The following is a 56446-nucleotide window of genomic DNA, read 5'->3' as shown; positions in this document are numbered from 1 at the left end:
GCATTGTATTTCGGGTCCTCGAGCAACCAGTACGGCTCTCCCCAAGCCGAATTCGAGATACCCTACGGAAACCTCGGCCAGAACGGCCCGTACGGACAGGTGGCCCAACGCTATGCGGCGATCTACGGCTACGACGAGCGGGCGATGGCCAAGATCGTCGTCGACCAGCGCACCAACGCCAATCACACCGAGGGTGCTATCTGGAAGGACAAGCCACTGACCGTCGACGACGTCCTGGCCAGCCCGGTCATCGCCGACCCGCTGCACATGCTGGAGATCGTCATGCCGTGCGTGGGGGGCGCCGCCGTCGTGGTCGCCAACGCCGACGTTGCCCAACGCTCGCGCAATCGGCCGGTGTGGGTCAAGGGATTTGGCGAACACGTGCCGTTCAAGACCCCGACGTACGCCGAGGACCTGTTGCGCACCCCGATCGCCGCCGCAGCCGACACGGCGTTCGCCATGACCGACCTGACCCGCGAGCAGATGGACATGGTCTCGATCTACGACTGCTACACCATCACCGTGCTGCTCTCGCTCGAAGATGCCGGGTTCTGCGAGAAGGGCAAGGGGATGGAATTCGTCGCCGGGCATGACCTCACCTTCCGCGGCGACTTCCCGCTCAATACCGCCGGCGGGCAATTGGGTTTCGGCCAAGCGGGTTTGGCGGGCGGCATGCACCACATCTGCGACGCCACCCGCCAGATCATGGGCCGCGCGGGAGCGGCGCAGGTCGACGACTGTCACCGCGCGTTCGTGTCCGGCAACGGCGGCATCCTGTCCGAGCAGACCACGCTCATCCTCGAGGGAGATTGATCGCCCATGCCCACCTTCGAGCGGCCGATGCCCGTCAAAACGCCTACCAGCGCACCGTTCTGGGACGCGCTGGCCGAGCATCGCATCGCCATCCAGTATTCGCCGTCGCTACAGGCCTATGTGTTCTATCCACGGGTGCGTGCGCCGCGCACCCTGGCCGATGATCTGGAATGGCGCGAGATCTCCGGGATGGGGACGCTGTACTCCTACACGGTGGCCCACCGGCCGGTCAGCCCGCATTTCGCCGATGCGGTGCCACAGCTGCTCGCCATCGTCGAATGGGACGAGGGACCAAGGTTTTCCACCGAGATGGTCAACGTTGACCCGGCCCGCCTCGAGGTGGGGATGCGGGTGAGGCCGGTGTTCTGCGACTATCCGGAGCACGACGTCACGCTGCTGCGTTACGAGCCCGCCGACTGACGTTCAGGTCGACGACCGCACCACGAGGTGGGCGATGTCGGTGAGTTCGGGGGAGGGCGGGGCGGGTTGCCCCAGCCGTTCGAAGACCGCGGCGAGCGCGGCTTCGGCGACCGCGCAGGGATCGAATTGAACCGTGGTCAGCGGCGGCGTGCTGACCATGCCCATGGGGCTGGCGTCGACGCCCATCACCGCGAGGTCGCCGGGACACCGCAGCCGCGCCTGATGGATGCCGTAGAGGACGAGGCAGGCGATCTCGTCGCTTTGGGCGCAGACGGCGGTCACCCCGTCGCCCACCCAGCCGGTGACTACGTCGGCGGCGTTGTCCAGTGTGACCTGGTCGACCCGGACGGGCGGCAGGTCGCGCGATTGCGCCGCTCGCGAAACGCCCTCGAACCAGTAGTCGCCCAACGGCCGCCATCGGGCAATCCCAGTGTAGGCGAACGCGATTCGCCGATGTCCGCGCTCGACGAGGTGCTCGACGCGCATCTCGCCGACCGAAAGATGCGGGTTCTTGAGCGCGGGCAGCGTCCCGATCTCGATGTGCGGGATGCCGGCCTTGGTCACCGCGTGACGGGCGGCGGCGCTCAGCGGGAACAGGCTGGTGATCGCGACCGGGTCCAGGTTCTCGATCGCGTCGACCACATGATGATCGTCGTCGGTCTCGAAAATCTGTACCTGAAGCAACCCTTCGCGCGCCAGTGCCGTGGTCATGCGGCTACCCGCCTGCATCGGCATCTCGCCCACGGCCACGTGCGGCACCACGTAAAGCACGACACCGCTTTTGCCGCGCGCGAGGTTGCGGGCGGCGAGATTGGGCCGGTAACCCAAGAGTTTGGCCGCCCGGTAGACGGCGTCGCGGGTTTCGGGGGAGATCCGGCGGCCCTGCGCGTTGTTCAGCACATAGCTGACCGTGGCGGTCGACACGCTGGCCAATCGGGCCACATCCGCGGTGGTCGGACGCGCAGCTTTGGGGGTGCTCAACTTCCGTTACCTTCCGGGCCCGGTCATGCCCCATGGTGGCATGCGAGGCCAATCCGCACTGCACGATGCCTTGCGGTGCGGCCAGGCGCTGCACCGTGTGATGGACTATTAGTCCACTTGTACCGGTACGACGCGGCCACGCCGTTCGGGGCGGGGGCGCCCGCGCCCGATGCCGCCGTATACGTTGGCATGCAGCAGAAGACGCGGGCTGTACCGCCAGGTTGAACCGCGACGCGAACCGTTGACAGTGTGATGAACACCATTATCTACTAGTCACTATAAATTGACCGAGGAGCGCGGCATGAACAAGGACGATCTGATCCTGATCAGCGTGGATGATCACATCGCCGAGCCGGCCGACATGTTCGACGCCCATGTGCCCGCCAAGTACAAGGACCGGGCGCCGCGGGTGGTCCTCGAACCCGACGGCATCCAGCAGTGGTACTACGGCGACGTCCGCGGCCGCAACATGGGCCTGAACGCCGTGGCCGGCAAGCCCTGCGAGATGTACAACATCGACGCCTCGCGCTACGACGAAATGCGGCCGGGCTGCTTCAACGTCGACGAGCGGGTGCGCGACATGAACGCCGGCGGGCAGCTGGCGGGGTTGAACTTTCCGAACTTCACCGGCTTCTCCGGCCAGGTCCTCAACCAGGGTCCCGACCGCGGGGTCAACCTGGTGATGATCAAGGCCTACAACGACTGGCACGTCGACGAATGGTGCGGGGCGTGTCCGGGCCGGTTCATCCCGTGCGGCATCCTGCCGCTGTTCGACGTGGCCGAGGCCGCCAAGGAGGTCAAACGCCTGGCCGACAAGGGTTGTCACGCGGTGACGTTCTCGGAGAACCCGGAAGCCCTGCAGATGCCCAGCATTCACACCAAGTACTGGTATCCGCTGTTCGAGGCCGCCTGTGAAAACAAGACGGTGCTGTGCACCCACGTCGGCTCCGCCTCGCGCTCGCCGCAGGTGTCGACGGACGCACCGCCCAGCGTGCAGATGACCGCCTCGTCGATGATGAGCATGTTCACCTTCACCGAACTGATCTGGGCCGAGTTCTGGGCGGACTTCCCAGAACTGAAGTTCTCGCTCACCGAGGGCGACGTCGGCTGGATGCCGTACTTCCTGTGGCGCGCCGAGCACGTCTACAACCGCCACTCGGGGTGGACGCTGGCGACGTTCCCACCGGGATACAGTGGCCCCACCGATGTGTTCAAGCGGCATTTCTACACCTGCTTCATCAGCGACAAGGTCGGTGTACACAACATGGATTGGTTCAACGAGGACATGCTGTGCTGGGAGTCCGACTTCCCGCACTCCGATAGCAACTGGCCGTTCGCGCCGGAGGACATCAGCGCCACCATGGGCCATCTCGACGATCGGGTCATCGACAAGATCACCCACGAAAACGCCATGGCCGCATACTCATTCGACCCGTTCCGGTATATCCCGAAGGAGCAGGCGCGGGCCGGCGAGCTGCGCGCGCAGGCCACCGATGTCGACGTGGTCACCCACGTCGGGCGCCAGGCCAGCCAGCGCGACCGGGACGCGTGGACCCGGATGACGCAGTTCGCCCTGCAGGCCGGGGCCGCCGCACCGGTGACGGCGGAGGCGGTCGGTATCGCCGGGCGCGCCACCACCCTGGGCAACTGAACGTGGGGGCCGAGGCGCCGTTCGTGGACTGGCGCGTGCTGGAGTTGTGCAACGGCCTGGCGGTGTCCTACTGCGGCAAGATGTTCGCCGACGCCGGCGCCGACGTGGTGAAAATCGAATCGACACAAGGCGATTCGTTGCGCGGCTGGTCGGCCGGGGGTCCGCCCGGGGCGTTGTTCGGATATCTGGCCGCGGGTAAGAAGTCGGTGGTCAACCACGGCCAGGCCGAGATCGCGTCGCTGCTGTCCGGCGCCGACATCGTGCTCACCGACCTGACCGACGGGTGGACGCTCGACGGCATCACCGCGCACACCGCGGCCTCGGCGGTGGTGGTGGCCGTGACAGCGTTCGGCACCACCGGTCCCTACGTCGAAAACCAGGTGGCGGCCAACGAATTCATCCTGCAGGCGTTGTGCGGATCGATCGCCGGTCGGGGCTGGCCGGATGACGAACCGGTACAAGCTGGCGGCCGGCTGGGCGAGTGGCTGGCGGGTACGTTCGCCGCGGCGGCCGCCGCGGCGACGGCCCGGCACGCCGCCCGGAGCGGGCGCGGCCAGGTCATCGACGTCTCGACGTACGAGGCCATGGTGATCGCGATGGGTGGCCTGTCCGCCATGTCCGCCAGCGTGCTGGGTGCCGATTCGCTGCTGCACGAACGCAGCCTGGAGCTGCCGTCGATCGTCCCCACGGCCGACGGCATGGTTGGCTTCTGCACCATCACCGCGCAGCAGTTCCAGGATTTCCTGGTGCTGATCGACCGCGCCGATCTCGTCGGCGACGCCGAGCTGGCGTCCTTCGCCGGCCGGGTCGAGCGCCGCGACGAGTTCCTGGACATGGTCACCGCATGGACCCGGAGCCGAACCACCCAGGAGATCGTCGACCTTGCGGTCGCATTCCGGATCCCGGTGTCCCCCATCGCGTCTCCCGAGACGCTGCCCAAGGTGGACCACTTCGTGGAACGCGGCGTGTTCGTCGAATCACCAGCCGGGGTGTTGGCGCCGCGGGTGCCGTATCGCAGCGACGCGATAGCGACCAGGGCGCCCGGAGAGCCGCCATCACTCGGCGCCGACAACGGACGGCTGCACTGGCCGGCCCGGCCCGAGCCGCCCCGAAGCGCCGACCCCGACGCCCTTCCCCTGTCCGACGTGCGGGTCACCGACTTCACCGCGTTCTGGGCCGGCCCGGTCGCCACGCAACTGCTCGGCGCCCTGGGCGCCGACGTGATCAAGGTCGAGGGGGTCCGGCGGCCCGACGGCATGCGGTTCTCCGCGGGCCGCCCGCCCGACTGGGATCAATGGTGGGAGTGGGGCCCGGTATTCCTGTGCAGCAACAACAACAAGCGCGGCGTCAGCGTCGACCTGGGCACCGATGCCGGGCGATCCATCGCGCTCGAGCTCATCGCCGCGAGCGATCTCGTCGTCGAGAACTTCTCGCCCAGGGTGATGGCGAACTTCGGGCTGGAGTGGGACGCGGTGCGCGTGGCCAACCCACACGCCATCATGGTGCGGATGCCCGCGTTCGGCCTCGATGGTCCGTGGCGCGACCGCGTCGGCTTCGCACAGACGATGGAGCAGGCGACGGGCATGGCGTGGATGACCGGGCACGCCGACGGCCCGCCGGTGATTCCGCGCGGGGTGTGCGACCCGATCGCCGGCCTGCACGCCGCCTTCGCCGCCGTGGCCGCACTGGTGATCCGCGACCGCGGGGGCGCCCGAATGCAGGTGGAATCGACCATGGTCGAGGCCGCGCTCAACGTGGCGGCCGAGATGCTGGTCGAGTATTCACGCAACGGAATCGCGATGCGCCGCAATGGAAACCGTGGACCTGGGGCCGACCCCCAGGGCGTGTACCGGTGCCGAGGCGACGACGAATGGGTCGCGCTCGCCGCGATGGATGCCCCCGCACGCGCCTCGCTGGCAGTACTCCTCGACCAACCGGAGCTGCCCGAAACCGGCTGGGACGAGCGGTCCGACGATGTCGACAAACTGATCTCCGACTGGGCCGCGGGGCGCTCGGTGACCGAAGCGGTCGACGCGCTGCGCGGCGTCGGGGTGGCCGCCGCGCGCGTCACCCCGGCCGCGGCGCTGCTGACCGACCCGCACCTGCGCGCCCGGGGTTTCTGGGAGACGGTCAACCATCCGGTCGCGGGCTCTTTCCGGTGCACCGGAATGCCTTTCGTGTTCCTCGGCGAGCCCAGGCGCTGGATTCGGCGGGTGCCGCCGCTCTACGGCCAGCACACCGGTGAGGTGCTCACCGAGATTCTCGGGCACAGCGCAAAGGATCTGGCCGACCTGCGGCGGTCGGGCACCATCAGCGACCGGCCGGCGGGCCTGTGAGATGGCGGTCAGCCTGTGCGTGCCGCCCCGCGCCGGGGAGCTGTGCGCGCCGGTGCGTTTCCTGGTGCGCCAGGACTCCGTGGTGATGGAGCTGACCGCCCGCCACCGCATCACCAGCGTCGAGTGGGACGAGGACGAGCACGCGGTGGCGATGGTCGTCGAGATCACCGACCCGCGCACGGCGCGGCCCGTGGACGTGCGGATCGACGTGATCGAGCCGGGCGCGGCTCGCGCCGATGCACGAGCCACCACGATCGGCACCATCGAGCGCGACGGACGCGGATACGACGTCGTGGGCACCTACCTGGGAGTTGTCGCGGATGAAAACTAGCCGGAAGAAACGCACCGCGGCGATCGTCGGCGTGCATAACACCCGCCAGGGCCGGCGCCTGGACGGCGAAACCTCGCGCGGGCTCGCGATCAAGGCGATTCTGGGCGCGCTCGACGATGCCGGCCTGACCCTCGATGACGTCGACGGCATCAGTGCGAGCCCGCAGTCGACCTCGTTGATCTACGACCTGCGTCTCGGCCCCGCCTGGCAGGGCCTGGCTTTCGGGGTCGGCATGATCACCGAGGCGGTGACCGCCATCGAGCACGGCATGGCCGACGTGGTGGTGCTGGTCGCGGCCCAGGCCGGCGAATACCGCGACCACGAGGCCACCGCGCCGTGGACCCGGCCCGAAAACGAATTCGTCGCGCCCTGGGGCATGTTCACCACCGCCGAATTCGCGCTCATCGCGCGACGCCACATGCACGTCTACGGCACCACGCGCGAACAACTTTCGATCGTCGCGGCGACCATCCGCAACAACGGGTCACGCAATCCCGAAGCGGTCTACCACCAACGCGGGCCCTTCGCACCGGGCGACATCACCGCGTCGCGCCCCATCGCCGACCCGTTCCATCTCCTGGACTGCGCCACCACGTCCGAGGGCGGGTGTGCGCTCATCGTGGCCAACGTCAACGCCATCGACGTCAAGAGCCAGCCCATCTACGTCCTGGGCAGCGGCGCGGACTTCCACGGCCCGTCCTACCAGCATCCCCCGGCGTACGACCTCGCCGGACGGCGCGGCGATCACGTGAACGGCGTCGTGGGCCGGCGCGCGGCCGAGTGCGCGTTCGACCACGCCGGGCTGCGCCGCGACGACGTCGACGTGCTGGAACTGTACGATCCGTTCTCCTTCGAAATCATCCGGCAGCTCGAGGCATTCGGCTTCTGTGGCGACGGCGAGGGCGGACCGTTCGTCGGCGACGGCCACATCGCCATCGACGGCAGCCATCCGATCACCACCGACGGGGGAACCATGTCGTTCAGCCACGCGGGCTCCAATCCGCAGATGATGCAGCGGGCGATCCGGGCGGTTCAGCAGCTGCGCGGCCAGGCCGGTGATCTTCAAGTCCCCGATGCGCATATCGCGTTGTGCAGCAACGGGGGAGCGGGGGCCCTGTTCACGACGGTGCTGATTTTGGGAGACGAACCACGGTGACCCCTGATCGATTGCGACCCCAAGCCGGGCCTGTCCCGCACGCGAGCAGCCATGTCAGCGTGCCGTTCTGGGAGGGATGCCGGTCGCGGCAGCTGCGCTATCAGCGTTGCGCGGCGTGCGGTCAGGCGAACTTTCCCCCGACTGAGCATTGCCGCCAATGCCTTTCGGACGACATCGACTGGCGGCAGGGCGGTGGCCGCGGTGAGATCTACAGCTGGACAGTCGTTTATCGACCGGTGACGGCGGAGTTCGAACCGCCCTATGCACCGGCGATCATCACGCTCGACGAGGGCTATCAGATGCTGACCAACGTCGTCGGTGTGCCCCCGGAGGACATCGAGGTCGGCCTGCGCGTCCGGGTGCAATTCCACGGCGTCGGCCCCGACCTGATGCTTCCATACTTCACCGCCGAAGAGGCCGACAGTTCGTGAGTCCCCGTACCAGCAACGGACTTCCGGTCACCGCCTATCTGGTCCTGGGCGTGCTGGCGGCCAACGACGAACAACTCACCGCCGGTGAGATCAAGATGCGCGCCGAACTGTCGGTCGGCCACTTCTACTGGTCGCCGTCGGTGAGTCACGTGCGGCGCGAGCTGACCCGGCTGCTGGCCCGGGGAATGGTCAGCGAGACCGGCGCCCAATCCGGCAAGCGCGCCATCACCTTGTACGAGACCACCGAGGCCGGGCTCGACGCGCTGCGCCGGTGGGTCCAGCATTTCCCGGGCCAGGAGCAGGTGGTCATCAAACACCCCGTCATCCTCAAAACCTGGCTGGCCCGCGGCGAGGATCCCGAGCACGTCCTGGACACCCTGGACCGGCATCTCGACGCGACCCGGGCCCGGCTCGACGAGGCACTGTGGTCGCGGCAGCGCTCCCACGAACTCGGCATCACCGAGGACCCCGACCAGCGGTACTCGTTCGCCGTCCTGGACTACGCGATCCGGGGCCTGTATGCGGAGATCTCCAACATCTCCCAGCTGCGCGACGAGATCGCCGGCGGCACCAGCCGTGACCCCGTCAAGCGGGTGCGACGGTCGAAGGGGCAGATCCGCCGTCGGACACCCCGGAACCCCGGCTAGCCAATGGTGGCGACCCGCTGCGCCCGGCTCCGCCGCTCTTGCGATCGGCACTTGCCGTGTACGTCGTCCCACGAGCGTCGCGCTCCCACAAGACTTCTCCCGCGCCGATAGCGGTTCCCTGGGCGATCAACTGGCGCTTGAGCACCTTGTGGGTGGCGGTGCTGGGCAGGTCGGTCGCGATGCGCACGTATCGCGGGCGGGCCTTGGGGGACAGGTCGGGCTGTGCGTCCAGGAATGTTTCGAATTCGGCGGGCGCGAGGCTGTGGCCGTCGTTGAGCACGATGGCGGCCATCACCTGATCGCCCACCCGGCCGTCGGCGACGGCGTAGATCGCGATCCGATTGATCGCGCTGTGGCGCAACAGAATCCGCTCGATGGGCGCGGCGGCCAGGTTCTCGCCGTCGACCCGCATCCAGTCGGCGGTGCGCCCGGCCAGGTAGATCCAGCCGTCGGCGTCCCGATAGGCGAGGTCCCCGGACCAGTACATGCCGTGGTGCATGCGCTCGGCGTTGGCGTCCGGGTCGTTGTAGTAGCCGGTGAAGAAACCCGAACCCGCCGTGTTCACCAACTCGCCCACCGATTCGTCGGCGTTGACGAGCGCCCCGTCGGCGTCGAACCGTGCGATCGCACATTCGGTGATGGTGTCGCTGTTGTAGATCGCGATCCCGTCCATGCCTTTGCCGATCGAGCCTTTGGGAGTGCCTTCTTCTCGGATCACGATGACGGCGTTCTCGGTGGAGCCGAAGCCGTCCTCGACCTGCACGCCGAAGCGGCGGCCAAACTCCTCGATGTCCTTGTCGTTGGCCTCGTTGCCGAACGCCACCCGCAGGGGATTGTGGGCGTCGTCGTCGCGTTCGGCGGTGGCCAGGATGTAGGCGAGCGGTTTGCCGACGTAGTTCATGTAGGTGGCGCCGTACCGGCGGATGTCGTCGAGGAAATTGCTCGCCGAGAACTTCGCGGGCACCATCGCGGCCCCCGAGCACACCGCGGGCGCCCATCCGGCGACGACCGCGTTGGAATGAAACAGCGGCATCGAGACGTAGCAGGTGTCCTGTTCGGTCAGGGCGAAGCGCTGGACGAGGTTGAGTCCGGCGAACGTCGCCATGAAGTGGGATACCTGCACCGCCTTGGGATTTCCGCTCGTTCCCGAGGTGAAGATCATCATGAAGGCGTCCATCGCGGTGACCTGCCGATGGGGCGTCAGCTCCCCGGCGGTGTCGATGAACTCGGCCCACTGCGGCGTCGAGGTGTCGAGGATTTGCGTGCCCGGCAGGTCCAGGCCGTCCAGCAGCGGCCGGTGTTCGGCATCGGTCACCACGAACTGGCAGTCGGCGCGGCGAATATCGGCGGCCAGCGCCGCACCGCGGCGGGTGGTGTTCAGCCCGCACAGGACGTAGCCACCGAGCCCGGCCGCCGCCATCTGGCTCAGCATCTCGGGTGTGTTTCCCAGCAGGGCGCCGATGTGCAGCGGTCGTACGGGATCGGCGGCGGCCAACAGGGCGGCGGCGCGCGCCGTCGACCCCTCCAGGTACTGGCGCCAACTCCATTGCACGTCACCGTATTTCACCGCGATCGACGGGTCGGATAAGCGCTTGCGCAGTAGCGCTTGGATCGTGTCGTCAGTCATCGCTCCGATTCACCTTCACTGTGCCCGCCCTACGAGACGAGACGGTCCGTCTTATGATAGCTGGCACCTCGGCGCCGCAAAATCGCGACACGTAATGGGGGGCCGCCGGTGCCGGCTGGTCCATGGCTGCGCAGCACCTCGCGTTGTGGAAATCGTCATGGCCATTTCGCCCAGGATTCCCTATCGAGGACCGCGTGTATAGCGGATTCGTTCGTATCAAACGGTGATCATTGCCCCATGCTGTTTGAGTTACACAGGTCGCTACTTCTGCTCCGCAATCGAGCACGCGAATTTCGTCGCGGGGTCTCACGAACACCGGCGGTGGGCATCGCGGCCAGGCGCCGCCGTGGTGGCCAGTCGGGCGCCCGGCGAGCCAATGATTAAAGCCGATGCCGCTGAGTGCTATTGGTAACCAGAGGGTCTGATCGGCCGCGCGCTGCCTAACCGCCCACCATCATCAGGCCGCCGTCCACCGCCAGCAGCTGCCCGGTGATGAAGCCCGACCCGGGGCCGGCTAAAAAAACCAGCATCGGTCCGACGTCGCGGGCGGGTTCCCCCAGCGTCCCGCCCAGCGGGATCATCATCTTCATCTGCTGGTCGATCAGCGCGGCCGATTCTGGCCCGAGGAAATCGCGCAGCCGGTCGGCGCCCGGCGTCTGCACCGCCGGGGCAAGGGCGTTGACGGTGACATCGTCGGCGGCCCAGGCCTTGGCGGCCGACCGCGTCCACGCCTGCACCGCGCCCTTGGTCGCCGCGTAGACGGCCGAGATCGGGCTGCCCATAACGGCTTCGGAGGAGCCGAAGTTGATGATCCGGCCGCCCTTGGGGTTTTGCTCCTTCATGACGGCGTAGGCGGCCTGATTGGTGAGGATGGTCGCCTTGACGTTGGTGTCCAACAGAAAGGAGATCTCGTCGGCGCCGATGTAGCCGGGGATCCCGGCCTGCCAGAGCCCCGCGGCGTGCACCAGGACGTCGAGCCCGCCCAGGCGTTGCACCGCGTCGGTGACCATCGCTGAGACGGCGTCGGCGTCGCGCACGTCGCACTGCAGCCAGCTGGCCGCGAGGCCTTCCGGCGGCGGCGTCTGGTGGTAGGTCGCGGCGACCTCGGCGCCCGCCTCGGTCAGGACTCCGACGGCGGCAGCGCCGATACCGGTGGCGCCGCCGGTCACCAGGATGCGCCGGCCGAGCAGGACATTTTCCATGCACGCGAGCGTAACGCCACGGCGAGATCCCGCTCGATTTTTCGCCGTGCCGTTACACTCGCGGAGGCCAGCCGGTCAGGCGCGCACCGCGATCGTCGAGAGCAGATCCGCGAGTCGGTCGGGCTGATCGAGCATCGAGAAGGTCCGCGCCCCAGCGATCACTTCGAGGCGGGCGTTCGGAATGGTCGCGGCCAGCCGCGCCCCGTCTTCCTGCTCGAAGAACACGTCATCGGCCGACCATGCGATGAGCGTCGGCTTGTCGAAGTCGTACAGCCGGGTCGCCACCGTCGTCGTCACCTCGGTGCGCATCGAAAGCGTGAACTGGCGCAGGTCTTCGGCGACCTCAGGAAGCGACAGGGCCGGGCGCACCCAGAGCTCGGTGAGGTCGTCGACGTTGCTGTGCGCCAGGCCGTCGAACGCGCGCTTGCGCACGACGGGGGCGCGTACGGCCTGGATCGCGGTGCGGAACAACGTCTTCGACTTGGCCGCCAACAGCAGTGGCCGCAGGATCGGCGGCGGAAAGTGTTCGAACGCATCGCAACTCGTGAGCACCAGCGCGCCCAGCCGCTCGCGATGGTGCACGGCCACCAGCTGGGTGACGACGCCGCCGGTGTCGTTGCCGACCAGCACCACGTCCTCGAGGTCGAGCGCCGCGAGCGCCTCGGCGACCATGCCGGCGACGCCGGTGATGGTTCGATCGGCGCCGTGACGCAGCGGCTCCGGATGCGCGCCCAGCGGCCAGGTCGGGGCGATGCAGCGCAGGCCGCGGCCGGCCAGCCGCTCGCTGACCTGACGCCACAATTGGCCACCCATCATGTAGCCGTGCACGAACACGACCGGCCTGCCGTTTTCGGGTCCGGTTGCTTCGTAATGAATGGTTCCGGCACTAATGTCGATCGTCGACATAGAGGACTCCTACTCAGATATAGTTACAAACAGGCTGTCTGTTCGTAAGTTACCAACAGGTTGTATGGAAAGCAAGAGACGCACCCAGGAGGAGCGCTCCGCGGCGACCCGCGAGGCGCTGATCGGCGCTGCGCGCAAACTGTGGGGCCTGCGAGGATACGCGGACGTGGGTACGCCCGAGATCGCCTCGGCGGCCGGGCTGACCCGCGGCGCGATGTATCACCAATTCGCCGACAAGGCAACGCTTTTCCGCGAGGTCGTCGAGGTCGTCGAGCAGGATGTGATGGCGCGGATGGCCGTGGTGGTGGCCGAGTCCGGGGCGACGACGCCGACGGCCGCGATCCGGGCCGCCGTGGACGCGTGGCTCGAGGTTTCCGCCGATCCCGAAGTGCGGCAGCTGATCCTGTTGGATGCGCCGAGCGTGCTCGGCTGGGCGGAATTCCGCGATGTCGCCCAGCGGTACAGCCTGGGCATGACCGAGCAGATGCTCGCCGAGGCGATCCGGGCCGGCCAGTTGGCCGAGCAACCGGTGCGGCCGTTGGCGCACGTGCTGATCGGTGCGCTCGACGAGGCGGCCATGGTCATCGCCACCGCCGACGACCCGGACCGCACCCGCCGGGAAACCCGGCAGGTGCTGCACCGCCTCATCGACGGGATGTTCGAGGCGCGCTGACGGGCGGGGTCAAGCACCGCGAATTGCAGCGACGCCGGCGATGACACCCTGGACGAGCCGGTCGAGGTGCTCGGCGTTGTCGACGGCCGGCTGCCCCGCCACGAAGGTCAGCATGATCCCGTTGATGAACGCCAGGGTGGCGATCGCCTGGTCGTCGACCAAGGCCGGATCGGGTGCGGCGCCATCGGGATGCCATTGGGTGACGACGTCGCGGGCCAGGGCGTAGAGCCGGTCCGCGGATTCACTGAGGGCCGCGGCCAGTTCGGGGTCCCGCCCGGCGAGCAGTGCCAGCTCGTAGCGCGCCTTGGCGCGGGTCAGCCAGGGTTCGCTGTTCACGTACATGACGATGCGGGCCAAACCGGCGGTGCCGGCGAACTGCGTGGCGTGATCCTCGGCGAGTTCGGTCATCATCGAAAAATCGGCGACGTCCAGTTCGGCAAGCCGGGTGGCCATGGCGTGCACCAGCGCCTTGCGGGTCCTGAAGTAGAACGACGTGGTGCCGGCCGGCACGCCGGCGTGGTCGTCGACCTTGGGGTGACTGACACCGTGCACCCCGTTGCTGCCCAACAGTTCGATCGCGGCGTCGGCGAGCTGGCGGCGCCGCTCAGGCGCGTTGTGCTTTCTGCGTGCAGCGATGCACCCCAGTTTATCGACGCCAATCTCGGCCGCGCTTCAGAACCGACCGCAGTTCGGTGCGGTGGGCTCTCCGTTGAAGCGGGCCGCGATCCACTGCATGGCCGGCTCACCGTCGACCAGCATCGGCAGGGCGTGGTTGATGATGAGCTTGTTGAGGAAGGGCGGCTCTTCGTTGGAGCGGAATTCCACGTCGGCGTCCTGGGTGCACCAGTCGCGTCCGAGTTGGTTGGCCGCGGTCCACGGCACCAGCGGGTCGTAGCGGTTGCTGTTGATCAGCACCGGCGCGTTGGGTTTGTAGCGCCCGATCCGCTGTGCGTCGAACAGGGTGTTGAACGGCTCCTCATTCACCAATTGGTCGATGTCCTCGGTGAAGTAGGGCTGCAGATGCCGAAACATGAAGTCCAAGATGGTCTGGCCGACGCACTGGCGCGATACGGATTCGAGCATCGCCAGCCCGCGGGGTGTCATCTTGGAGCGGATGGTGTCGGCGAACTCCGGGTAGGCGGCCAGCACGCTGTTGAGCGCGTATCCGACGGCGCCGACCAGGACGCTGCCGTCGGCGTAGGGAAACAGTTCCTTGAGGTTGGCCGGGGGCGCCCCGGCATAGGTACCCACGATATGGAGGTCGGGGGCGTATTGCGAGGCGAGCTCGGCCGCGGAGGCGGACGCGCCACCGCCCTGCGAATAGCCCCAAAATGCCACGGGCCCATGCGGATCCAACGACGTGCCGGGCAGTCGCATAGCCGCGCGGGCGGCGTCGAGGACGGCCTGCCCCTCGGCCACCCGCCCCACATATGTGTGCATCGACGCGGTGCCCAGGCCCTCGTAGTCGGTCATCACGATGGCGAAACCACGGGCGACCATGGTGGCGACGAACAGTTCCTCGTAGTTGAGCATGATGTCCCAGCCACCCGAATAGTGGATGCCCTGGTTGAACATTCGCGACGGCGCGCACTGATTGCCCTGGCCCTGGGTGCCGGGTGCGTAACTGATCAACGGCCGTGGCCCGCCACCCGGCCAGTCGTTGTAGGGCTCGAAGTAGGTGCCGGTGACCGCGATCGGGTTACCACGGGTGTCGGTGCTGCGGTACATGATTCGGGTGCCGGTCGCCATGATCGCGCCCAGCTGGCCCGACGGTTCCAGCACCAGCCGCGACGGCTCGGTCCGCATCAGGTCGCCGGGCTGGCCGGGCGGCAGCGGGTCCGGCGGGGTGTAAAAGTCCGCGTACCGCGGCTCGTCGCCGCCGTCAGCCCGCGCAATTCCGCCCCCCGCCAGTGCTGAAGCAATTATCAGCAGCGCTGTTAAAATTCCCCCGGCCCGACGCATTACGGAACGGTAACAATCGACCGCCGGCCAGCGGAAGAGGTTTCTCTAATTTTTTAGAGATTGTGTGCTCGCCAACGATGATTCCGGGTAAAGAATTGCCAGATACGGGTGAGCCGGCAGGCAATAGTGGCCCTGGAGCGGCATGGCTACGTCACCCGGGCCCCCGACCCGGTCGACGCGCCTGCCCGGATCATCGAGCTGACGGCGCGTGGCCGGCGTGCCCCGCGGGTGATGCGTTCCAACGCAGTCGCTTCGGAGAAGCGATGGCGGCAGGCCCGGGGTGAGCGGCCGCGCCGGACGGCGTCGGGTAGCGGCCGTCAGGGCGTCTTGACGAACACGTCGTTGAGCGTGACCGTGCGAAGGTTCCGGTCGCGGATGATGTCGACGAGCTGCGGATAGACGTGCGTCACCGGCAGATGATTGAGGTGCCCGATGACGATGGCCTGCGGCGTGAAGTACTGATCGGCCATCTGCACGATGTAGTCCTCGGTGATCAGCGTCGAATCCGACAGCGAGCCCGACCACAGGGTGGGGACCTTGTAACCGAGGTCGGCGGCGACGGCGTCCACGGCGGCGTTGCGCTTGGCGTACGGCGGCCGCCAATAGGGCTTGGCGCCGATGCCGTACGTCTTCTTCAGGAATGCGTCGTTACGGGTGAGCTGTTCGGCGACTTGCTCTTTGGTCAGTGTGGTCAGGTCCGGGTGTGACCAGGTGTGGTTACCGAGTTGGATCTGCCCGCTGTCGACCAACGGCCGCAGCAGCTCCATGTTGTCGGTCCACGAGTCGTAAACCCCGTTGACGAAATAGGTCAGCCGCACGCCGGTGTCCTTGGCGAATTGCGTGTAGGCGCGCACCACCTCGCTGTTCACGCCGTCGTCGACGGTCAGCGCGAGCAGGTCGCCTTCGCCGGGGATTTTGACCAGTGCACCCCCGCCGGGCAGCGGAATGCGGGCGCTGAGCGGCGGGGGCGGCAGCAAAGCCTGCGGGGCGGTCGGGCCGGACGTCGGCACGTCGACCCGCGGTGTCTGGGCGAAGGTGCGCGGCTGCGGGTCGATGATGAGCCGGGCCGACCCGACGCCGACGACCACCGACGCGGCGAGCGATCCAAGGAACTGACGGCGGTTCATGGCCGAGACGGGACAGCGTCGATCAACTGCAAGCGCGGGCCGAGAAATGGCGAATGCGGCCCGACTATTCGGAACTGGGTGGTGGTGCGTTGCGTAACACGCGGGTCCCCGCGGGAACCGCCGTTCGTGCACAACATCGAGGCCACAGCAGCGAACCGTACCATTCGGAGCGCCCATAAGTCGGCTGCGTTACGGGAGGGTCAGTTGTGAATTCTCGACTGCTCCCGCTGCGGCCGGTGAACGCGAACCGACCAGCGGGAATCAGTGCGGTTCCCCGGCGGTCCGTTGCGGGAGCTGCACGGGTTCGACGCCGGGGGTTCCGACCGTGGAGGCCAGCCACGGCAGGGCGGTGGCAAACGCCTGGGCGGCAAACGGCCAGTCGTGCTTGCCCTCCTGGGTGACCACCGCACAGGTGATGCCGTTGGCGGTGCCGACCGCGCACAGCGACTTCGCGGCGGCGTCCTGGCCCTCGGGGTTGGCGGCCGGGTCGATGCTGGACACGGTGAGGGTCGGGTTGGCTTGTTCGGCCACGTTGCGAGGTCCGGATGACACCGGCACGTCAAACCATCCCGACAGGCCGGTGTAGTGGCCGTGCTTCGTCATGACGGTGACCGGGTCGAAGGCGGCCCAAGCGGCCTGATCGCCGCCGAACAGGCGCGCGACCGACTGGTCCTTGGGGCCGACGTTGGGGCCGCGGTCACCCGCGATGTCCACGAACGCGCTGAACAGCTCCGGATGCGTGACGGCCAGGTCGACGGCGCAGGTACCGCCCATCGACCATCCGGCGACGCCCCAGTTGGTGCGATCCCCGCTGACGCCGAAGTTCGACACCATGAACGGGATCACGTCCTTGGCCAGGTGGTCGGCGGCGTTGCCGCGCGGGCCGTTGACGCATTCGGTGTCGTTGTCGAATGAACCGGTCGGATCGACGAACACCAGCACCGGGGAGAACCCGTGATGGGCGGCCGCGAAGTTGTCGATGGCGGTGAAGGCGCCGCCGGGGCCCAGCCAGTCGGCCGGGGTGTTGAAGGCCGAGCTGATCATCATGACGGCCGGCAGCCGGGGCGGCGGATTGCTGTTGAACCATGCGGGCGGCAGGTAGACCAACTCACGGCGGTGGGCGAAGTGGGAGGCGTTGTCGTCGATGTCCACCGGCACCACCACACCCTTGGTCGGCCTGGTCCCGGCGATCTGCATTTCGGTGACCCGCAGCCGGTCGATCTGGTCGGGCAATGGCACCGATGTGAGCTGATTCCACGCGGCCAGCGCCGTGGGGAAATAGCCCACCCAGCCGTTCAGCGCCATGCCCGCACACAGGACGCACAGCGGTATCGCCAGCACCGCCACGCCGCGACGCCACCACCGCACGCCCCGCCAGCCCACCAGGAAAACCGCGGCGGCCAGACCGCTCAGCCCGATCCACAACCACAGCGTCGTCGGTGCCGGGTCCCCGGCCACCCCGAGCGAGGTGATGTACCACCGCGAAAGCGCGGTCACCGCGACGGCCGCGATCAACGCCACGGGCATCACTCGCTTGAGCCAGCTTCGCGTGCGCCATTGGATCGCGACGACCAGCACGAGCACCGCCAGGCCCTGTACGGCCGGCGGAAACCAGCCGTGCAGCAAGGACAGCTGTCCGAAGAACTGCTCCAACGGTCGTGACCTTTGCTAGATCGATCGCTGCGCGAGGGGAAGGTGATTGTCGTGATCGTCGAGGGGCCGGTCGGGGTTTCGCGAGACGGCGGCCGGACCCACTATCCCATACGATCGCGACCCGCCGGCCGACCGTTTCTGTGTGGGGGCCGACCGGTCGCGGGAGGCCCGTTGGGCGCGGCTCACGCGTCGGTGATGACGCTGGCGAACGAGCGCAGCCGCAGGCTGTTGCCGACGACGAGAAGGCTGGAGAGTGCCATGGTGGCGCCGGCCAGCATCGGGTTGAGCATGCCGAGCGCGGCGATAGGGATCGCGGCGAGGTTGTAGCCGAAGGCCCACACCAGGTTGGCCTTGATGGTGGCAAGCGTGCGCCGGGAGAGCCGGATCGCGTCCACGGCCGCACGCAGGTCGTCGCGGATCACGGTGAGGTCGGCCGCTTCGATCGCGACGTCGGTGCCGGTGCCCATCGCCAGGCCCAGATCGGCGGCGGCCAGCGCGGCGGCATCGTTGACGCCATCGCCGACCATGGCGACCACCTTGCCCTCGGCTTGCAGGCGTTTGACGGCGGCGACCTTGTCGACCGGCATCGCGTCGGAGATCACCTCGGCGATGCCCAGTTCGTCGGCGATGCGGGTGGCGACGGTGTGGTTGTCGCCGGTGAGCAGCACCGGGGACAGGCCCAGCCGCTGGAATTGCCGCACGGCTTCGCCGCTGGACGGTTTGACGGTATCGGCGACGACCAGGATTCCCCGGGCCAGGCCGTCCCAGCCGACGGCGACGGCGGTGTTGCCCTCGCGCTCGGCGCGGGCTTTGGCCGACGACAGCGCGGCGTCGAGGCGCACCCCGCGCTCGGTCAGCAGGTCCGCACGCCCGACGACGACGGCATGGCCGTCGACCGTGCCGTGCACGCCCACGCCGTGAACCCCGGTGAAGTCGGCGGGCGCGGGGAGCGACCCGAGTTGCGCCGTGGCGCCGCGGGCGATCGCCTGCGCGATGGGATGTTCGGAGGCGGCTTCCAGGGCCCCGGCGTAGCGCAGCAGCGTCGCGCGGTCGGTCCCGGTCCCGCAGATCACGTCGACCAGGGTCATCCGGCCGGTGGTGACGGTGCCGGTCTTGTCGAGCACGATCGTGTCGATCTTCCGGGTGGATTCGAGCACTTCGGGCCCTTGAATGAGGACGCCGAGCTGAGCCGCTCGGCCGGTGCCGACCAGAAGGGCGGTCGGCGTCGCGAGTCCCATCGCGCACGGGCAGGCGATGATGAGCACCGCGACGGCCGCCGTCAGCGCGGTGGTGAGCGAGAAGCCCGCCGTGAGCCAGCCGGCCAGCGTCGCGACCGCGAGCACCATGACGACGGGAACGAACACGCCGGAGACGCGGTCCGCGAGGCGCTGCACCTGGGCCTTGCCGGATTGGGCCCGTTCGACGAGCTTGGCCATCTGCGCGAGCTGAGTGTCGTCGCCAATCCCGGTGGCGCGCACGACAAGCCGGCCGCCGGCGTTGACAGTGCCGCCGGTGACGGCGTCGCCATCGCCGACCTCGACGGGGATGGACTCGCCGGTCAGCATCGAGGCGTCCACGGCCGAGGAACCCGCGACCACAATCCCGTCGGTCGCGATCCTTTCGCCGGGACGCACGACGAACTCGTCGCCGACCGCCAGCCGCTCGATCGGGATGCGGGTCTCGGCGCCGGCACGCAGCACCGCGACATCCTTGGCGCCCAGTGCCAGCAGTGCGCGCAGCGCGGCGCCGGCGGTCCCCTTGGCCCGCTTCTCGAAATACCGGCCGGCCAGGACGAACAGGGTCACGCCCGCGGCCACCTCGAAGTAGACGTGGCAGGGGGTGTCGTCGCGCCCGATGGTCAGCTCGAAGTCGTGCTGCATGCCCGGTTGCCCGGCGGTCCCGAGGAAGAGCGCATAAAGGGACCACAGGAACGCGGCCAGTGTCCCGATAGAGACCAGGGTGTCCATGGTGGCGGCGCCGTGTTTGAGGTTGGTCCAGGCGGCCGCGTGGAAGGGAAGCCCGCACCAGACGACGACCGGAGCCGTCAGGGCCAGCGATGCCCAGTGCCAGTGGTGAAACTGCAGCGCGGGAACCATCGCCATGGCGATCACCGGCCCGGCCAGCACGGTCGCGGTGATCAGACGCCTGCGCAGCGACGTCAGCTCAGGGTCGTGCTGCGGCGAGCGTCGCGGCAGGGCGGCCGCGTAGCCGGCCTTTTCGATCTCGGTGATCAGGAGCCGCGGGTCGTATCCGGCGGGGGCGGTGACGGCGGCCTTCTCGGTCGCGTAGTTGACCGTGGCGGTGACGCCGTCCAGCTTGTTGAGTTTCTTTTCGATCCGGGCCGCACACGAGGCACAGGTCATCCCGGTGACCTCGAGCTCGATAGGGAATGTGGCGGCCGAATCGTTGCCGTCGGGGAGGACGCCCTCGTTGATGTGCCGCGGGGGTGTGCTCATGCGACCGGGACGGCCTGGTAGCCGGCCTCGTCGACCGCGGCGAGGACGGCGTCGGCATCGATGGGGGCCGCACTGGTGACGACGAGCCGGCCGGTGTCGGCGCTGACCGTCACGCCGTCGACGCCGGGGATCCGGGACACCTCGCTGCGGACAGCGGCCTCGCAGTGCGCGCACGTCATCCCGTTCACCCGATATTCGCTGGTGGGCATGCCGCTCCTTCTCGCTACCCCGCTGCAGGTCTTGATCCCACCATTGTGCCTGCCCCCGCGATTCGGGCTATTGCCGCAGGTGCGATCCACCGCCGATGTACCAGACCTGACCGGTGATCCACTCGGCCTCGTCGGACAGCAGGAACGCCGTGATCGCCGCAAGGTCACCCGGCGTACCCAGCCGGCTGGTCTTGCCGAACGTCAGGAAGGCCTGCTGGAGCGCGACGTCGTTCTGCCGCTCCTGGGTTTCGCCCATCACCAGGCCGGGCATGACGCCGTTGCTGCGGATGTTGTGTTTGCCCCAATTGACGGCCACGTGCCGGGTCAGGTGGTTCACGGCGGCCTTCGAGGCGCCGTAGGCGACGTGTGACGGGTCGCTGCCGAGGGCGGCGCCGGACGAGGTGTTCACGATGCTGCCCCCGCCCCGGGCGAGCAGGTGCGGCAGGACCGCGCGGATCGTGCGGACATACCCCATCAGGTTGACGTCGAGCGTGCGCTGCCAGACGTCCAGCTCGGTATCGAGGATCGTGGTGTCGCGTCCCAGGTTGTCCTCGGACAGGTCGGCGCCGACGTTGTGCAGGCCGTGCAGGGCCCCGAACTCGTGCAGGGTCGTCTCGACCAGGCGCCGCACGGACCGTTCGTCGGCGAGGTCGAATTCGACCGCGATGGCCCGGCCGCCGGTCGCCTCGATCCGCTCGGCGGTGACGGTGGCGCCGGCGATGTTGTTGTCACCGATCGCCACGTGAGCGCCTTCTTCGGCAAGGCGCTGGGCGGTGGCCGCGCCGATTCCGGTGGCCCCTCCGGCGACCAGGAATACCTTGTCGGCCAGGCCGCGCATCAGACGTACCCGACACCGATGTCGACCGAAACCTGGGTTGCGGTAACCAATCTGGACTGATCCGAGGCCAGCCAGGCCACGGCGTCGGCGATGTCCTCCGGCTGCGCAATCCCCTCGGGCAGCAGCGGCTTGTGCATGCCGCGCAGGTGCGGGTAGTCGTCGGCGGCCGCTTGCAGCGCTTCCCGCATCCGGCCGGTGCCCATCGGGGTGGCGACCGCCCCGGGGTTGAGGCTGTTGACGCGGATGTTGTACCGGCCGAGTTCGGCGGCGAACGCCCGCGCCATCCCGACCACGGCGTGTTTGCTTGCGGTGTAATGGATCATGAACGACTGCATCTTGATGCCGGCCGCCGAACCGATCAGGATGATCGAGCCGCCGCGGCCGCCGTCGATAATGTGGCGCGCCCCGGCCATCACGGTGTTCCAGGTGCCGATCACGTTGGTGTCGATGGTTTCTCGGAATGCCTGCGCGGTGATCTGATCCCAGGGTGCGGGGCTGCAGATCCCGGCGTTGGCGACGATGACGTCGAGCCGGCCCAGTTCGCCCACCGCGCCATCCACGGCGGCCGACAGCGCATCCAGGTCGCGGATGTCGGCCTCGGCGGTGATGATCCTCCGGCCGTGGGCGCCCACCAGTCGCGCGGTTTCGGCCAGATCGTCGGGCGTCGGCGAGTCGTAGGGGACGCTCGGCGGCAGCGGCCCGGCGAGATCGACCGCGATGATGTCGGCGCCCTCGGCCGAAAGACGCTCGGCGTGCGCCCGGCCCTGCCCGCGCGCGGCACCGGTGATCAGCGCGACCTTTCCCGAGAGTGACTGGCTCATGTGTGGTGTGGGTTCCTTTCAGTCGCGCGCGATCTTGTCGAGCGGGTTGGAGCGTTCCAGCATGCCGTATGTCTCTTCGCCGTCCCATCGGTAGCGCACACCGGCCTGCTGGACGGCGGGGAACTCGGCCATCTCCTGTTTGAGGGCGTGCATGGAGTACATGTCATCGTCGTGCTGGATGTCGTGGGTGGAAAACACTGTCTCACCGTCGATTTCGACGAGGCCGTCGGCGGTCTGAAGCACCAGCGAAACGTCCTCGCCGAGCGGTCGCAGGCGCGTCAGCCATGGCGCCCGGATCGCCCGGGCCGGGACGAGGCCGCCGTCGCCGGTGAAGATGAATCCCTCGTTGAAGGTGGGCCGGCCGTCCGGACGTGGCGGGTAGGCGATGTAGCCGAAGGCACAGCCGCTGCCGAACACGGCCGACTGCCAGCAGTGTCCCCAGAAGCCGGCGAGTTTACGCACCCCGGTACGGCGGATCCGCAGGCCGCTCCCGGTGAACGTGTGGCTCTCGTTCGCCACCCGGAATTCCCCTGTGGCGGTGAATAATTGCTCATACCGTGGGCCGCCCATGATCTCGCCGACGGCGGTGGTTTCGAGCTGGGTGCCGGCGTCGCGCTGCAATGCGCCCTGGACCCACGGGGGCACGGCCATCTTCGCTTCGACATGGAAGCCGATGTCGACCGAGGGGCCCTCCTTCCTGCCGTCGACCAGGTCGGCCGACGACGTCTGTATCGCCGGTCCGTCGTAGGACATCGTCCAGGTATCGAAGGGTTCGATGCACTGAAATGCCAGGCCGCCGGCGCCCAGCACGGTCGGCCGCCCGTCGGCCCCGCGGGTGGGCAGCGACGGCCCGTTGGTGCGCAGCCGGTAGACCCGCCCGTCGGGAAACGCGGCGTTGACTTGAATGTCGTGGAAGTCCCAATTGGCGCCCACCGCCTCGATTCCGATGCGCGGCAGGCCGATCTCGCCGCGGTCGTCGACGACCCAGAAGCTCACCGAGTCACGCATCTCGGGATCCTTGGGACGTTGCGCCAGCACATACTCGCGCGACGGGTCGATACCGCCGGTGAGGTCAACAGCCATTGCTCTTCTCGCTCCTTACGTTTGGATGCCGCGTCCACCGCCGCGCGCTGTCCACATAGCGGGCGAACCGGGGGCGAACGTCGTCGAGATCGATACCGAACTCCACCGGGTCGGCGTGCGAGCTCGGCTCACGCTCGGAGGCGGCGTGCCCCCACCAACTGCGCATCCGCGCTTCGAACTCGGCGGACACCGGGACCCCTAGCCAGGCGTACAGCCCGGCGACCTCGCCGATGGGGCCGGCCTGCATGGCGCGAAAGTCGATGTCGTAGAAGCGATCGTCAGCGCCGGCGGCGCGAAAATCCAGCGCCCGCTCCATGCCCAGCGACCAATGCTCGACGTTGAGCCGACCGATGTAGCGGCGGTCGATCCGGGTGTTGAACGACCCGATGATGTCCGCATACAGATCGGCCACCGACAACAGGACGTCGGTGGGGTCGCGATGGGTCATCACGAATCGCGCGTCGGGGAACGCCGCGTCCAGGGCGTCGAGCCACAACACGTGTGACGGGCATTTCAACCGCCACGGCCGCTCCGGTTCACCCCACTGCAGGAGTTGCATCACGCGGCGCTGGTAGCGAAACGTTGGGGTGAGGTCGGCGTACTGCACCAGCCACGTTGAGTACGAGGGGATTTCGGCGAACGACTGAAAAATGTGCGACTTGAAATCGAGCGCCATCAGCTCGTGGCACTCCATGGGGCCGTGCGTGTCGCCGGGAACGTGGTAGCGGGTGCCGATCATCTCCCCCTTGTCCGGCGGGACGCGTGGATCGACACCCCGCACCGTCGACGGCGGGGGACAGGGTTGCGCCGACTCCCACCGGCGCAGATACCGCACCTCGGGATCCTGGGCCAGCAGCATCGACAGGGCGGTGGATCCGGTCCGGGGCAATCCCAGACCCACCAGCGGTTCACGGATGGGCACGTCGCCGATCTCCGGGTGCCGCCGAAACCAGTCCTCGACCTGTAATCGCTGCGACAGATAGCCCACGATGCGTTGCCGCAGAAAGGCTCCGCCGCGTTCATTCAGCTGCGCTTCGTCGCGCAACGCGGACAACAGGACGTTCAGGCCTTCGGTGAAGGAGTCGTCGCCGAAGTCGGTGAGGCCGGTCTGCGCCGCGGCCTGATCCATCACCTCATCGGTTGTCGGCACGGCTATCTCCCTGGTGTCCCTCGTGAAAGTTACTGCGGCAGTGGTCAGCCCATCCACTGCCCGCCGGCGACGTCAATGGTCTGCCCGCACAGGTAATCGGCCGCCTCGGAGGCCAGGAACGCAACCATGTTGGCGGCTTCCTCGGGCAACGAGGCGCGCCCCAGCTGGACCTGGTGGGTGATCGCCTCCTGGATGGCGCCGCGGCCGGCGCGTTGTTTGTCGTCCTGAGGGTCGAGCAGGTACCGGCGCATCTCCGGTTTGATCATGATGCCCGGCGCCACGCCCAAGACGTTGACGCCGCGAAGCGCGACCTCGTGCGCGAGGTTTCGGGTGAACCCGATGACCCCGGCCTTGCACGCGTTGTACACCACCAGCCCGCGCTGCTGGATGCGGCCGCCGACCGAGCCGATGTTGATGATCTTCCCGGAGCCCTGGTCGAGCATGTGCTCAAGGGCGGCGTGCGCCCCATACATCATCATCGTCAGGCTGCCCAGCACCGTGTAGTCGATCTCGTCTTTCGTCTGCTTCTCGAAAGGGCCGGCGGCGACCATCACCGGGTTGTTCACCATGATGTCGAGCCCACCGAGTTCGCGGTGGGCTTGTCGCACCGCGCCGTGCACCTGGTCCCAGTCGGACATGTCGGCTTTGACGGGAATGGCCCGCACCCCCCAGCGCTGCTCGACTTCCTTCGCGCGGCGTTCGACCTTCTCGAAGGTGCGACCGATGAGCGCCACCTCGGCGCCGCAGCCGGCCAGCCGGTTGGCGATCGCCTGCCCCAGGCCGTCGCCGCCGGCACCGGTGACGAAGGCCTTCTTGCCGGACAGGTCCATCAGTTCGGTCACGCGCTTACCGACGATGTGCTCCGGCAACCGATCCAACCCGAGCAGCTGCACCCAGTCCTGATCGTCCTGAACCGTCATCGTCGACCTTTCGTCAGCCAGACCGGGACGGCATCGCCGACCCCACCTCGTCGACGATATGGCGGCATCACGGCCAGCAGGTAATACCAATTCGGGAAAGCAGTCATGCCGCATTTATATGGCTGGTAGATGTGGAGGCGATGGATACCCACCGGCTGAAGTACTTTCTGCGGATCGCGGAGGAGGGCTCGATCACCCGCGCGGCCGCGGTGCTGGGAATTGCCCAGCCGGCGCTGAGTCGCCAGATCCGGCTGTTGGAGGAGGACCTCGGCATCACGCTGTTCGAGCGGACCCGGCGGGGCGTGCATCTCACCGAGGAGGGCGAGCGGTTGCGCTCCTCGACGGCCGCGCCGCTGCGTCAGCTGGAGCTCGCCCTCCGGTATGCCGGATCGCCGTTGGCGCGGATCGAGCGGGGACTGCTGTTCGGCATGGTGCCCACCGCCGCCGGCGTCTTGGCCGCGCCGCTGCTGGCAAGCCTTGGCGCCGCGTTCCCGAATGTCCATTTCCACGTCGCCGTGGCCGAAACCGACGATCTGGTGCAGCGCCTGCTCAAAGGCGCGGTCGACCTCGCGGTGATCAACCCGGTCTCCGACGACCGGCTCTTCTACCGGCACCTGGTGGTCGAGGACCTCCTGCTGGTCGGAGGGCCCGCGTCGGATCTCTCGCCCGCCAGCCCGATCCGCTTCACCGAGCTGGCCAAGTTACCGCTGGTCATGCCCAGCGCACAGACCGGCATTCGAAACACGTTGGAGAACACCGCACTTCGCCTCAAAGTGGCCATCACGGCCCGCTTTTCGACCGATTCGGTGGAGGTGTCCAAGCGCCTGGTCGAGTCGGGGCTCGGGTACGCGGTGCTGCCCTTGGCGGCGTGCGGCGCCGACGTGGAGGCGGGACGGCTGCGGTGCACCTCGATCCGCGAACCCCAGATCAACCACCAGCTCGGCGTGGCCGCCACCTCGGCGCTGGAACTGCCCCGCGAATTCGCGGCGAAGATCGGGGTCGTGTTGCGCGAAGAGGTCGCGCGGTTGACCAAATCCGGCTTCTGGCCGGCGCGTTTCGAGCCGTCGCCGGTGTGGGACCCGAGCCTTCCCGAGCCGCGGAACTGAACGGGATTACGCTGCCGGGTAGCGGAAAGGAGATTCGCAATGACCGTCACTGTCGTCGACCGGGGACCCCGCCAGGTGAGTCGCAGGGTCGAGGTGGCCGCGCCGGCGGCCGAGCTCTATGCCATCGTCGCCGATCCGCGGCGGCACCACGAACTCGACGGGTCGGGCACGGTGCGCGACAACGCCGCCATGCCGTCGCAACTCCTTGAGGGCTCGAAGTTTTCGACGAATATGAAGATGTTCGGTGTGCCCTACCGCATCACCTGCACGATCACCGCGCTGCAGCCGAACGAAGTGGTCGAATGGCGCCACCCGGTGGGTCACCGCTGGCGGTGGGAATTCGAGGCGCTCTCACCCACCCTGACGCAGGTTACCGAGACGTTCGACTACCGCGATGCCGGTGCGCTCAAGAACAAACTGAGGTACTACGAGCGGATGGGGTTCGCCAAGGCGAACGCCTCGGGCATCGAGGCGACGCTGACCAAACTGCGGGATCGCTACGCGGGGTGATCAATCCGCGGTCGGATCGGCGGCGTCCCAAGGCATCACACCGGACACCCAATGGCTCAGTTCTCGGGCCTGGTCGTTGCGGTGCAGATGCCGCGGCGGCGTCGCGTACGTGGAGTAGGGGCGGCAGCGGATGACCACGCGGTCCTCGCGTTCGCACATCGCCTGGATGTGCGGGCGGGCCTCGTCACCGAGTGGCCGGCCGGACATTCGGCCCGCAACCGCCATCATCACGTCGACCGCCAGATCCCGGTCCTGCTCGACGGTGGCGTCGGCGTAGACCTGCAGATAGGCGAACGGCCACCGCTCGTCGAGGACGCACAGGCTCACTCTGCCGTCACGTTCGACCACGCGGGCCTTGCCCCTGCCGGCCATGGTGGAGACGAGCAATTCGTCGGTGTCGGTGGGGATGTAGTACACGACCGACATGCCCGGGCCGTCGTCGCGTCGGCGGTAGCCGAACACGCAGGTGCGATGGGTGCGCACGAATGCGCGTCGTTCCGAGGGAAGCATGTCGCGCTCGGTCGGAGCGGTGAAGGGCTCCGCGGCCAAGGGGAGGAGCATGACGAATTGTCCTCGCTGTCAAGGGGGTTGATCCGGATCGTACCGCCACTTTTCCAGCCGCTCCGCATGGGTGTCCCTGCTGATCGAGTACCCGGCGACGGGGCCGAACGCGTGGCCAATCGCGAGCGATGCCCGACGAGGTCGCTTTCGGGTTGCGGCTCATCGTCGCCGGGCTCGAAAAATTGCGCGGGTGAACGGTTTCACGGCGTGAACCGTGGCGGGGGTGGATGACCGCGTTCAGGCGCCCGAGGGGCCCCTCTTTGATGACCGATCACACGCCGAGCCGATGGGGCCAACTCCGCAACCGCTACGGCCGTGCCGGGCGCGCGAAGAGTGTTCCCCGCAGTAGCCCCTTAGCCGAGGCCAGCGTGGCCGCATAGGCCTCCGGGCCCAGGTTGGCCGCCCGTTCCGTGAGACCGCGGGCCAGCGCGTGGATCGCATTCACCGCGGCATCCGGATCGGTGCCGGCAGGCAGTACCCCGCGCGCGTGGGCTTCCCCGACAATCTCAGTGATAATGTCGCGCAACGCTTTCAGTCCGGAATACTGCACCCGGGTGCCGCCGCGGCGCTCGTTGCCTGCCACCCGGATCGCCCGCTCGAAGGCGGCCAGGTACGGATAGTCGCGCATCAACCGGCTCGACTCGTCGAGCACCGCCACGATGCGATCGACGGCGTCGTCGTCCCGCCCGGCAGCGGCACGCAGCCGGGGGAGTGCGGTGCGCTCCATTTCGGCGACGGTGGCCTCGAGCAGTTCGGACTTGTTCGAAAAGTAGTGATACAGGCTGCCGCTGGTCATATCGGCCGCCCGGGCGATCTCCCGGATCGTCGCACGCGCGTAGCCCGCCTCGGCCACCCGGCGCATCGCCGCGGTGATGATGCGCGCGCGGGTCCACTCACCGTCGGCGCCGACGGGCCGGCCCAATTGCGACGGCGTCACGGCCATGCCGCGCGCCACCCGCCGCCGGGCCGTTGGTCACGCACTGCGCACCTCCGCGCCGAAACCGTCAAGGGAAATTGATCGCTCGATTATATTCGATGTGTCGGACGGTCGGCCGACGGACAGGATGCGACCAGTGAAGGTGGCCCCGTGACACGGGCGCAACTCGGACGCCCGGTTGGTGCCAGCGGCGAGGAAACCCGCCAGCGGATCATCGTCGCCACCATGCGGTGCGTGGCCTCCGCGGGATACGCCCACGCGACGATCCGTGAGATCGCCCGCACCGCCAGCGTGACCAGTGCGAGCCTGTACAACTACTTCCCGAACAAGGCCGAGTTGATCAAGGCCGCGGTGGCGGCGCGGACCGACGTCGCGGTCCCGCGGCTGCGTCGGGCGGCCGCCCGTCCCGGCGATGCCATCGCGCGAATAGAAGCGGTCCTCGACGAGTCGGGCCGACTGATGCGCGAGTACCCCGATCTCGCGGCGTTCGAGTGGGTGATCCGGGCGGAAAGCGCCATCGCCCTGGATGCACACGAGGCGGGCAACCCGGGGTTCCGGGCATTCCGCGAAATCATCGACGGCATCGTCGACGACGCTTCCCGCGGCGGCGAGCTCGCCGGCGATCGGCACAGCGTCGTCGAGGCGATCTACGCGCTGATCTACGGCTTGGTCGAGTTGGCGGCGACGCTGCCGGCCGAGGACTACCATGCGGCGCTGGCCTCGGCCAAGGCGCTGATCAGGGGGACGCTTCTCGCCGCGGAGCGGCGCGCATAGCGGCGGGCAAACGCCGCCGATGTCGCGAACATCCCTTGATATGATCAAGCGATTGATTATATAGTCGTGGCCACGGAGAGGAACTCGAGTCCGTGACTGAGACCGTTGGCCAGGCCCTCGACGTCGACGCGCTGCGACGCCGGTACGCCGAAGAACGCGCGCGCCGCTTACGCGCGGACGGCGTCGCCCAGTACGTGGAGATGACGGGCGCGTTCGCCCGGTTCGCCGAGGACCCGTGGGCGAACGGGGACCTCGCCCGCGAGCCACTCACCGACGACGTCGATGTGGCCATCATCGGCGCCGGGTTCGGTGGACTGCTGACCGGGGCGCGGTTACGCCAGCTCGGCGTGCGCAGCGTGCGGCTGATCGACAGGGCGGCCGACGTCGGCGGCACCTGGTACTGGAACCGCTATCCCGGAATCGCTTGTGACGTCGAGTCGTACGTGTACATGCCGTTGCTCGAGGAACTCGGCTACACCCCCACCGAAAAGTACGCCAAGGGTCCCGAGATCTTCGCCCACTGCCAGCGCATCGCCCGACACTACGACCTCTACCGCGACGCCTGCCTGCGCACCGACGTGCGGGAAATCCGTTGGGACCAAGGCGAATCGCGCTGGATCATCCGCACCGACCGGGGCGACGAAATGCGGGCCAGGTTCGTGTCCATGGCCAACGGGTACCAAGCCAAGCCCAAGTTGCCGGGCATCGAGGGACTCGGCGCGTTCGGCGGGCATGCGTTCCACACCAGCCGTTGGGACTACGCCTACACCGGGAAGAACCTGCAGAATCTGGCCGGCCGGCGCGTCGGCATCATCGGAACCGGCGCCACCGCGATCCAGTGTGTACCGCACCTCGGCCCGGCGGCGGGGCGGCTCTACGTGTTCCAGCGCACGCCGTCGTCGGTGGATGTGCGGGCCAATAGTGCCACGGATCCGCAGTGGGCCAGTGCGTTACGGCCGGGCTGGCAACACCGGCGGATCCAGAACTTCCAAATCCTCACCGCCGGCGGCCAAGCCGACGAGGATCTGGTCGCCGATGCCTGGACGAGCATCACCCGCAAGCTTCCGGTCATGCGTCACGACGGTGACGGCCTCGCGGATCCCGAAAAACGTGGCCGCGACATCGAGCTGGCCGACTTCGCCAAGATGGACGAGATCCGGGCACGGGTCGACGCGATCGTCGCGGATCCCGCTACCGCCGAGGCGCTCAAACCGTGGTACGGGTACTTCTGCAAAAGACCCTGCTTCCACGACGAGTATCTGCAGACGTTCAACCGTGACAACGTCACACTGGTCGACACCCAAGGGCGTGGGGTGCAGCGCATCACCGAAGCCGGCGTGGTTGTCGACGGCGTGACCTACGAACTCGAATGCCTCATCTTCGCAACGGGTTTCGAGGTGGGCACCGACTACTGTCGTCGCACCGGATTCGACCTGATCGGCCGTGACGGGGTGACGCTGAGCGAGCACTGGGACGACGGCGTGCGCACCTTCCAAGGCCTGTGCACGACCGGATTCCCGAACTGCTTCATCGAGAGCATCGCCCAGGCCGGCCTGACGGTGAACTTCCCCTACCTGCTCGACGTGCAGGCAACCCACGTCGCCTGGATCATCGCGGCGGCACTCGCCGGCGGCATCACCGAGCTCGAGGCCTCACCCGGCGCCGAAGCCGCCTGGGTCGACACGGTGGTGGCGCGGTCGACGGCGAGCGCGGAGCGCGCCAAGACGTGTACACCCGGCTACTACAACCGGGAGGGAAAGGCCGACGCCAAGACGCGGCAGGGCAGCTTCTTCTTCGGCGCACCCACCGAGTACGCCGACATCCTGCAGCACTGGCGTGCCGACGGAGACCTGGCGGGACTGCTGATCCACCGCACGCAGGACGGACCGTGACAAGCCGAAAAGCCCGATGGCTCTACGCTGTTGGGCGGATGCGGGCGGCGACGCGGCGTCGCCGGTCGCCGAAGGTGGCCATCATCGGGGCGGGTTTCGGTGGTCTGGGTGCCGCGGTCGCGCTGCGCCGCGCCGGCATCGACGACCTGGTGATCATCGAGGGGGCCGACGGTGTCGGCGGCACCTGGCGACGCAACACCTATCCCGGGGCCGCCTGCGACATCCAGAGCCACCTCTACTCGTTCTCCTTCGCGCCCAACACATCCTGGAGCCGCACCTACGCGCGGCAGCCCGAGATCCTGGCCTACCTCGAATCGGTGGCCGACGATTTCGATCTGCGGCGCCACCTCATGCTCGACACCACGGTGCGGTCCCTGCACTGGAACCCGCGCGCCCGGGCGTGGGAGTGCCGATTGAACCGGAACGGGACTTCCGCCACGTTGACCGCCGACGTCGTCGTGTGCGCCGCCGGCCTGTTCGGTTCCGTCAAGGTACCCGACATCGACGGCCTGGCCGGGTTCGCCGGTCCGGTGCTGCACACCGCGCAGTGGGACCACCGCCTCGATCTGGCGGGACGCAAAGTGGCGGTGATCGGGACCGGCGCCAGCGGGGTACAGGTGGTGCCCGAGCTGGCGAAGACCGCCGGGCACGTCACGGTTTTCCAGCGCACCCCGCCGTGGATGGTGCCCAAGGACGATCGCCCTTACAGCGCAACCGAATTGACCCGGTTCAGACGCAGCCCCCTCGCGCTGCGGCGCACCCGCTGGCAGATCTGGAAATTCCAGCACGACAACACCGCGACCTTCGCCGACGACCCCGTGGTCACCGCGCGCACGCAGATCGCGACGTCGTTTCTGGACCGCACCGTCGACGACGAGCCGCTGCGCCGGGCGCTGACGCCCGACTACCCGTTCCGCTGTAAGCGAGTGTTGTTGGGCGACGACTATTACCGGGCGTTGCAGCGGGACAACGTCGAATTGGTCACCACCCCCATCGCGCGGATCGGCGAGACATCGGTGATCAGCGCGTCGGGTCGCGAAATCGACTGCGACGTGATCGTACTGGCGACCGGTTTCGAGACGTCCCGCTACCTGTCCGGCGTCGAGGTCACCGGCGCCGGCGACCGGCGGCTGCACGAGCACTGGGGTGATGACCCATGTGCCTACCTGGGGGTGGCGGTCAGCGGATTCCCGAACTTCTTCATGCTGTATGGCCCCAACACCAACCAGGGCGGCAACTCCATCGTCTACATCCTCGAGGCCGGGGCGCGGCTGGTCGCCAGCGCGGTGAGCCGGCTGGCCCGCCGCGGCGGATACCTCGATGTGCATCCCGAGGCCGAAAAGCGGTTCAACGACCAGCTTTCCGCGGACCTGGCACGGACCATCTGGACGCAGTGCGACAGCTACTTTCGTTCGCCCACCGGTCGCATCGTCACCCAATGGCCCTATACCGAGCTGGAGTACGCTCGCCGGACCTGGCGGTTACGGCGCCGAGAGTGGATACACCGCACGGCCGCGCCACCGCGGAATGTCGCGCACCCCGTCGATGGTGAAACACGGTGTGCGCCCGCATCTTCAGGCTGAGCTGGCGGCGGCCGCCCGGGCTCGCTCGGTCATCGACGCGATCACCCCGCCGTCGTTGAGGATATCGGTGCCGGTGAGGTAGCCGGCCTTGTCGCTGGCGCAGAAGGCGAGCAGCTCCGCCATTTCCTCCGGCTTGCCCCACCGGGGGACCGCGGCGTCGGCCACCATCGCACCGGCGCCCGCCTCCTCCTCGAGCCTGCCCATCTCGGTGTCGATCGACCCCGGGGAAACCGAGACGATGCGCAATCCGCGCGCGTTGAATCGCTCCGCCTGCGACTGGCTGTACCACTTCACGAAGCTCTTGCTCAGGGCGTACGCGAGCCCGGGGCGCGCCTCCTCGGGGGCGATGCCGCACGCGGCCATCATGGCGTCCATGAAGGCGTCGACGTCGTTCAGCGCCAGCGGGAATTGTTCTGCCGGAATGATTTCCGCGGGCAACATGTGCGCAGCCATCGAGGCCACGTTGACGATCACCGCGCCCTCGCCGGCGAGCGCATAGAACTCCTCGTCGACGTTGACGGTGCCGACCGCATTGGTCCGCATGACGTAGTCGGCGGGGCCCATGCTCGGGCTCACCCCCGCGGTATGGATGACGGAGACGATCGTCCCGAGGTTCGTGGCGGTGCCGAGCAGGTCCGCGACAGCTCGCCGGTCGGTGACGTCACAGTTCGCGAGCGTGGGAGTGATCCCGAGTTCGCGCAGGGTGGTGGCGCTCTCCGTCAGCCGCTCCTGCCGGACGTCGCAGAGCACCACGGTGTGGTCGCGGCCGACGATTTTCGCGGTGGCCAGGCCCATACCGCCCGCCCCGCCTGTGATCACGGACACTCGGTTCATACCTGGACCGTATACGGTGCGCGATCGTGGGGCGTTACGGGTCCGGCACCGGATGTAACGGGTGACCGCTGTGGCGGACGGCCGTCCCGACGAACGGCGCCCGGACGGTGGGCGCCAGGTGGCGCCGGTAGCGGATCAGCGCGACGACGGCCACCACCGTGTAGACACCGCAGAGCAGCAGCCGGCCGTGCGTCGAGACGATCGCGAACTGGACGACGAACAATCCCAGCAGCGTCAACGCCGCGCCCCGGTGGAAACGCAGCGCCAGGATCAGCGCCACGCCCATCATCGTTTGGGTCGCCGTGAGCAGCATCTCCTCCACCTGGCGGGAGTCGAGGTAGAGCGAGTACCCGCCGCCACCGAGCAGGTGGGCGATCGGCAACGACCCGATTAGCAGGGTCCACTGGTTGACCTTGGAGGAGATCAGCGTGGCGATGGCCGCCGTACCCTTGCCACGGGTGGCGAAAATGGTCGCGATGATGAACTCGGGGGCCTCGGAGGCCAGCGGGGCCAGCCACTGAACCAGCAGGAACCGGTTGATGCCCAGTTCGGTGCCCGCCGCTACCAGGTTGTCGGCGAACGGCTTGGCGCACAGCAGAATCACCGCGCCCGAGGCAACGAAGAGGCCGACCACGGCGATGCGCCGGCGGCCGTCGGGCAGTTCGCCCAACGCGGCGGCGGTGCCGATCAGGTCGGGCTCTTCGACTTCGCCGTGGCTGATCTTGTAGAGGTAGAACCCGAACCAGGCCAGCAACGCCAACCCGAGCCCGAAATGAATCTCGCCGCTCGCCGGTACCGCGAACGCGATCACACCGGCGATCAGCAGGAATCCCAGTTCGACGCGGTTTGCTGGCTCCAGGGACAAACCCGTGGTTTTCCCGGATCCGGTCTTGCGCGCCACCAGGATGCTGACCAGCACCACGACGGGCCAGCCCAGGCCCATCAGCAGCCGGTTCGACCCGGTCATGTTGGCCGCGGCGTACTGTGTGTATTCGGCGTTGTGCCCGGACACGTACGCGTAGTAGAGGTCGACCGCGTATTCGGGCAGGACCGCGATCAAGGCGAGGAGCGCCGTCGCCAGCCCGCCGGACACATCGATCTGGGCGGCCTCGGCGGCCCAGGCGAGCAAGAAGCTGGCCGCCACCACCGCGGCCCCGAAGATCAGTAGGGCGGGCACCGCGCCGGTGTGCAGGCCGGCGATCCGGACGACCACGGCCGGGGCGATGAATGCGCCGGTGATCAACCCCGAACGGATCAGGGTGCGGCGCCGCCAGTGTGCCGTGGTGACGGCAGCCGCGGGCCTGTCTATGGCGAGCATCGTCATCCTTCGCGGGGAGCGGCGATCGGGTGGTGGGTACTTAGGCTCGGTTGCCGTGGCGAACTGGTTACCCAAGCTACCCGTGACATACACCGTCAGCAACGCGGCGGGTCGACAAAACCAGCGATCTACCCGAGCCTATATTTGCTGACCAGGGACGTATGGAAGCAAAAGTTAGGCTGCCCTGATTTCGAACTTTGGCAAACCTCGTCACTATCCACTACGACGCACAGCGAACGGGGCCGGTTCCCACTGATCGCTAATCGTCCGGGCCCATGGCCGCCGCGGCGGCCTGGGTGAAAAGCTCGACGGCCTGATTGCGGCTCAGCGACGCCAGCAGTTGCGCGGCGGCGCGCATGGTGTCGCCCACCATCAACGTCGGGCCGTTGCCCAGGTTCTCGAACGCCTCGGCGATGACGTCCGACACGGCCGCCGCGTCCGGCGGCGCCTCGTCGGGCGAGCCGATCTGGCCGCGGCTATATTCGAGAGCGCGCAGGGCCGGCGTATCGGTCTTGCCCAGGATGAGGCCCAGCACGTCGACACCCGTGCCGTGCAGTTCGGCCCACAGCGCCTCGGCGAAGACCATGTCGAAAGCCTTGGAGGCGCCGTAGGCGACCATGTTGGGCCCACCGGCCAGCCCGGCCCCGGAGCCGAAGAGGACGATGCCGCCACTGCCCCGCTCGACCATCGCCGGTGCGAAGTGATGGCACAACTGCATGGGGACCGTGCAGTTGCGATGCACCATCGCCTCGGCGGCCTCGATCGAATTGGCAAGGAACGGTGCGAAGTTCGGGTCGGCACCCGCACAGTAGACGAGCATCCCGATCTCCAGGTCGCTGGTGGCCGCGGCGACCGCCGTCGCCGCACCCGGCCGCGCGAGATCGACAGCGACAGTGCGGGTCTGCACCGACGTCTTGGTTTCGATCTCGATTGCGACGCGGTCCAGAACGCTCTGACGGCGGGCGAGCAGAACGACATTGACACCGCGTTCGGCCAGTGCTTCGGCGAACGCCGCGCCCACGCCGTCGGAGGCGCCGGCCACCAGCGCCCACGGTCCGTACTTCGTCGCGAACGTCATCTACGGGGCCCCGACCGTCGTGATCCGCACCTGGGTGTAGCGACGGCGGGCGATGCGCCACCCCGCGGGGGTGCGCACCATCTCGTCATCGTAGAAACCGATCGCATTGACGCCGGAGCTGTTGTCGCCCGCCATGATCAGCCCGTCGATGTAGGTCCGCGCCGTGGCGCTATCGCCGTCGACAGTGATGGCCTGATTCGTCAGGCGATGCAGCGTGTGTCCCGCCAAAGCGTGTACCTGCTCCATGAAGTCGGCGACGGCATCGACGCCGTTCCACCGGCCGATCTCGCCGTAGTCGAGTACGCAGTCGTCGGTGAACACGGTGCGAAACAGCGGCCAGTCGCGCCGGTCGATCCCCGTGGCATAGCGCACCAGCAGATCCGAAATATCTTGCCGGTCATCTCTTTCACTCACGGGCGATCTCCATTCGGACGGACGACGATCCGGGGTGGGCCGTCGGACCTGCGGGCCAGCTCGAGGGCGTCGGGCACCTCGTCGAGGCCGATGATCTTGCCGACACTGGGTAGCGGGTCCAGCCGCCCCGACGCGATCGCGTCAAGCGTGCCGTACCAATCCTGCGGGTGCGGCCCGCCGCCGAACTGAATGGTCACGCCTTGGCGGGTGGCGGTGGTGATGTCGAGGGTGTCGCCGGTGTACCAGCCACCCGCACAATAGATTCGGGTGCCCATCTCGGCGGATTCGACCAGATGCTGGATGAGCCCGGCCGCACCGACGCATTCGAATACGACGGCGGGCCCGGGCAATCCGCGCTGCGCGCGAACCTCGTTGAACGCGTCGAAGGGGGACTTCACGGAGGGGTCGACGAGCACGTGCGCCCCGAAGCGGTCGCGGGCCAGCTCGCGCCGGTCGGATTTGTAGTCCGCGACGATGATGGGTTCGACGCCGCGTCCGGACAGGGCGGCGACGGCGGAAAGCCCGATCGCCCCCGCGCCGATGACGACGGCGACTTCCCCCGGTTGCATTCGCGCCGACCGCACGTAGAACTCGCCGACGGCGAATGCGTCGGTCAGCGCGACGGCGTCACTGGACACGTCACCGGGGACGGGCTTTGCCGCCGCTTCCGAAACCACCAGCAGCTCACCGAAACTGCCCTGGGCCTCGGGATGTTGACCGATGATGCGCATTCCACCGGCACCGCCGTCGACCAGGCGAACCGGCATGGCCGTCACCCGGGTACCGACGGCGTACTGGTCCGTGCAGCCGGGGCCATGCCCGATGATCTCGCCCACGAATTCGTGTCCGAGCACGATGTCGCGGTCGGTGTCGTAGAGGGAGCGGCCGGTCGGGTCGTCGATGGCGAGTTCCGGATGGTCGATGAAGTGCACGTCGGACGCGCAGATCGCCGTGCTCAGCGTGCGGAGTAATAACTCGCCCGGCCCGGGCCGGGGGTCGGGCGTGTCGCGGACCTGCAACCGGCCGTCTCGTAGCACCACAGCGCGCAATGTATTAACTTTCTCGAATATTCGATATAGAATCTCGAATGCTCGCATAACTGTAAAAATCGTGCAGCGAAGGAGTCAAGCGATTCGCGGATCGACGTCAGCGCCGACCGCCCGGGTGCTCGATGTTGTCGAGCTCCTGGCGCGGTCTCCAAGTGCGCGGCTGCGGTTCTCCGACGTGGTGCGCGAGCTGGATCTCACCCAGGCGACGGCGCACGCGATCTTGAAGACGTTGTGCGACCGCGGGTGGGCCAGTCGCGACCCGGTCACGAAGACGTTCGCCCTGGGGCCCGCGCTCGCGGTGGTGGCCGCCCGCACCGACACCGCCCGACCCCTCGCGCATGCGGCCCGTTCGGCGGCGCTGCGCCTGTCCCGCGAGGTCGGCTACGCGTGTTCGGTGGTCGAGAAGTTCGGGGATTCCCTGGTGGTCACCGCCTTCGAGGGCGAACCCGCCACCCAGCCGTCGGGAATACCGGGCGATCGCATCCCATACACGCCGCCGTTCGGCGTCGCGATGGCGGCTTGGGACACCGACGAGGAACAACGCGCCTGGGTCCGCCGCGGTGCGGGCGCCAATGCCGATCGCACGCAGCGCCTCCAACAGGTGCTCGCGCACACGCGGGAGCGGGGATTCGACGTCGACTGGACGACGCCCGCGCTGGCCCAGGCCGTCCAGGTGGTGGGCACCTTGGACAGCAGCGAGATGCCGACGCCGGTGCGCCACATCATGGACCAACTGCTTGTCGAGTTCACCACCATCGGCTTCCTTTCCGACGACAACCCAGGCCGGCGGAAGCAACCCGTGGTGACCATCGCCGCACCGGTTTTCGATGACCGGGGACGCGTTTCCCTGATGGTGGCCGTACACCCGCTGTGCCCGCTGAGCGCACGGCAGATCCGCGACATCGGAAAACATCTGACCGACGAGACGGCGGCGCTGAGCGAATCGCAGACACCACAAGCGGGGTAGTCCCGCCCGGGCTGCGAAACGTCGTGGCACCTAAGCCCACGCTCCTGACGCCCGGGTGCGCGCCCCCTTGCGCGGCCGGCCACCCGCAGTCGATGATCGGCCATGCCCAAAGAACGCGGTCTCAATCGGTGGGAGCTGGTCACCTGCGCGCTCGCGGGACACGCCACCTACGCACCCGACGAGCAGGCACTCGCCGAACGGCTGAACGGCACCACCGGCCTGGGCGAGGTATGGCGCTGCCTGCGGTGCGGCGAATTCACCGTCGGCCCGGCCCACGGGCGCGGCCCCGCCGAGGACGCGCCGATGATCATGCGCGGCAAGGCCTTACGCCAGGCCATCATCATTCGGGCCCTCGCGGTGGAACGGTTGTTCCGGGCGGTGGTCATCGCGCTGGCGGCCTACGCGGTGTGGAAGTTCCGCGGTGCGCGGGGCGCCATTCAGGCCACCCTCGAGCGCGACCTGCCGATCTTCCGGGCCGCCGGCTTCAAGGTCGACCAGATGACCATCGTGCACGAGCTGGAAAAGGCGCTGGCCGCCAAGCCGTCCACGCTGGCGTTGCTGACCCTGATGCTGGTCGGCTATGCACTGTTGGAGGTCGTCGAGGGCGTCGGCCTGTGGTTGCTCAAGCGCTGGGGCGAATACTTCGCCGTGATCGCCACCTCGGTCTTCCTGCCGCTGGAGATTCACGATCTGGCCAAGGGCATCACGATGACCCGGCTGGTGACGTTCACCATCAATGTCGCCGCGGTGATCTACCTGCTGATCTCCAAACGGCTGTTCGGTCTGCGCGGCGGGCGTAAGGCCTACGACGACGAACGACGCGGCGAGCAGCTGCTCGACGTCGAGCGGGCCGCGACGAGGACCTGACCCCGTCGTCGAGGTTCGTTATGCCGGGGCCCGCCTGGGATGAATGAAAATCCCCTCGGCTTCGACGGTGACGCCGTCCTCGTCGGCCAGGTGACCGACGGCGAACGTCTTGACGCCCTCGGTGCGCTCGATGCGAGCTTGCGCGCGCAGCGGCCGTCCCAGCGCCGTGGGACGGCGGTATCGCAGGGTGAGCGTGCCGGTGAAAGCGGGCCTGTCGGGCTGGTGCGCGGTCGCGCCGAGCACATGGTCGAGCACCAGCGCGCACACACCGCCGTGCACGGTCTCCGGTGGGCCTTCGTAGGCGGCGCCCAGGACGAACTCCGACCACACCAGCCCGCCGGGATCATGATGGATGACCAGCGGTGGCGCGATCGGGTTGCGCACGCCGACCACGGCGTTGCCCCAGGCGATGGTCTGGCCATCCGGATTCCGGTGCACGCCGAACGGTCCGGGTTTCATCGCCTGGCTCAATTCCGCTGCGGCACTGTTGATCTTGGACGTGGCGGCCGCCACCGCCGCGGGCCCGGCCTCGGTGCGGATGCTGACGTCGACGAGCCGGCGGATCGATTCGGCCAGCGGCGCGTAGATCGACTCGAGCTGGCTGAAATCGATACAGGGCGTTTGGTCATGCATCTTCGCAATTTAACAGCGTGTCCACCCAGCGGGCGGCACCCCTCGGAGGAGAGCGGCCGGCCGGGCATACTGCCCTGGGAATGGAGGACTCGATGGGAACCTATGCGATCACCGGATCGGCGTCCGGGATGGGGCGCGAGACCGCGCAGCGCCTCCGCGACGGCGGGCACACCGTGATCGGTGTCGACATCAAGGACGCCGACATCGTCGCCGATTTGTCGACACCACACGGACGTAACGAGGCCGCCCAGCGCGTCCTGGCCGCCTCGGACGGCAGGCTTGACGGTGCCGTACTGGCGGCCGGACTGGGCCCCAGCCCCGCCCCGGATCGCGTTCGCCAGATCGCCCAGGTCAACTATTTCGGGGTCGTTGAGCTGCTGCTCGCCTGGCGGGATGCGCTGGTGGCCGCCGAACGCGCCAAAGTCGTTGTCGTTGCCAGCAATTCGACGACGACGATACCCGCGGTGCCGCGCCGAGCCGTGACGGCGCTGCTTGCGCATGACGCAGGCAAGGCGTTGCGCTCGGTGCGGTGGTTCGGACCGGCCGCGCCGACCATGATGTACGGCGCCTCTAAAATCGCCGTCAGTCGTTGGGTGCGGCGACACGCGGTGTTGCCTGAATGGGCGGGGTCGGGCGTGCGCCTGAACGCCCTGGCGCCGGGTGCGATCATGACACCGCTTCTGGCCGAACAGTTGTCGGATCCCCGGCAGGCCAGGGCCGTTCGGTCGTTCCCGGTCCCGGTCGGCGGTTTCGGCGACCCCGGACACATGGCCGAGTGGATGTGCTTCATGCTGTCGGATGCCGCCGATTTCCTCTGCGGCAGCGTGATATTCGTCGACGGAGGCACCGACTCCTATTTCCGGTCCGACGACTGGCCGAAGGCGGTGCCGGCACACCGATTGCCCGGATACCTGCGCCGATTCAGGGGCTTTCACTAAAGCCGGCTGTTGCGTGGGTTTCGTTCTACCGATGCTCGTCCCCCGACTCCGGCACCTATTGGGCGCATCCGCATGTCGGCCTGGAAACCGATGCCCGTTTAGTTACGGTTGCCGAGACGCACTCCCGAGCTGTCCATGAAGGAGATGAGAACTGCGCCAAGGTGTGCCACGTGCCAGGTGCCACGTGTCGCTGCGCGCAGCGAAAATCGACGCCAGGTACCCCCGCAGGGTACAGTGCGACGACAAATGTCTTTGGCGGCCGACCCTATGCGTGAGAACGACTTGATGACGGGGTGTTTAGGAGGTCACGTGCAAACCAAACGCGGGTATGTCGAGCATAAGGACGGCTATGCCAAGCGCTTGCGCCGCGTTGAGGGCCAGGTTCGCGGCATCGCGAGGATGATCGAGGACGACAAATACTGTATCGATATCCTCACCCAAATCAGCGCAGCCAGTAGCGCGTTGCGGTCGGTGGCGTTGAACCTCCTCGATGACCACCTTGAGCATTGCGTGACCGAAGCAATCACGCAGGGAGGCGACGAAGCGGAGATGAAGTTGACTGAGGCCTCCGCCGCTATCGCCAGGCTCGTGCGCTCCTGATCATCACTTTCGGCCGGCAATCTCGAGGCTGATCCCGCACCGACGGGGGCAGCCCCTTGACGCAGATACCCTACCGGGGTACCGTCGCCCGCATGAACGAGAACCACACCTGCTGTTGCAAATCCACCGGATGTACCTGTGGCGACTCCGCCTGCACCCAAGCGGCTGGCTGCAGTTGCGGCCACTCCGGATGCACCTGTAACGACTGAGCACCCTAAATGCCAAGGCCTCGACGTCCCGGTCGGGGCCTTGGCTCGTCTGATGAGCACACGTCAGCCGCCGAAACCTCCTGGTAGATAACGGATTTTCCGGCACAACCGGTGGATGATCTGCCGACTTTCAGATATCTCGGACTCCGAGGCGCTTGCTGGTGGTCCGGTCCTGCCGACGAGCCCTGAACGGCACAGCCCTCCGCTGACGCTAGGCGCGGTATCAGGCGTCGAGAAATCGAGGAACCGAAAGGTAGATGGTGACGGACTCACTACGCCCCATCCCGCGCGGGCGTGCAGCGTTCTGGCGCCCTGATGCTATGCACACGCGCGGTCGGCCGGCGGCCACGCGGCGCGCGGCATTGTCGCGATGTCGGGTCGCCCGATGAGCGAGCTCGCGCTGCGATGGATTATCACCATATTTTTCGCCGCCAGCATCGCAGCCTATCTGTATGTCGTTGTCGCCCACTATCGCCGATGGCCCGACACGGTCAGTCACCTACTCCACCTCGCGATGTCGGCGGCAATGATCGCGATGGCCTGGGACGCCGGAATGAACCTGCCGACAGCGGCCGCCATCACCTTTTTCCTGTTGGCCTGCCTGTGGTTTGCCCGTGGCGCGGGCCGCACGTCGATGACGACTGGTGAGCGACTGACCAACGGCTATTACGCGGTGATGATGGCCGCCATGGCATGGATGTTCGCGGTGATGAACGTCAGCCTGAGGGGCCGCATCAGTCGCCCCTCCGAAGATCCGCGATCGGCCGCGCTGGCCATGAACATGTCCGAGAACGACATGGCCTCGGCACACCACAGGCCCGCGGCTGGATTCGCAGACGGCTGGATCGCCGCGGTGAACTGGCTTGCCACCCTCGGCTTTGCAGCCGTGGCCCTGTATTGGGCATGCCAGTACCTGGCCAGGCGCCGAAGGAACAGAGGGCCACGTAGCGGGCAGCTCGCGCACCTCGAGCAGCTGCATCACGTATGCGCCGCCGCGGGCACAGCCGTGATGTTCGCTACGCTGCTGTAGCTGCCACCCCACCCCGGGTGGGGTGGAGTAGGGTGGACGTTGGTACAGCGACAGGTCAAGGAGTTACGGATGGGCGAAGTGCAGTTGACGCAAAAAAAACGTGCGGCGCTCAACCGGCTGAAAACGGTTCGAGGTCACCTCGACGGGATCATTCGGATGATGGAATCCGACGCCTACTGCGTGGACGTCATGAAGCAGATCTCCGCGGTTCAGTCCTCGCTGGAGCGGGCCAACCGGGTGATGTTGCACAACCACTTGGAAACATGCTTTTCGGCGGCGGTGCTGCAAGGCCGCGGGCCCGCGGCGATTGACGAGCTGATTGACGCGGTCAAGTTCACGCCGGCGCTGACTGGTCCGGCGGCCCAGCTCAGCGGTGCCGCTGTCGGCGAATCCGCGGATGCCCAGCCGTTGTCGGTGGGCGGCGTGAAATGACTTGGCGGCCATCACTGTAACCATCCGCAATCAGTGCGAGTTCAACCAAACAAAAGGAAGCGTTCAAGATGGCATGGCAGGGACTTTTGGCGAAGGCGGTGCCCACCGTGGTGACCGGTGTGGTGGGGGTCGCGGCGTATGAAGCATTGGCGAAGGCTCCGTGGCGCAAGGTGACGGTGAGCACTACCGCTGTGGGTTTGCAGGCCACCCGGGCCACCGTGCGCAAGACCAAGGAGGGCGCCGAGCGGGCTCGCCTGGCCGTGGCCGACGTGCTCGCCGAGGCGGCCGATCGACTCGGGGAACGAGTTCCCGCGCCGACGGTCGTGGACGCGAGCGCGAGTCACGAGGCTGGCGATGCTTGCCACTGAAACCCCAACGACCGCTGATGCCGGCGTCACGCTGAAAGTTGTCTCCCAGGGTGGCGGCCGGATGCGGGTGTGTGCCAAGGGGTTTGAGATGGACTCGGTGCGGGCGGTCGCGATCGAGGATACGGTCGCCAGGGTGGCTGGGGTGCGAGCCGCGCAGGCCTATCCCCGGTCGGGGTCGGTGGTGATCTGGTATTTGCCCGAGGATTGCGATACCGCTGCCGTTGTGTCGGCGATCGCTGAGGCCCGGCACATCCGTGCCGAGTTGGTACCCAACCGCGCCCCGTACTCGGTGAGTGTGGGCGAAACCCGTGTGGTGGCCAGGATTACCGGCGGAATCCTGCGCTTGCTCGGCCTCTCGCCCGACATCGCCGAGGCGACCGACGGGGGTAGTGGTGATCAGCCGGCGCCGTCGTGTCATGGGACGCCGGTCGCCGACGCCAAGAGCGAACAGCGCAAATGGTTGCGGCGGGTGTGGCTCGCTTTGCCGTTGGGGCTGGTGTCGATGGCGGCGCCGATGTTGTTGGGTGGCGCCTGGGCGGGGTGGTTGGCGTTTGCCGTGACGGTTCCGGTGCAGTTCGTGGCCGGATGGCCGTTCCTGGTGGGGGCCGTGCAGCAGGCCCGGGCGGGGTCTGCGGGCATGGACACGCTGATCGCGCTGGGCACGCTGACCGCGTTCGTCTACTCCACCTTCCAGCTCTTCGTTGGGGGACCGCTGTTCTTCGATACCGCGGCGTTGATCATCGCACTCGTGGTGTTGGGCCGCTATTTCGAGGCCCGGGCCACCGGAAAGACCCGCGAGGCGATCAGCACGCTGCTCGAGATGGGCGCCAAGGAAGCCTGCCTGCTCGTCGACGGCCAGGAAATCCTCGTACCGGTCGAGCAGGTGCAAGTCGGAGACCTGCTGCTGGTGCGGCCCGGCGAGAAGATCCCCGTCGACGGGGAGATCATCGATGGACGCGCCGCCGTCGACGAGTCGATGCTCACCGGCGAATCAGTCCCGGTAGAAAAGACGGTGGGCGACCGGGTTGCTGGGGCCACCGTCAACATCGACGGGCGACTGACGGTGCGCGCCACCGCCGTGGGCGCCGACACCGCTCTGGCCCGGATCGTGCGCCTGGTCGAGCAGGCCCAGGGCGGCAAGGCCCCGGTGCAGCGGCTGGCCGACCGGGTCTCGGCGGTGTTCGTGCCCGCCGTCCTGGGCGTCGCCGTCCTGACCTTCGCCGGGTGGACGCTGCTGGCGGCCAACCCCATCGCCGGGATGACCGCGGCGATCTCGGTGCTGATCATCGCCTGCCCGTGTGCACTTGGCTTGGCCACGCCGACGGCGATCATCGCCGGTACCGGCCGCGGCGCCGAAATGGGGATCCTGGTCAAAGGCGGCGAGGTCCTAGAAGCGTCGAAAAAGATCGACACCGTGGTGTTCGACAAGACCGGCACCCTAACCCGCGGCCAGATGCAACTCACCGATGTCATCGCCGACAAGCGGCACAAGAGCGATCGGGTGCTCCAGCTCGCCGCCGCCGTCGAGTCCGGTTCCGAGCATCCCATCGGCGCCGCCATCGTCGCCGGCGCCCGCGAGCGGGACCTGCAGATTCCGGCCGTGGCAGCGTTCACCAACCTGGCCGGCCACGGCGTACGCGCCGAAGTCGACGGCCAGGCGGTACTGGTCGGGCGGCGCAAGCTCATCGACGAAAACGACCTTCGTCTTCCCGACTATCTTGCGGCTGCGGCCACCGAGCTCGAAAAGCAAGGGCGCACTGCGGTATTCGTCGGGCGCGAGGACCGCGTGGTCGGCGTACTCGCAGTGGCTGACACGATCAAAGACGACGCCGCCGACGTGGTCCGCCACCTGCGCGAGCTAGGGTTGCAGGTCGCCATGATCACCGGTGACAACGCCCGCACCGCTGCCGCGATCGCCGATCAGGTTGGCATCGACCGCGTGCTGGCCGAGGTGTTACCCGAAGACAAGGTCAACGAGATCCGCCGGCTCCAAGACGAGGGCAGATCGGTCGCCATGGTCGGCGACGGCGTCAACGACGCGCCCGCCCTTGTCCAGGCGGATCTGGGCATCGCGGTCGGCAGCGGAACCGACGTGGCCATCGAGGCTTCCGATATCACGCTGATGTCCGGCCGGCTCGACGGTGTCGTGCGCTCAATTCAGCTCTCGCGCCAGACTCTGCGCACCATCCACCAAAACCTGGGCTGGGCCTTCGGCTACAACACCGCCGCCATCCCGCTGGCCGCCTTCGGGTTGCTGAACCCCGTCATCGCGGGCGCGGCGATGGGACTGTCCTCGGTCAGCGTGGTCACAAACTCGCTGCGGCTACGGGGCTTCGGCCGCGACGCATGACGTGGACCGATCCCGCCAGCGATGTTGCACCGCATGACTTCTGCCGACCCGATTCTGGCTTCGCATGATCCACGACGTGATGCTTCGCTGGGTAGTCACCGGTCTGTTCGCGCTGACGGCTGCCGAATGTGTTGTCCCGATAGTCATCCGACGGCAGCGGTGGACGGTGGTGGTCAGCCATGGGTTGCACATCGCCATGTCAGTGGCGATGGCGGCGATGGCCTGGCCGTGGAGCACCCAGCTGCCGGCGACGGCAGCTGTCGTGTTTTTCCTGCTGGCAACCACGTGGTACATCGCGATGGCCGTCATCGCGGCGCGGACGACAGCCGGGCGAATGTTGTACGCCTATCACGGGTTGATGATGCTGGCAACCGCCTGGATGTATGCCAGCATGGACGGCCCGCTGCTTCCCGTCCGGTCCAGCACCACGCCGGTCACCACGATGCCCGACATGGACATGGCTGGCGCGACCATGGCGACAAGCGGCGGATCGCCGGCATGGTTTGGCGCAGTGAACTGGTTGGGTACCGCCACATTCGCAATCGCAGCGATCTTCTGGACGTGCAGATGCGTCATCGAGCGACGGCACCACCCAGCCCGGCTGAGGTCGCTGGGAAACGTCGGCCAGGCCATGATGGCCTCCGGCATGGCAATCCTGTTCCTGGCCACCCTATTTCGGATCTAGCTCACGGCGCATCCTGCGTTCAGCCGCGCGATCGGGCGCTAACAACTCGACACGGTGGCCACGCGATCCGAGAGGCTGCGGCACTTCTTTGCGGTACTCGGGTCAGCATCTTGAGCGGTGAAGCGCTGCAGCGGCTTCTCCGTTGACACCGATGCCTTCGACGCGGTGGACCCGCCAATGCCGTCGGCGGGCCCACCGTATACGTGGCGCTCTCAGCCCAGTGACTTCACTAGCTGCCGGCACGCGTCTTCGCAGCGCCGACACACTTCAGCACGAGGCGCTTGATCACGTCTTGACAATTGCCACGAGTCGGCCACCGCTGAAGTTTCAACCGGCACCGCTGCAACTGGCATGAGCCACAACGTTGTTGACTTGTCGACACTGACGGCCGGCCTACGGTAGGCCCAGGTCCTGGACTGCACTACCTGAGCGTCATCCGTGCTGCCTGCGCTACGCCGCCGTCCACGAACGGCTAAGCATTAGGGACGTTAGACCCTACCCCCGCTGGGTATACGTGAGATGATTCCCATCATGACGCACGAACCAGAATCCACTGAATCGATCAGCCCGGCAGAATCCGGCCGAGGCGACAGTCGCTCTGGCCGGACTGATCGGCTAGATCTTCTCTTGACCGTGGTCGGCATCGTTGCTGGCGTTGTATTCGTCGTTTCCCTGATCTTTTTCTCGGGATTCTTTCTCGGCCGCGCTACACACAGTCCCTATGGTGGACAACCGCCTTCCGGCCAACCTCAGACTTCCTGCCCGATGATGGACCACGGAAAGATGGGCTCTGGCGGAATGAAACCGGAGGAATCGTTCGGTCCTCAGCAAACGGTTCCCACCCCAGTGCAGACGCCCGTAGCGCCACGAAAATAGACAAATGAACGGGAATTATCCACGGCCGGTTGAGCCTTCGACAGCAGTCGTCGGTACGTCCTTCCTTCGGACCTAACCAACGCGGTCTACTCCCTTTCTAAGCCTGGAAAGGAACCTCGAGATGATGATAAAGCGGCGACATCGGATCGGGCTTGCGGTGGCCACTGTGGGGGCTACCGCGGGGTTGATGATTGTGGCGCTTCCGTTCATTCCAGGGGTAGACGCCAATACCCTGATGTCCGAGACGGCTGTGATACCCGAAGGGCCCGTCCCCCCGGTGATCCGCTATGGCGCTATGGCTTATGCCCCGAGCGGCGCGTGGGGTAGAACCCGGGGATACGGAACTCAGGAAAAGGCGAACCAAGTTGCGTTGGACCAGTGCGGAGCTAAGGATTGCAAACTAATCGTCAGCTTTCACGGGTGCGGTGCCGTCGCCTATGACGGCACGACTTACCTAGGTGGAACCGGCGGGACGCGCACGCAGGCGGAAGAGGACGCCATCAACAAGCTCAGCGGTGGGCGTATCGTCAATTGGGTATGTAACTAAGGTGATTCTGACAATTATCTCGGCCTGAGGCTATGGTCATGTCGCCGTTTGAGTTGCTTTCGAGGTTCTGTTGCCCTTCCGGACGGAAGTGGGTTTCGTCAGCGAAATCTCGAAAGGGTGAAGGGAACTGGGAAGGCCGAGCCGACAATCGATGTCGCCTAAAGATTGGCAGCGGGTATGCGCTGCATGCCTCATGCGTTCTAGATCACGGCCACGACGCTGTCTGAGCAACCAAGCGCGGCAGGGGTGGACGCCTTCACCGCAGTTTCGCAATGAAGCTCGCGTCCCGCAGCACGTAGCCATGTCGCTGATATGCGGTCGAGACTCTCTAGCAAGGGCTTTGGAGATTATCGGGCTTAGCTATCGCATTACCGTCGCCAGGCGTCCTTGCGTCATAGGGCGGACGGGCCTGTAGATGATTTATCGTTTTGTGAATGCATTTCATGGTGTACCGGCCGGCCCGGTGCCTCTCGGCGGTTTCGGTGACACCGGTCAGATGGCCGAGTGAATGTGCTTCATGCTGTCGGATGTCGCCGATTTCCCTTGTGGCAGAGTGGTATTCGTCGACAGTGGCACCGCAGTGCCGGCCCACCGATTGCCCGGTACCGGCGCCGGTTTAGGGGCTTTCAGTAAAACCGGGCTGTTGCGTGGGTTTGGTCGCACCGCGAATGTGTGTTATCCCACAGCGCGCATTTTCGTGACGTTCACCTCAGCGCGGCGTCCCCGCAAAACAGCTGTGGTGCAATGAAATCAATCGGTGCATGGCCGAACGAACAAAGGACCAAACTGTGGCCGAACTTCCGTCCTGGGTCAGCCAGGGCTCCGCCAACCTCGACGTGGTTGCGCCGCTGCGGGCGCGCGCCTGCGACGCGCTGTATGCGGTGCTCGGCAGCAAGCGGCGCCGAGCGCCGGCCGGTCCGCGTCTGATGTCCAGGGGCATCGAACGCTGTTGACGGTCCGGTCGGGCAGAGCACCGGCTGGTGCCGCCCTACTATCGGCGCACCGCAACCGGGCCCGGCGTGTTTGGATAGCGGTATGTCCGATATGGAACTCGAAGGCATCGTGAGCGCCACCCGCGTGATGTCGGCCAATGCCGCCCGCATTTTCGAATTGATCGCCGACCCGGCCCGCCAGCCGAGCTGGGACGGCAACGACAACCTGGCGTCGTCCGGTGCCGGCCAGCGTGTGCGGCAGGTGGGCGACGTGTTCAAGACGACGCTGACCAACGGTGCGGTGCGGGAGAACCACGTCACCGAATTCGTGGAGGGCAGCACAATCGCCTGGCGCCCGGCCGAGCCCGGAAAGCAGCCCGCCGGCCACCTCTGGCGCTGGGAGCTCAGCCCGGTGAACGCCGAACTCACCACGGTGACCCACACCTACGACTGGACGGCACTGACGGATGCCACGCGCCTCGAGCGCGCCCGTGCGACGACGCCGGACATGCTGCGGGAGTCGATGGACCGGCTCGCCACGCTGGCGCAGAGCGCGGAATAGGGGCCGGCGGCGCGTCGCCCTGAAAATCAGCCCAACTTGGCGCGCACCCACTGGAACGTGCCGAAGTTCTTGACCCGCACGCTGGTAAATCCGTTGTCTTCCAAGATGTCACCGATCTCGTCGTCGGCGAACGCATGCGCCCCGACATTCGGCAGCATCTGCCAATAGCGTGCCAGCCGCCCGGCCGTCGGGACCATGACGGCCAGCCGGCCGCCGGGCCGCAGCACCCGCGCGATCTCGGTGAGCGCGGCTTTCGGGTCCGGAACCAATTGCAGCACGGCGGTCGACACTGCCACGTCGAAGACGTTGTCGCGCAGTGGAAGTCGCTGTGCATCGGCCTTGATGAAGCCGACCTGCGGCCCGGCCTCATTACGAACGGCGCGAGCCAGCATCGGCTCGGAGATATCGACGCCGAGCGCCAGCCCGTCCGGACCGGCGGCACGCGCCAGTGACGCGGTGACGTTGCCCGGGCCCGAGCCGACGTCCAGCGCGACACCGCCCTGCGGGATGTTCAACCACTCGAGCGGCAGTTGCCAGGCGCCGATCCACCGGCGAGACAAGGCCTGAGCGTTGTCGTAGAGCATCGACCCGATCGGCGACGCCCATGCGGCCTGGATGGGGCCGGTGTTTTTCCCGACGGTGTCGTCGCCGGCCGAACCGGCACCGAGCAGGTCGAGATAACCCTGGCTCACGTCGGGGTCGGCCGGCGGATCGATGAGCAGATCCAGCGCTCGCCGGAGCGCGGGAGGCAGCGAGATGTGCACGTCGGTCATGCCTGCTCCTTCGAGGAAATGCCGGGCTGGACGCAGAAATCGAAAGGCAAGCCGCGAAGCGGCTCCGGTGAGTCCCCCTTGGGCAGCCTACGCCGCGGCCACCGAAGCGGTGCCGCGATCCGGTGACGGTGGCGTGCAGCGTGGACGACGATTATTCGATGCCCGTTCTGGGGCTCGGCTAGCGGTTGATGACCGGGACGAGGTAGCGGGCGGCGTACTCGCGGACCGCCGCCGGGTCCGAGGTGTCGAGTCGGTCGGTGGGAAAGACGATGATGCCGAGGGCGACGCGAAGCAGGATGTCGGCGATGTTGTCCAGGTCGGCGTCGGTCATGCCGGCGCCGCAGCGCCGCAGGGTGTGGGCGATCCCGTCGGCGAACTGGCGAATCGGGAACACCTGCGACCGGGAAAACATGCCGAACAACTCGGGTTCGCTGTCGGCGATCCGCGAATACAGCGGCGAGTCCTGCACCAGGCGCACCCCGAGCGCGAATGCCTCGATCACCGCCTCGTGCGGATTACACCCGGCCGTGGCCTGATCCAGCGTGCTGAAGAAGAGTTCGGCCTCGCGCCGCACCACGTGTCCGAACAGCTTCTCCTTGGTCGGAAAGCGGCGGTAGATGGTGCTGCGGCTGACCCCGGCGCGGGCGGCGACGTCGTCGATATTGGCGCGACGCACGCCGTAGGTCTCGAACACGCCGCGCGCGGCGTCCAGGATGGTGCGATCGAGATCGGTGAGCGCCTCGGCACTGGCAGCGCCCGGTTCGGACTGCATGATTGGCGGCATCGTATCAACTCCCCGGCACGACTCTTGGCCGGCTTTTCGGTGGCGTGAAAGCGGGCGCGGCCTGACCGGCGATGTGCGATGCCGTCGGGCGGTTGCTAGGCTTTGGAACAAGGATACGAGTTTGTATCACTGGTTCACAATGCTTCGTCGGGGTCGAGGCACCGCGCGTGCCATGAGGAGGTGGGCATGACCGCCCAGAATGACCGGCTCGCCGGGGTGAGCGCGGGAACGCGTTTCGACAGCGGCGTTCGCGAAGCGGTACCCATGCCGACTGACGGGGCAGACTGGTCGGCCGGGGACGACGCCTCACCGCGACTGGGGCCCGAATCGTTGATCTGGAAGTTCTACGGAGACAACCGGACCCAACTCTTCGGATTCCAGCGCACCGCCGGGGTCGAGAACTGCATCGAGCAGCTGGCGCAGGGCGTGCTGGATCACTCCGTGGTCTTCAGCGACACGTTGGGCCGGGCCAAGCGGACCGCGCCTCCCCTGATGAAGACCGTCTACTCCGACGACCCGCACGAATGGGGCCGAAAGGTGCGCGACTTCCACAAGACGATCAAGGGCACCATCAGCGACGGCTCGAGGTATCACGCGCTGAACCCGGAGCTGTTCTACTGGGCGCACGCCACCTTCGTCGACCAGGTCATCTACAACGCCGACACGTTCATCCGCCGGCTGTCGCACGCCGAGAAGGAGCAGATCTTCAACGAGGGCAAGGTCTGGTACAGCCTCTACGGCGTCAGCGACCGCGCGCAGCCGCAGACCTACGACGACTTCGTGGCTTACTGGGACGAGATGCTCGACCGGTTCGTCCCGCACAAGACCGTGCTATACGGCACCGGCTATATCCGCAAGGGCATCCCGGGCCCGCGCTGGATGCCCAAGCCGATCTGGGACGTGGCGTCGGCGCCGCTGAACGCCTACACCCGTCTGGTCGTCGTCGGGACGCTGCCGCCGCAGATGCGCGAGGTGTGCCAGCTGCAGTGGGATGCCAAGAGGGAGAAGCGATTCCAGCGGCTCGCAGCGGTGATGCGGGCGCTCAATCCGCTGATCAACCGGCTACCCGTCAAGGCGCTCTACACCCCCTGGGCCGCCGAGGCGTGGGCCCGCGCGGGCGTCGACCCGCGCAGGCTGCACAACCGCGCCACCGTGTAGTCAGATCTCCGGGGGCTCGTCCTGCGCGCAGCGCCGGCAGTGACACCGCGCGGGCATATAGGGCATCGTGGTTAGCCTGCTTCGCAATGGGGCATTCCGCAACGTCGGTCGAGTAGACCGGTCGCGCGAGCCGACCGCAGTCAGACCCGAAGGAGAACCGCGATGCAGATGACGGGCAATACCGTTCTGGTCACCGGCGGTGGCAGCGGAATCGGCCGCGGTCTGGCCGAGTCTTTCCACCGGTTGGGCAACCAGGTGATCATCGCCGCCCGGCGCAGCGACCGGCTACAGGCTGTCGCGGAGGCCAACCCGGGCATGCAGACCCTGTCGCTCGATCAAGGCGATGCCGCCGACATCCGGCGATTCGCCACCCAGGTGACCGACCACTACCCGGACCTCAATGTGCTGGTCAACAACGCCGGCATCCAGCGGGTCGAGGACCTCACCAGCGGCAATGTCGGCCTGGCCGAGCAGTCCGTTGCCATCAACCTGCTGGGTCCCATGCGGCTGACCTCGGCCTTGCTGCCGGCACTGCTGCGCAAGCCGCGCGCCACGATCCTCAACGTCACGTCCGGTCTGGCGTTCATGCCCAGCGCGCTCACCCCGACCTACTGCGCCTCCAAGGCGGCGCTGCACTCCTACACCGAATCGCTGCGCTTCCAGCTGCGCGACACCTCGGTGCAGGTCATCGAGATCATTCCGCCGCATGTGCGTACCGCGCTGCAGGGTGAGCGGGGATTCGACCCCCGGGCGATGCCACTCGAGGAGTACATCACCGAGACGATGGCGCTGTTGCAGACGCAGCCACAGGCCAACGAGATCGTGGTCGAGCGCGTCAAGATGTTCCGGTTCGCCGAACGTGATGGCACCTACGACGACATTTATCCCCGGTTCAACGAGACGATCACCGCGATGTTCGGCGGTTAGCCGGTTGACGCTGGCCTACTTTCGCGAACTGGCGTCGCGTTGAACATCGCGTGCACGGATATGGAACTGCTTGTGAAATAAGGTAATAAGGCGACACGACGACGCGTGCCGATGCCGGAGGTCCTTGGCGTACCCGTCGTCGATGGGACAGGATCGAAGACGTGGCCGATGTCGATTTCTCATTGTTGGACGTCCCAAGAGTGGCACCCGCCCCGGATTCCGAGGCCTATTTGCGTGCGGCGATCGCCTGGCACTTCGGCGACGACACCGGTTCCGAGTTCTGGCTGCGGGTCGCGCCGACGCTGAACTTCGACCCGTTGACCGACATCAACACCTTCGCCGATCTACGGTTGTTTCCCAACCTCGTCAACGAATTACGCAGTGTCCCAGTGGAAGATCTCATTCCGCGCGGTTACGGAGCGCCGCCACCGGTACCGCAGATCTTCGAGTCCGGCGGCACCACCGGCGCCCCGAAACGCACTGTGCAGCTACCAGATTGGATCGCGCAGGTCGTCGAATGGCAAACCGAGGACTTCGCCACGGGAGGCTTTCAGCGGGGCCGGGGCTTCCTCTGTCTGATGCCGAGCGGACCACACGGTGTCGGCTACTTCTCCCGGCTGGTGTCGCAGCGGCTCGGCGCGGTCTTCCACGCGATCGACATCGATCCCCGCTGGGTCAAAAGGATTGCCGCCCGCGCAGCTGCTTCGGAAGTGGCGGCCTACGTCGACCACGTCGTCGAGCAGGCCGTCTTCGTCCTGCGGACACAGAATGTGGCGAACCTGCACGCCACTCCGCCGCTGCTGGAGGCGATCGCGCGCGACGATCGAGTAGTCGACATGGTCAATGACAAGATCCGCTACCTGCTGCTCAGCGGCGCACACGTGGATGCCGACACGCTCGATCTGTTGCGCGGCATCTTCCCGGCGACGACCATCACCATGGCGTTCGGCAGCACCATGGTGCTGTCGCAGGCAGTCACCCGAACCGTCGACGGAGACGCATTCGTCTTCGACCCGCGCACCCCCTACGTCGTGTTCTGGGTGATCGACCCCGACACCGGGGAACGGGTGCCGTACGGGCAGCAGGGTCAGGTGGTGATGAACCACATCAGCAAGGGCATGTTCATCCCGAACAATGTGGAGCGCGACCTGGCGATCAGGATGCCTGGACCGGCGGGCGAACTCAGCGACTCGATCAGCGAGGTGCGGCCGGTGGCCACATTCGAGGGCGAGACCGTCATCGAAGGCGTGTACTGAGTTATGCGAGAAAACATCAGCACTGCAACAGGTTTGGTAGCCCTCGATGCGCTCGGCGCGGACGGAGAATATCGGACCCGCAATCGCGAGGTCATCACCACCACCGCCGGTGTCGCGGTTGCGGAGTTGAGTATGGTTCCGCCACTGTATGTTTCGCGTACGCTGGGCGCTCAGCGCAAGGTCGCACCGCTCCCGGTTGGCCACCGGGCGGCGGCGCTGTCACGGGCCGCCGGCATCTTTGCCAACGGCGTGATCGCCGGCCTGGATTTCGAGGCCTATGTCGCTCTGGCGAGCCGGATTTCGGGGCTGCCGATCGCGATCACCCGCGCCGCGGCGCGTGGCGTGGCCGACGGGGTCGGCGGCGCGTTCGATGCCGTGCGGCCGGCCCAGCCGGTGGGGGCGGCGCTGGATTGGCGCGAGGAGCGCACCCGCTCGGGTGGTGCGCTGTGGGTGCGGCGCGGGGAGGTGTTCGCCGTACACGCGGCCGGAAACGGCCCCGGCGTACATGGACTGTGGCCCCAGGCGCTCGCGCTGGGCTACCGGGTCGCGCTGCGCCCGTCGCGGCGCGAACCGCTGACGGCTCATCGGCTGGTGTGCGCGCTGCGCCAGGCGGGGTTCCGCACCGAAGACGCCGCTTATCTGCCCACAGACCATGCCGGCGCCGACGAGATCATCCGGTCGGCCGACCTCGCCATGGTGTACGGGGGTCAGGAAGTGGTCGACAAGTACGCCGCCGATCCCGCGGTGATCGTGAACGGACCGGGACGCACCAAGATCGTGATCACCGCCGACCAGGATTGGCGTGACCATCTCGCCGTCGTCGTCGACTCGATCGTCAACCACGGCGGGATGGCGTGCGTGAACACCACGGCGGTGCTCTACGAGGGCGACCCCACGCCGCTGGCTCACGCGATCGCCGAGAGCTTAGCGGCGATCGAGCCGCTGCCCACCGAGGACGAGCGGGCCATCCTGCCCGCGCAGCCCGTCGACAAGGCGCGCGCCCTGGCGACGTTTCTGGCGGCCAGGGCCGCCGGGTCGACCCCACTGCTCGGCGCCGATCAGGTGGTCGCCGACCTCGGCAACGGCTACGCCGCGCTGTGCCCGGCCGTGCATCTGATGGCCGAACCCGACCCGGACAAGCTCAACCTCGAGCTGCCCTTCCCCTGCGTGTGGGTGTCGGCCTGGTCGCGGAATGGCGGTTTCGGGGCGCGGATGGAGCCGTTGCGGCATTCGTTGGTCGTCACCGCGATCACGGCCGACGAGACGCTGATCGACGATCTCGTCGCGGAGCCGACCATCGGCAACGTGTACTACGGCCGCCATCCGACGTGGTTGAGCGCACCGGAAATTCCGCACGATGGATTCTTGGCGGATGCCCTGATGCGTAACAAGGGGTTCATCAGGGATTAGCCGGCTCGGCGTCGAGCACTGCTCATTCCCCGAAGCCGCCGTGCGGCGACGCGACCGACGTCGCGCCGGTCCCGCCCGTGCCGAGGTGGCTGGAGGCGAAGGTGACGCCTTTGGCGATGATGGAGCCGTCGTCGGCGTAGGTGTCGTGGGCGGCGAAGTTCATGCCGTCGGAGCAGACGGGGTCTTCGGTGGCGCAGACTTTGAGGGTCTTGTCCTGGTAGGCGGGGCCGATGACGACCGGGGGTTCGCCCAGGAAGTTCATGGCCCGCACGTTGGGCATGCCGAAGAGCACGACCGAGGAGACGTGGTTGGCGACGTCGGGGGCCAGTGGTTTGGGGACGGTGGCGGGGTCGATGCCGTCGGGGACGGCGGCCGAGGTGACAAAGCCCATGATGGCCGCGCCCTGGGAGTAGCCGCCGAGGACCATTTTGGTGTTGGGGCAGTCCTGGGCCATCGAGACCACGTGGGTGCCGGCGTCCCTGATGCCGTCGAGGCCGGTGTCCCACTGGTCGGTGGCGGGGTAGTTGACCGGGTAGACGTCGAAGGAGCGGTCGCCGACGCGTTGGCGTAGCCCGTCGACGAAGGCTTGTCCGGTGGGTCCCACGCCCGGGGCTTCGCCGGTGCCGCGGGCGAAGACCACTTGCACGTCCGGGCATTGGGCCGAGGCGGCGGGTATGACGGAACCGGACACGG

General features: G+C 67.3%; 56 protein-coding genes and 2 pseudogenes (1 of these 58 cut by a window edge). 32 read left to right on the top strand and 26 right to left on the bottom strand.

Going from position 1 to position 56446, the window contains the following annotated elements:
• Together EPN51_RS05430 and EPN51_RS05425 are read left to right on the top strand one after the other, a co-directional pair.
• Nucleotides 1-813, top strand: the 3' portion of a protein-coding gene (locus tag EPN51_RS05430; protein ID WP_293038302.1) for a thiolase family protein. The gene continues 396 nt to the left of window position 1, outside the view; only the last 813 of its 1209 coding nucleotides appear in the window; the start codon falls outside the window, past its left edge; its stop codon occupies nt 811-813.
• Between the two features lie 6 nt (nt 814-819).
• Nucleotides 820-1233: an OB-fold domain-containing protein gene (locus EPN51_RS05425; protein ID WP_293038299.1), complete on the top strand. Its 414-nt coding sequence runs from the start codon at nt 820-822 to the stop codon at nt 1231-1233.
• Nucleotides 1234-1236: 3 nt separating this feature from the next.
• Here the strand turns inward: EPN51_RS05425 and EPN51_RS05420 are convergent, their stop codons facing one another.
• Nucleotides 1237-2214, bottom strand: a complete 978-nt coding sequence (locus EPN51_RS05420; RefSeq protein WP_293038296.1) for a LacI family DNA-binding transcriptional regulator — start codon at nt 2212-2214, stop codon at nt 1237-1239.
• A 301-nt stretch (nt 2215-2515) separates the two neighbouring features.
• On the opposite strand from EPN51_RS05420, the gene EPN51_RS05415 reads away from it, so the two are divergent.
• Genes EPN51_RS05415 through EPN51_RS05390 form a run of 6 tightly spaced genes read left to right on the top strand, consistent with a single transcriptional unit; the run spans nt 2516 to nt 8766 of the window.
• Nucleotides 2516-3865, top strand: coding sequence for an amidohydrolase family protein (locus tag EPN51_RS05415; protein WP_293038293.1), 1350 nt, complete (start codon nt 2516-2518; stop codon nt 3863-3865).
• Between the two features lie 2 nt (nt 3866-3867).
• Nucleotides 3868-6201 carry a CoA transferase gene (locus tag EPN51_RS05410; protein WP_293038290.1) on the top strand — a complete coding sequence of 778 codons (2334 nt, stop codon included), beginning with the start codon at nt 3868-3870 and terminating at the stop codon, nt 6199-6201.
• A gap of 1 nt (nt 6202) precedes the next feature.
• Complete coding sequence (locus tag EPN51_RS05405; RefSeq protein WP_293038286.1) at nt 6203-6532, top strand: hypothetical protein; 330 nt, start codon at nt 6203-6205, stop codon at nt 6530-6532.
• Nucleotides 6522-7688 (top strand): thiolase family protein, encoded by a 1167-nt coding sequence (locus EPN51_RS05400; protein ID WP_293038283.1) that lies wholly within the window; start codon nt 6522-6524, stop codon nt 7686-7688. Before EPN51_RS05405 ends, EPN51_RS05400 begins: the two co-directional genes overlap by 11 nt.
• Nucleotides 7685-8119: an OB-fold domain-containing protein gene (locus tag EPN51_RS05395; protein ID WP_293038280.1), complete on the top strand. Its 435-nt coding sequence runs from the start codon at nt 7685-7687 to the stop codon at nt 8117-8119. Before EPN51_RS05400 ends, EPN51_RS05395 begins: the two co-directional genes overlap by 4 nt.
• Nucleotides 8116-8766, top strand: coding sequence for a MarR family transcriptional regulator (locus tag EPN51_RS05390; RefSeq protein WP_293038277.1), 651 nt, complete (start codon nt 8116-8118; stop codon nt 8764-8766). The genes EPN51_RS05395 and EPN51_RS05390 overlap by 4 nt, the downstream gene beginning before the upstream one ends.
• Here EPN51_RS05390 and fadD1 read toward each other — a convergent pair.
• The 3 genes from fadD1 to EPN51_RS05375 all read right to left on the bottom strand — a co-directional run bounded on the left by fadD1 (nt 8705) and on the right by EPN51_RS05375 (nt 12501).
• Nucleotides 8705-10393: a fatty-acid--CoA ligase FadD1 gene (fadD1, locus tag EPN51_RS05385; RefSeq protein ID WP_293038274.1), complete on the bottom strand. Its 1689-nt coding sequence runs from the start codon at nt 10391-10393 to the stop codon at nt 8705-8707. The two genes, EPN51_RS05390 and fadD1, sit on opposite strands and share 62 nt — an antisense overlap.
• Before the next feature lie 440 nt (nt 10394-10833).
• Nucleotides 10834-11595: an SDR family oxidoreductase gene (locus tag EPN51_RS05380; RefSeq protein ID WP_293038271.1), complete on the bottom strand. Its 762-nt coding sequence runs from the start codon at nt 11593-11595 to the stop codon at nt 10834-10836.
• Nucleotides 11596-11670: 75 nt separating this feature from the next.
• Nucleotides 11671-12501 (bottom strand): alpha/beta hydrolase, encoded by an 831-nt coding sequence (locus EPN51_RS05375; protein WP_293038268.1) that lies wholly within the window; start codon nt 12499-12501, stop codon nt 11671-11673.
• A gap of 64 nt (nt 12502-12565) precedes the next feature.
• On the opposite strand from EPN51_RS05375, the gene EPN51_RS05370 reads away from it, so the two are divergent.
• A complete protein-coding gene (locus tag EPN51_RS05370; protein WP_293038265.1) occupies nt 12566-13174 on the top strand; it encodes a TetR/AcrR family transcriptional regulator in 609 nt (202 codons plus the stop codon).
• 9 nt (nt 13175-13183) lie between these two features.
• Here EPN51_RS05370 and EPN51_RS05365 read toward each other — a convergent pair whose 3' ends face one another.
• Nucleotides 13184-13834, bottom strand: a complete 651-nt coding sequence (locus EPN51_RS05365; protein WP_293038420.1) for a TetR family transcriptional regulator — start codon at nt 13832-13834, stop codon at nt 13184-13186.
• Between the two features lie 12 nt (nt 13835-13846).
• The gene (locus tag EPN51_RS05360) at nt 13847-15136 is read right to left on the bottom strand and encodes a lipase family protein (RefSeq protein WP_293038262.1); all 1290 of its coding nucleotides are present in this window, start codon (nt 15134-15136) and stop codon (nt 13847-13849) included.
• Nucleotides 15137-15235: 99 nt separating this feature from the next.
• Here EPN51_RS05360 and EPN51_RS05355 point away from each other — a divergent pair.
• Nucleotides 15236-15535, top strand: a pseudogene (locus EPN51_RS05355) (hypothetical protein); the annotation flags it as partial.
• On the opposite strand, the gene EPN51_RS05350 reads toward EPN51_RS05355, so the two are convergent.
• From EPN51_RS05350 to EPN51_RS05310, 9 genes are all read right to left on the bottom strand, one after another.
• Entirely contained in the window at nt 15454-16263 is an 810-nt protein-coding gene (locus EPN51_RS05350) for a polysaccharide deacetylase family protein (RefSeq protein ID WP_293038259.1), read from the bottom strand. The pseudogene EPN51_RS05355 and the gene EPN51_RS05350 overlap by 82 nt on opposite strands.
• Before the next feature lie 261 nt (nt 16264-16524).
• Entirely contained in the window at nt 16525-17916 is a 1392-nt protein-coding gene (locus EPN51_RS05345) for an alpha/beta hydrolase-fold protein (RefSeq protein WP_293038256.1), read from the bottom strand.
• A gap of 182 nt (nt 17917-18098) precedes the next feature.
• Nucleotides 18099-20372: a heavy metal translocating P-type ATPase gene (locus EPN51_RS05340; RefSeq protein ID WP_293038254.1), complete on the bottom strand. Its 2274-nt coding sequence runs from the start codon at nt 20370-20372 to the stop codon at nt 18099-18101.
• On the bottom strand, nt 20369-20581 hold the full coding sequence (locus tag EPN51_RS05335) for a heavy metal-associated domain-containing protein (RefSeq protein ID WP_293038251.1): 213 nt from the start codon (nt 20579-20581) through the stop codon (nt 20369-20371). Before EPN51_RS05335 ends, EPN51_RS05340 begins: the two co-directional genes overlap by 4 nt.
• A gap of 67 nt (nt 20582-20648) precedes the next feature.
• Nucleotides 20649-21419, bottom strand: a complete 771-nt coding sequence (locus EPN51_RS05330; protein WP_293038248.1) for an SDR family oxidoreductase — start codon at nt 21417-21419, stop codon at nt 20649-20651.
• Nucleotides 21419-22240, bottom strand: a complete 822-nt coding sequence (locus tag EPN51_RS05325; RefSeq protein WP_293038245.1) for a mycofactocin-coupled SDR family oxidoreductase — start codon at nt 22238-22240, stop codon at nt 21419-21421. The genes EPN51_RS05330 and EPN51_RS05325 overlap by 1 nt, the downstream gene beginning before the upstream one ends.
• Before the next feature lie 18 nt (nt 22241-22258).
• Complete coding sequence (locus tag EPN51_RS05320; RefSeq protein ID WP_293038242.1) at nt 22259-23323, bottom strand: hypothetical protein; 1065 nt, start codon at nt 23321-23323, stop codon at nt 22259-22261.
• Nucleotides 23313-24473 carry a sulfotransferase gene (locus tag EPN51_RS05315; protein ID WP_293038239.1) on the bottom strand — a complete coding sequence of 387 codons (1161 nt, stop codon included), beginning with the start codon at nt 24471-24473 and terminating at the stop codon, nt 23313-23315. The genes EPN51_RS05320 and EPN51_RS05315 overlap by 11 nt, the downstream gene beginning before the upstream one ends.
• 44 nt (nt 24474-24517) lie before the next feature.
• On the bottom strand, nt 24518-25393 hold the full coding sequence (locus EPN51_RS05310) for an SDR family NAD(P)-dependent oxidoreductase (RefSeq protein ID WP_293038236.1): 876 nt from the start codon (nt 25391-25393) through the stop codon (nt 24518-24520).
• A gap of 140 nt (nt 25394-25533) precedes the next feature.
• Between EPN51_RS05310 and EPN51_RS05305 the strand changes: the two genes are divergently transcribed.
• Nucleotides 25534-26499, top strand: a complete 966-nt coding sequence (locus tag EPN51_RS05305) for a LysR family transcriptional regulator (RefSeq protein ID WP_293038233.1) — start codon at nt 25534-25536, stop codon at nt 26497-26499.
• 39 nt (nt 26500-26538) lie between these two features.
• Nucleotides 26539-27009: an SRPBCC family protein gene (locus EPN51_RS05300; RefSeq protein ID WP_293038230.1), complete on the top strand. Its 471-nt coding sequence runs from the start codon at nt 26539-26541 to the stop codon at nt 27007-27009.
• Here the strand turns inward: EPN51_RS05300 and EPN51_RS05295 are convergent, their stop codons facing one another.
• Both EPN51_RS05295 and EPN51_RS05290 read right to left on the bottom strand, forming a co-directional pair.
• Nucleotides 27010-27570: a pyridoxamine 5'-phosphate oxidase family protein gene (locus EPN51_RS05295; protein ID WP_293038227.1), complete on the bottom strand. Its 561-nt coding sequence runs from the start codon at nt 27568-27570 to the stop codon at nt 27010-27012.
• A 307-nt stretch (nt 27571-27877) separates the two neighbouring features.
• Complete coding sequence (locus EPN51_RS05290) at nt 27878-28513, bottom strand: TetR/AcrR family transcriptional regulator (RefSeq protein ID WP_293038224.1); 636 nt, start codon at nt 28511-28513, stop codon at nt 27878-27880.
• Between the two features lie 144 nt (nt 28514-28657).
• Here EPN51_RS05290 and EPN51_RS05285 point away from each other — a divergent pair, with 144 nt between their 5' ends.
• From EPN51_RS05285 to EPN51_RS05275, 3 genes are all read left to right on the top strand, one after another.
• The gene (locus tag EPN51_RS05285; protein WP_293038221.1) at nt 28658-29281 is read left to right on the top strand and encodes a TetR/AcrR family transcriptional regulator; all 624 of its coding nucleotides are present in this window, start codon (nt 28658-28660) and stop codon (nt 29279-29281) included.
• 92 nt (nt 29282-29373) lie between these two features.
• Nucleotides 29374-31173, top strand: coding sequence for an NAD(P)/FAD-dependent oxidoreductase (locus EPN51_RS05280; protein WP_293038218.1), 1800 nt, complete (start codon nt 29374-29376; stop codon nt 31171-31173).
• A gap of 38 nt (nt 31174-31211) precedes the next feature.
• Nucleotides 31212-32756 (top strand): NAD(P)/FAD-dependent oxidoreductase, encoded by a 1545-nt coding sequence (locus EPN51_RS05275; RefSeq protein WP_293038417.1) that lies wholly within the window; start codon nt 31212-31214, stop codon nt 32754-32756.
• Here the strand turns inward: EPN51_RS05275 and EPN51_RS05270 are convergent.
• The 5 genes from EPN51_RS05270 to EPN51_RS05250 form a co-directional block, all read right to left on the bottom strand.
• A complete protein-coding gene (locus EPN51_RS05270; RefSeq protein WP_293038215.1) occupies nt 32748-33590 on the bottom strand; it encodes an SDR family oxidoreductase in 843 nt (280 codons plus the stop codon). The genes EPN51_RS05275 and EPN51_RS05270 overlap by 9 nt on opposite strands.
• 34 nt (nt 33591-33624) lie before the next feature.
• Nucleotides 33625-34914, bottom strand: coding sequence for a sodium:proton exchanger (locus tag EPN51_RS05265; RefSeq protein WP_293038212.1), 1290 nt, complete (start codon nt 34912-34914; stop codon nt 33625-33627).
• Nucleotides 34915-35167: 253 nt separating this feature from the next.
• On the bottom strand, nt 35168-35986 hold the full coding sequence (locus EPN51_RS05260) for an SDR family NAD(P)-dependent oxidoreductase (protein WP_293038209.1): 819 nt from the start codon (nt 35984-35986) through the stop codon (nt 35168-35170).
• Entirely contained in the window at nt 35987-36400 is a 414-nt protein-coding gene (locus tag EPN51_RS05255) for a nuclear transport factor 2 family protein (protein WP_293038207.1), read from the bottom strand.
• Nucleotides 36397-37440 (bottom strand): zinc-binding dehydrogenase, encoded by a 1044-nt coding sequence (locus EPN51_RS05250; protein ID WP_293038204.1) that lies wholly within the window; start codon nt 37438-37440, stop codon nt 36397-36399. Before EPN51_RS05250 ends, EPN51_RS05255 begins: the two co-directional genes overlap by 4 nt.
• Before the next feature lie 124 nt (nt 37441-37564).
• On the opposite strand from EPN51_RS05250, the gene EPN51_RS05245 reads away from it, so the two are divergent.
• Together EPN51_RS05245 and EPN51_RS05240 are read left to right on the top strand one after the other, a co-directional pair.
• Nucleotides 37565-38416: a helix-turn-helix domain-containing protein gene (locus EPN51_RS05245; RefSeq protein ID WP_293038415.1), complete on the top strand. Its 852-nt coding sequence runs from the start codon at nt 37565-37567 to the stop codon at nt 38414-38416.
• Between the two features lie 102 nt (nt 38417-38518).
• Nucleotides 38519-39283: a DUF2127 domain-containing protein gene (locus tag EPN51_RS05240; protein ID WP_293038201.1), complete on the top strand. Its 765-nt coding sequence runs from the start codon at nt 38519-38521 to the stop codon at nt 39281-39283.
• Between the two features lie 18 nt (nt 39284-39301).
• On the opposite strand, the gene EPN51_RS05235 is transcribed toward EPN51_RS05240, so the two are convergent.
• The gene (locus EPN51_RS05235; protein ID WP_293038198.1) at nt 39302-39916 is read right to left on the bottom strand and encodes a PaaI family thioesterase; all 615 of its coding nucleotides are present in this window, start codon (nt 39914-39916) and stop codon (nt 39302-39304) included.
• Nucleotides 39917-40008: 92 nt separating this feature from the next.
• Between EPN51_RS05235 and EPN51_RS05230 the strand changes: the two genes are divergently transcribed.
• The 11 genes and pseudogenes from EPN51_RS05230 to EPN51_RS05180 all read left to right on the top strand — a co-directional run bounded on the left by EPN51_RS05230 (nt 40009) and on the right by EPN51_RS05180 (nt 49445).
• On the top strand, nt 40009-40854 hold the full coding sequence (locus EPN51_RS05230; RefSeq protein ID WP_293038412.1) for an SDR family oxidoreductase: 846 nt from the start codon (nt 40009-40011) through the stop codon (nt 40852-40854).
• 309 nt (nt 40855-41163) lie between these two features.
• Nucleotides 41164-41454: a metal-sensitive transcriptional regulator gene (locus EPN51_RS05225; protein ID WP_293038195.1), complete on the top strand. Its 291-nt coding sequence runs from the start codon at nt 41164-41166 to the stop codon at nt 41452-41454.
• Between the two features lie 594 nt (nt 41455-42048).
• Nucleotides 42049-42693 (top strand): DUF5134 domain-containing protein, encoded by a 645-nt coding sequence (locus tag EPN51_RS05220; protein WP_293038192.1) that lies wholly within the window; start codon nt 42049-42051, stop codon nt 42691-42693.
• A 69-nt stretch (nt 42694-42762) separates the two neighbouring features.
• On the top strand, nt 42763-43125 hold the full coding sequence (gene csoR / locus EPN51_RS05215) for a copper-sensing transcriptional repressor CsoR (protein WP_293038189.1): 363 nt from the start codon (nt 42763-42765) through the stop codon (nt 43123-43125).
• A 68-nt stretch (nt 43126-43193) separates the two neighbouring features.
• A complete protein-coding gene (locus EPN51_RS05210) occupies nt 43194-43493 on the top strand; it encodes a DUF1490 family protein (RefSeq protein WP_293038186.1) in 300 nt (99 codons plus the stop codon).
• A gap of 61 nt (nt 43494-43554) precedes the next feature.
• Nucleotides 43555-45843 (top strand): copper-translocating P-type ATPase, encoded by a 2289-nt coding sequence (locus EPN51_RS05205; RefSeq protein ID WP_293038409.1) that lies wholly within the window; start codon nt 43555-43557, stop codon nt 45841-45843.
• 64 nt (nt 45844-45907) lie between these two features.
• Nucleotides 45908-46528, top strand: coding sequence for a DUF5134 domain-containing protein (locus tag EPN51_RS05200; RefSeq protein WP_293038183.1), 621 nt, complete (start codon nt 45908-45910; stop codon nt 46526-46528).
• 997 nt (nt 46529-47525) lie between these two features.
• Entirely contained in the window at nt 47526-47951 is a 426-nt protein-coding gene (locus EPN51_RS28955) for a DUF4189 domain-containing protein (protein ID WP_366509383.1), read from the top strand.
• A gap of 448 nt (nt 47952-48399) precedes the next feature.
• Nucleotides 48400-48528, top strand: a pseudogene (locus tag EPN51_RS05190) (NAD-dependent epimerase); the annotation flags it as partial.
• Nucleotides 48529-48712: 184 nt separating this feature from the next.
• Nucleotides 48713-48904: a hypothetical protein gene (locus EPN51_RS05185; RefSeq protein ID WP_293038180.1), complete on the top strand. Its 192-nt coding sequence runs from the start codon at nt 48713-48715 to the stop codon at nt 48902-48904.
• Between the two features lie 82 nt (nt 48905-48986).
• Nucleotides 48987-49445 (top strand): SRPBCC family protein, encoded by a 459-nt coding sequence (locus tag EPN51_RS05180; protein WP_293038177.1) that lies wholly within the window; start codon nt 48987-48989, stop codon nt 49443-49445.
• 26 nt (nt 49446-49471) lie between these two features.
• Here the strand turns inward: EPN51_RS05180 and EPN51_RS05175 are convergent, their stop codons facing one another.
• Both EPN51_RS05175 and EPN51_RS05170 read right to left on the bottom strand, forming a co-directional pair.
• Nucleotides 49472-50218 (bottom strand): methyltransferase domain-containing protein, encoded by a 747-nt coding sequence (locus EPN51_RS05175; protein WP_293038174.1) that lies wholly within the window; start codon nt 50216-50218, stop codon nt 49472-49474.
• A 178-nt stretch (nt 50219-50396) separates the two neighbouring features.
• Nucleotides 50397-50990 carry a TetR/AcrR family transcriptional regulator gene (locus tag EPN51_RS05170; protein ID WP_293038171.1) on the bottom strand — a complete coding sequence of 198 codons (594 nt, stop codon included), beginning with the start codon at nt 50988-50990 and terminating at the stop codon, nt 50397-50399.
• A gap of 198 nt (nt 50991-51188) precedes the next feature.
• On the opposite strand from EPN51_RS05170, the gene EPN51_RS05165 reads away from it, so the two are divergent.
• The 4 genes from EPN51_RS05165 to EPN51_RS05150 all read left to right on the top strand — a co-directional run bounded on the left by EPN51_RS05165 (nt 51189) and on the right by EPN51_RS05150 (nt 55753).
• Nucleotides 51189-52160 carry an oxygenase MpaB family protein gene (locus EPN51_RS05165; protein WP_293038168.1) on the top strand — a complete coding sequence of 324 codons (972 nt, stop codon included), beginning with the start codon at nt 51189-51191 and terminating at the stop codon, nt 52158-52160.
• Nucleotides 52161-52322: 162 nt separating this feature from the next.
• On the top strand, nt 52323-53087 hold the full coding sequence (locus EPN51_RS05160; protein WP_293038165.1) for an SDR family NAD(P)-dependent oxidoreductase: 765 nt from the start codon (nt 52323-52325) through the stop codon (nt 53085-53087).
• A 161-nt stretch (nt 53088-53248) separates the two neighbouring features.
• The gene (locus tag EPN51_RS05155) at nt 53249-54343 is read left to right on the top strand and encodes a phenazine antibiotic biosynthesis protein (protein ID WP_293038162.1); all 1095 of its coding nucleotides are present in this window, start codon (nt 53249-53251) and stop codon (nt 54341-54343) included.
• Nucleotides 54344-54376: 33 nt separating this feature from the next.
• A complete protein-coding gene (locus EPN51_RS05150) occupies nt 54377-55753 on the top strand; it encodes an aldehyde dehydrogenase family protein (protein ID WP_293038403.1) in 1377 nt (458 codons plus the stop codon).
• Nucleotides 55754-55775: 22 nt separating this feature from the next.
• On the opposite strand, the gene EPN51_RS05145 is transcribed toward EPN51_RS05150, so the two are convergent.
• Nucleotides 55776-56444 carry a cutinase family protein gene (locus tag EPN51_RS05145; RefSeq protein ID WP_293038157.1) on the bottom strand — a complete coding sequence of 223 codons (669 nt, stop codon included), beginning with the start codon at nt 56442-56444 and terminating at the stop codon, nt 55776-55778.
• Nucleotides 56445-56446: the final 2 nt, after the last annotated feature.

Origin of the sequence: Mycobacterium sp., assembly GCF_004298145.1 — a bacterium.
Classification (GTDB): domain Bacteria; phylum Actinomycetota; class Actinomycetes; order Mycobacteriales; family Mycobacteriaceae; genus Mycobacterium.
This window is presented reverse-complemented; position numbering and strand designations above follow the sequence as displayed.

What these genes read in the sequence shown, in the direction of transcription:
- EPN51_RS05425 (WP_293038299.1), top strand. Translation starts at nt 820, where the DNA reads ATGCCCACCTTCGAGCGGCCGATGCCCGTCAAAACGCCTACCAGCGCA.
- EPN51_RS05415 (WP_293038293.1), top strand. Translation starts at nt 2,516, where the DNA reads ATGAACAAGGACGATCTGATCCTGATCAGCGTGGATGATCACATCGCC.
- EPN51_RS05405 (WP_293038286.1), top strand. Translation starts at nt 6,203, where the DNA reads ATGGCGGTCAGCCTGTGCGTGCCGCCCCGCGCCGGGGAGCTGTGCGCG.
- EPN51_RS05400 (WP_293038283.1), top strand. Translation starts at nt 6,522, where the DNA reads ATGAAAACTAGCCGGAAGAAACGCACCGCGGCGATCGTCGGCGTGCAT.
- fadD1 (WP_293038274.1), bottom strand. Translation starts at nt 10,393, where the DNA reads ATGACTGACGACACGATCCAAGCGCTACTGCGCAAGCGCTTATCCGAC.
- EPN51_RS05380 (WP_293038271.1), bottom strand. Translation starts at nt 11,595, where the DNA reads ATGGAAAATGTCCTGCTCGGCCGGCGCATCCTGGTGACCGGCGGCGCC.
- EPN51_RS05375 (WP_293038268.1), bottom strand. Translation starts at nt 12,501, where the DNA reads ATGTCGACGATCGACATTAGTGCCGGAACCATTCATTACGAAGCAACC.
- EPN51_RS05370 (WP_293038265.1), top strand. Translation starts at nt 12,566, where the DNA reads ATGGAAAGCAAGAGACGCACCCAGGAGGAGCGCTCCGCGGCGACCCGC.
- EPN51_RS05360 (WP_293038262.1), bottom strand. Translation starts at nt 15,136, where the DNA reads ATGCGTCGGGCCGGGGGAATTTTAACAGCGCTGCTGATAATTGCTTCA.
- EPN51_RS05350 (WP_293038259.1), bottom strand. Translation starts at nt 16,263, where the DNA reads ATGAACCGCCGTCAGTTCCTTGGATCGCTCGCCGCGTCGGTGGTCGTC.
- EPN51_RS05340 (WP_293038254.1), bottom strand. Translation starts at nt 20,372, where the DNA reads ATGAGCACACCCCCGCGGCACATCAACGAGGGCGTCCTCCCCGACGGC.
- EPN51_RS05335 (WP_293038251.1), bottom strand. Translation starts at nt 20,581, where the DNA reads ATGCCCACCAGCGAATATCGGGTGAACGGGATGACGTGCGCGCACTGC.
- EPN51_RS05330 (WP_293038248.1), bottom strand. Translation starts at nt 21,419, where the DNA reads ATGCGCGGCCTGGCCGACAAGGTATTCCTGGTCGCCGGAGGGGCCACC.
- EPN51_RS05325 (WP_293038245.1), bottom strand. Translation starts at nt 22,240, where the DNA reads ATGAGCCAGTCACTCTCGGGAAAGGTCGCGCTGATCACCGGTGCCGCG.
- EPN51_RS05320 (WP_293038242.1), bottom strand. Translation starts at nt 23,323, where the DNA reads ATGGCTGTTGACCTCACCGGCGGTATCGACCCGTCGCGCGAGTATGTG.
- EPN51_RS05310 (WP_293038236.1), bottom strand. Translation starts at nt 25,393, where the DNA reads ATGACGGTTCAGGACGATCAGGACTGGGTGCAGCTGCTCGGGTTGGAT.
- EPN51_RS05305 (WP_293038233.1), top strand. Translation starts at nt 25,534, where the DNA reads ATGGATACCCACCGGCTGAAGTACTTTCTGCGGATCGCGGAGGAGGGC.
- EPN51_RS05300 (WP_293038230.1), top strand. Translation starts at nt 26,539, where the DNA reads ATGACCGTCACTGTCGTCGACCGGGGACCCCGCCAGGTGAGTCGCAGG.
- EPN51_RS05295 (WP_293038227.1), bottom strand. Translation starts at nt 27,570, where the DNA reads ATGCTCCTCCCCTTGGCCGCGGAGCCCTTCACCGCTCCGACCGAGCGC.
- EPN51_RS05290 (WP_293038224.1), bottom strand. Translation starts at nt 28,513, where the DNA reads ATGGCCGTGACGCCGTCGCAATTGGGCCGGCCCGTCGGCGCCGACGGT.
- EPN51_RS05275 (WP_293038417.1), top strand. Translation starts at nt 31,212, where the DNA reads ATGCGGGCGGCGACGCGGCGTCGCCGGTCGCCGAAGGTGGCCATCATC.
- EPN51_RS05270 (WP_293038215.1), bottom strand. Translation starts at nt 33,590, where the DNA reads ATGAACCGAGTGTCCGTGATCACAGGCGGGGCGGGCGGTATGGGCCTG.
- EPN51_RS05265 (WP_293038212.1), bottom strand. Translation starts at nt 34,914, where the DNA reads ATGACGATGCTCGCCATAGACAGGCCCGCGGCTGCCGTCACCACGGCA.
- EPN51_RS05260 (WP_293038209.1), bottom strand. Translation starts at nt 35,986, where the DNA reads ATGACGTTCGCGACGAAGTACGGACCGTGGGCGCTGGTGGCCGGCGCC.
- EPN51_RS05240 (WP_293038201.1), top strand. Translation starts at nt 38,519, where the DNA reads ATGCCCAAAGAACGCGGTCTCAATCGGTGGGAGCTGGTCACCTGCGCG.
- EPN51_RS05235 (WP_293038198.1), bottom strand. Translation starts at nt 39,916, where the DNA reads ATGCATGACCAAACGCCCTGTATCGATTTCAGCCAGCTCGAGTCGATC.
- EPN51_RS05230 (WP_293038412.1), top strand. Translation starts at nt 40,009, where the DNA reads ATGGGAACCTATGCGATCACCGGATCGGCGTCCGGGATGGGGCGCGAG.
- EPN51_RS05220 (WP_293038192.1), top strand. Translation starts at nt 42,049, where the DNA reads ATGAGCGAGCTCGCGCTGCGATGGATTATCACCATATTTTTCGCCGCC.
- csoR (WP_293038189.1), top strand. Translation starts at nt 42,763, where the DNA reads ATGGGCGAAGTGCAGTTGACGCAAAAAAAACGTGCGGCGCTCAACCGG.
- EPN51_RS05210 (WP_293038186.1), top strand. Translation starts at nt 43,194, where the DNA reads ATGGCATGGCAGGGACTTTTGGCGAAGGCGGTGCCCACCGTGGTGACC.
- EPN51_RS05205 (WP_293038409.1), top strand. Translation starts at nt 43,555, where the DNA reads ATGCGGGTGTGTGCCAAGGGGTTTGAGATGGACTCGGTGCGGGCGGTC.
- EPN51_RS05200 (WP_293038183.1), top strand. Translation starts at nt 45,908, where the DNA reads ATGATCCACGACGTGATGCTTCGCTGGGTAGTCACCGGTCTGTTCGCG.
- EPN51_RS28955 (WP_366509383.1), top strand. Translation starts at nt 47,526, where the DNA reads ATGATGATAAAGCGGCGACATCGGATCGGGCTTGCGGTGGCCACTGTG.
- EPN51_RS05185 (WP_293038180.1), top strand. Translation starts at nt 48,713, where the DNA reads ATGGCCGAACGAACAAAGGACCAAACTGTGGCCGAACTTCCGTCCTGG.
- EPN51_RS05180 (WP_293038177.1), top strand. Translation starts at nt 48,987, where the DNA reads ATGTCCGATATGGAACTCGAAGGCATCGTGAGCGCCACCCGCGTGATG.
- EPN51_RS05175 (WP_293038174.1), bottom strand. Translation starts at nt 50,218, where the DNA reads ATGACCGACGTGCACATCTCGCTGCCTCCCGCGCTCCGGCGAGCGCTG.
- EPN51_RS05170 (WP_293038171.1), bottom strand. Translation starts at nt 50,990, where the DNA reads ATGCAGTCCGAACCGGGCGCTGCCAGTGCCGAGGCGCTCACCGATCTC.
- EPN51_RS05165 (WP_293038168.1), top strand. Translation starts at nt 51,189, where the DNA reads ATGACCGCCCAGAATGACCGGCTCGCCGGGGTGAGCGCGGGAACGCGT.
- EPN51_RS05160 (WP_293038165.1), top strand. Translation starts at nt 52,323, where the DNA reads ATGCAGATGACGGGCAATACCGTTCTGGTCACCGGCGGTGGCAGCGGA.